The 55,007-nt window shown below is 60.0% G+C and carries 56 protein-coding genes and 3 pseudogenes (1 of these 59 running past the window's edge); 26 read left to right on the top strand and 33 right to left on the bottom strand.

Annotated elements, in window-relative coordinates; translation table 11 throughout:
* Positions 1–212 (top strand): integrase core domain-containing protein (locus AC1D19_RS27895; RefSeq protein ID WP_477763138.1); only part of this gene is annotated, 212 nt, incomplete at its 5' end.
* 965 nt (positions 213–1,177) lie between these two features.
* Here AC1D19_RS27895 and AC1D19_RS27900 read toward each other — a convergent pair.
* Both AC1D19_RS27900 and AC1D19_RS27905 read right to left on the bottom strand, forming a co-directional pair.
* Positions 1,178–2,488, bottom strand: a complete 1,311-nt coding sequence (locus AC1D19_RS27900; protein ID WP_477765275.1) for an ATP-binding protein — start codon at positions 2,486–2,488, stop codon at positions 1,178–1,180.
* On the bottom strand, positions 2,485–3,225 hold the full coding sequence (locus AC1D19_RS27905) for a response regulator (protein ID WP_007978356.1): 741 nt from the start codon (positions 3,223–3,225) through the stop codon (positions 2,485–2,487). The genes AC1D19_RS27900 and AC1D19_RS27905 overlap by 4 nt, the downstream gene beginning before the upstream one ends.
* Positions 3,226–3,520: 295 nt before the next feature.
* Here AC1D19_RS27905 and AC1D19_RS27910 point away from each other — a divergent pair, with 295 nt between their 5' ends.
* The 3 genes from AC1D19_RS27910 (at position 3,521) to AC1D19_RS27920 (ending at position 5,410) form a co-directional block, all read left to right on the top strand.
* On the top strand, positions 3,521–3,784 hold the full coding sequence (locus tag AC1D19_RS27910) for a DUF2790 domain-containing protein (RefSeq protein ID WP_223463033.1): 264 nt from the start codon (positions 3,521–3,523) through the stop codon (positions 3,782–3,784).
* A gap of 48 nt (positions 3,785–3,832) precedes the next feature.
* Entirely contained in the window at positions 3,833–4,045 is a 213-nt protein-coding gene (locus tag AC1D19_RS27915) for a hypothetical protein (protein WP_477765276.1), read from the top strand.
* A gap of 147 nt (positions 4,046–4,192) precedes the next feature.
* Positions 4,193–5,410: a cytochrome c biogenesis protein DipZ gene (locus AC1D19_RS27920; protein WP_477765277.1), complete on the top strand. Its 1,218-nt coding sequence runs from the start codon at positions 4,193–4,195 to the stop codon at positions 5,408–5,410.
* Positions 5,411–5,427: 17 nt separating this feature from the next.
* Here AC1D19_RS27920 and AC1D19_RS27925 read toward each other — a convergent pair whose 3' ends face one another.
* Together AC1D19_RS27925 and AC1D19_RS27930 are read right to left on the bottom strand one after the other, a co-directional pair.
* Entirely contained in the window at positions 5,428–5,889 is a 462-nt protein-coding gene (locus tag AC1D19_RS27925; RefSeq protein ID WP_477765278.1) for a GNAT family N-acetyltransferase, read from the bottom strand.
* A 76-nt stretch (positions 5,890–5,965) separates the two neighbouring features.
* The gene (locus AC1D19_RS27930) at positions 5,966–6,943 is read right to left on the bottom strand and encodes an AraC family transcriptional regulator (RefSeq protein ID WP_477765279.1); all 978 of its coding nucleotides are present in this window, start codon (positions 6,941–6,943) and stop codon (positions 5,966–5,968) included.
* A 178-nt stretch (positions 6,944–7,121) separates the two neighbouring features.
* Between AC1D19_RS27930 and AC1D19_RS27935 the strand changes: the two genes are divergently transcribed.
* Complete coding sequence (locus tag AC1D19_RS27935) at positions 7,122–7,391, top strand: DUF4242 domain-containing protein (RefSeq protein ID WP_477765280.1); 270 nt, start codon at positions 7,122–7,124, stop codon at positions 7,389–7,391.
* Positions 7,392–7,436: 45 nt separating this feature from the next.
* Positions 7,437–8,249 (top strand): class I SAM-dependent methyltransferase, encoded by an 813-nt coding sequence (locus AC1D19_RS27940; RefSeq protein WP_477765281.1) that lies wholly within the window; start codon positions 7,437–7,439, stop codon positions 8,247–8,249.
* Between the two features lie 69 nt (positions 8,250–8,318).
* Here AC1D19_RS27940 and AC1D19_RS27945 read toward each other — a convergent pair whose 3' ends face one another.
* Together AC1D19_RS27945 and pcsA are read right to left on the bottom strand one after the other, a co-directional pair.
* Positions 8,319–8,705: a DUF488 domain-containing protein gene (locus tag AC1D19_RS27945; RefSeq protein ID WP_477765282.1), complete on the bottom strand. Its 387-nt coding sequence runs from the start codon at positions 8,703–8,705 to the stop codon at positions 8,319–8,321.
* 2 nt (positions 8,706–8,707) lie between these two features.
* Positions 8,708–9,430 carry a phosphatidylcholine synthase gene (gene pcsA, locus AC1D19_RS27950; RefSeq protein WP_477752771.1) on the bottom strand — a complete coding sequence of 241 codons (723 nt, stop codon included), beginning with the start codon at positions 9,428–9,430 and terminating at the stop codon, positions 8,708–8,710.
* A 259-nt stretch (positions 9,431–9,689) separates the two neighbouring features.
* Here pcsA and AC1D19_RS27955 point away from each other — a divergent pair, with 259 nt between their 5' ends.
* Entirely contained in the window at positions 9,690–10,424 is a 735-nt protein-coding gene (locus AC1D19_RS27955; RefSeq protein ID WP_477765283.1) for a tellurite resistance TerB family protein, read from the top strand.
* 102 nt (positions 10,425–10,526) lie between these two features.
* Here AC1D19_RS27955 and AC1D19_RS27960 read toward each other — a convergent pair whose 3' ends face one another.
* From AC1D19_RS27960 to potE, 8 genes are all read right to left on the bottom strand, one after another.
* Positions 10,527–11,201, bottom strand: coding sequence for a DUF3313 domain-containing protein (locus tag AC1D19_RS27960; RefSeq protein WP_477765284.1), 675 nt, complete (start codon positions 11,199–11,201; stop codon positions 10,527–10,529).
* A gap of 50 nt (positions 11,202–11,251) precedes the next feature.
* The gene (locus tag AC1D19_RS27965) at positions 11,252–12,520 is read right to left on the bottom strand and encodes an OmpP1/FadL family transporter (RefSeq protein ID WP_477765285.1); all 1,269 of its coding nucleotides are present in this window, start codon (positions 12,518–12,520) and stop codon (positions 11,252–11,254) included.
* A 68-nt stretch (positions 12,521–12,588) separates the two neighbouring features.
* A complete protein-coding gene (locus AC1D19_RS27970; protein WP_477765286.1) occupies positions 12,589–14,202 on the bottom strand; it encodes an arylsulfatase in 1,614 nt (537 codons plus the stop codon).
* 216 nt (positions 14,203–14,418) lie between these two features.
* A complete protein-coding gene (locus AC1D19_RS27975) occupies positions 14,419–14,697 on the bottom strand; it encodes a DUF3303 domain-containing protein (protein ID WP_116263655.1) in 279 nt (92 codons plus the stop codon).
* Positions 14,698–14,900: 203 nt separating this feature from the next.
* The gene (locus tag AC1D19_RS27980; protein ID WP_477765287.1) at positions 14,901–15,440 is read right to left on the bottom strand and encodes an HD domain-containing protein; all 540 of its coding nucleotides are present in this window, start codon (positions 15,438–15,440) and stop codon (positions 14,901–14,903) included.
* Complete coding sequence (locus tag AC1D19_RS27985; RefSeq protein ID WP_477752765.1) at positions 15,440–15,841, bottom strand: hypothetical protein; 402 nt, start codon at positions 15,839–15,841, stop codon at positions 15,440–15,442. Before AC1D19_RS27985 ends, AC1D19_RS27980 begins: the two co-directional genes overlap by 1 nt.
* 181 nt (positions 15,842–16,022) lie before the next feature.
* Positions 16,023–18,308 (bottom strand): Orn/Lys/Arg family decarboxylase, encoded by a 2,286-nt coding sequence (locus AC1D19_RS27990; RefSeq protein WP_477765288.1) that lies wholly within the window; start codon positions 18,306–18,308, stop codon positions 16,023–16,025.
* Entirely contained in the window at positions 18,305–19,714 is a 1,410-nt protein-coding gene (gene potE / locus AC1D19_RS27995; protein ID WP_477765289.1) for a putrescine-ornithine antiporter, read from the bottom strand. The genes AC1D19_RS27990 and potE overlap by 4 nt, the downstream gene beginning before the upstream one ends.
* Positions 19,715–19,896: 182 nt before the next feature.
* On the opposite strand from potE, the gene AC1D19_RS28000 reads away from it, so the two are divergent.
* Both AC1D19_RS28000 and AC1D19_RS28005 read left to right on the top strand, forming a co-directional pair.
* Complete coding sequence (locus AC1D19_RS28000) at positions 19,897–20,226, top strand: hypothetical protein (RefSeq protein ID WP_477752762.1); 330 nt, start codon at positions 19,897–19,899, stop codon at positions 20,224–20,226.
* Positions 20,227–20,350: 124 nt separating this feature from the next.
* Entirely contained in the window at positions 20,351–20,767 is a 417-nt protein-coding gene (locus AC1D19_RS28005) for an organic hydroperoxide resistance protein (RefSeq protein WP_007991821.1), read from the top strand.
* A gap of 117 nt (positions 20,768–20,884) precedes the next feature.
* Here AC1D19_RS28005 and AC1D19_RS28010 read toward each other — a convergent pair whose 3' ends face one another.
* From AC1D19_RS28010 to AC1D19_RS28035, 6 genes and pseudogenes are all read right to left on the bottom strand, one after another.
* Entirely contained in the window at positions 20,885–21,394 is a 510-nt protein-coding gene (locus AC1D19_RS28010; protein ID WP_477765290.1) for a copper chaperone PCu(A)C, read from the bottom strand.
* A gap of 1 nt (position 21,395) precedes the next feature.
* Positions 21,396–22,001, bottom strand: a complete 606-nt coding sequence (locus AC1D19_RS28015; RefSeq protein ID WP_477752760.1) for an SCO family protein — start codon at positions 21,999–22,001, stop codon at positions 21,396–21,398.
* 180 nt (positions 22,002–22,181) lie between these two features.
* Entirely contained in the window at positions 22,182–23,066 is an 885-nt protein-coding gene (locus AC1D19_RS28020; RefSeq protein WP_477765291.1) for a ChaN family lipoprotein, read from the bottom strand.
* Between the two features lie 52 nt (positions 23,067–23,118).
* Positions 23,119–23,886: a heme ABC transporter ATP-binding protein gene (locus AC1D19_RS28025; RefSeq protein ID WP_477765292.1), complete on the bottom strand. Its 768-nt coding sequence runs from the start codon at positions 23,884–23,886 to the stop codon at positions 23,119–23,121.
* Complete coding sequence (locus tag AC1D19_RS28030; RefSeq protein WP_477765324.1) at positions 23,886–24,869, bottom strand: FecCD family ABC transporter permease; 984 nt, start codon at positions 24,867–24,869, stop codon at positions 23,886–23,888. Before AC1D19_RS28030 ends, AC1D19_RS28025 begins: the two co-directional genes overlap by 1 nt.
* A gap of 166 nt (positions 24,870–25,035) precedes the next feature.
* Positions 25,036–25,179: pseudogene (locus AC1D19_RS28035) on the bottom strand (hemin-degrading factor); the annotation flags it as partial.
* 114 nt (positions 25,180–25,293) lie between these two features.
* On the opposite strand from AC1D19_RS28035, the gene metE reads away from it, so the two are divergent.
* Positions 25,294–27,582 (top strand): 5-methyltetrahydropteroyltriglutamate--homocysteine S-methyltransferase, encoded by a 2,289-nt coding sequence (metE, locus tag AC1D19_RS28040; RefSeq protein ID WP_477765293.1) that lies wholly within the window; start codon positions 25,294–25,296, stop codon positions 27,580–27,582.
* A 293-nt stretch (positions 27,583–27,875) separates the two neighbouring features.
* Here the strand turns inward: metE and AC1D19_RS28045 are convergent, their stop codons facing one another.
* From AC1D19_RS28045 to AC1D19_RS28070, 6 genes are all read right to left on the bottom strand, one after another.
* Positions 27,876–28,547 (bottom strand): class I SAM-dependent methyltransferase, encoded by a 672-nt coding sequence (locus tag AC1D19_RS28045; RefSeq protein WP_477765294.1) that lies wholly within the window; start codon positions 28,545–28,547, stop codon positions 27,876–27,878.
* A 96-nt stretch (positions 28,548–28,643) separates the two neighbouring features.
* Positions 28,644–28,862 carry a DUF4287 domain-containing protein gene (locus tag AC1D19_RS28050; RefSeq protein WP_477765295.1) on the bottom strand — a complete coding sequence of 73 codons (219 nt, stop codon included), beginning with the start codon at positions 28,860–28,862 and terminating at the stop codon, positions 28,644–28,646.
* A 113-nt stretch (positions 28,863–28,975) separates the two neighbouring features.
* The gene (locus AC1D19_RS28055) at positions 28,976–31,354 is read right to left on the bottom strand and encodes a DUF3772 domain-containing protein (protein WP_477765296.1); all 2,379 of its coding nucleotides are present in this window, start codon (positions 31,352–31,354) and stop codon (positions 28,976–28,978) included.
* Positions 31,355–31,462: 108 nt separating this feature from the next.
* Positions 31,463–32,893: a heavy metal sensor histidine kinase gene (locus AC1D19_RS28060; RefSeq protein ID WP_477765297.1), complete on the bottom strand. Its 1,431-nt coding sequence runs from the start codon at positions 32,891–32,893 to the stop codon at positions 31,463–31,465.
* A gap of 8 nt (positions 32,894–32,901) precedes the next feature.
* Entirely contained in the window at positions 32,902–33,573 is a 672-nt protein-coding gene (locus tag AC1D19_RS28065; RefSeq protein WP_477755628.1) for a heavy metal response regulator transcription factor, read from the bottom strand.
* An 84-nt stretch (positions 33,574–33,657) separates the two neighbouring features.
* Positions 33,658–33,915 carry a DUF2790 domain-containing protein gene (locus AC1D19_RS28070; protein ID WP_477765298.1) on the bottom strand — a complete coding sequence of 86 codons (258 nt, stop codon included), beginning with the start codon at positions 33,913–33,915 and terminating at the stop codon, positions 33,658–33,660.
* 372 nt (positions 33,916–34,287) lie between these two features.
* Here AC1D19_RS28070 and AC1D19_RS28075 point away from each other — a divergent pair, with 372 nt between their 5' ends.
* The 3 genes from AC1D19_RS28075 to AC1D19_RS28085 are packed head-to-tail and all read left to right on the top strand — an operon-like array spanning position 34,288 to position 37,261.
* Positions 34,288–35,253, top strand: a complete 966-nt coding sequence (locus AC1D19_RS28075; RefSeq protein ID WP_477765299.1) for a Bug family tripartite tricarboxylate transporter substrate binding protein — start codon at positions 34,288–34,290, stop codon at positions 35,251–35,253.
* A 1-nt stretch (position 35,254) separates the two neighbouring features.
* Entirely contained in the window at positions 35,255–35,737 is a 483-nt protein-coding gene (locus AC1D19_RS28080) for a tripartite tricarboxylate transporter TctB family protein (protein WP_477755625.1), read from the top strand.
* Positions 35,738–35,752: 15 nt separating this feature from the next.
* Complete coding sequence (locus AC1D19_RS28085) at positions 35,753–37,261, top strand: tripartite tricarboxylate transporter permease (RefSeq protein ID WP_477755624.1); 1,509 nt, start codon at positions 35,753–35,755, stop codon at positions 37,259–37,261.
* A 75-nt stretch (positions 37,262–37,336) separates the two neighbouring features.
* Here AC1D19_RS28085 and grxC read toward each other — a convergent pair whose 3' ends face one another.
* Together grxC and AC1D19_RS28095 are read right to left on the bottom strand one after the other, a co-directional pair.
* Positions 37,337–37,588: a glutaredoxin 3 gene (gene grxC, locus AC1D19_RS28090; RefSeq protein ID WP_477765300.1), complete on the bottom strand. Its 252-nt coding sequence runs from the start codon at positions 37,586–37,588 to the stop codon at positions 37,337–37,339.
* A 26-nt stretch (positions 37,589–37,614) separates the two neighbouring features.
* Positions 37,615–38,133 carry a carboxymuconolactone decarboxylase family protein gene (locus AC1D19_RS28095; RefSeq protein ID WP_477765301.1) on the bottom strand — a complete coding sequence of 173 codons (519 nt, stop codon included), beginning with the start codon at positions 38,131–38,133 and terminating at the stop codon, positions 37,615–37,617.
* 134 nt (positions 38,134–38,267) lie between these two features.
* On the opposite strand from AC1D19_RS28095, the gene AC1D19_RS28100 reads away from it, so the two are divergent.
* Positions 38,268–39,083, top strand: a complete 816-nt coding sequence (locus tag AC1D19_RS28100) for a helix-turn-helix domain-containing protein (RefSeq protein ID WP_477765302.1) — start codon at positions 38,268–38,270, stop codon at positions 39,081–39,083.
* Between the two features lie 132 nt (positions 39,084–39,215).
* Here AC1D19_RS28100 and AC1D19_RS28105 read toward each other — a convergent pair whose 3' ends face one another.
* Positions 39,216–39,647, bottom strand: a complete 432-nt coding sequence (locus AC1D19_RS28105; RefSeq protein WP_223515445.1) for a nuclear transport factor 2 family protein — start codon at positions 39,645–39,647, stop codon at positions 39,216–39,218.
* Positions 39,648–39,805: 158 nt separating this feature from the next.
* On the opposite strand from AC1D19_RS28105, the gene AC1D19_RS28110 reads away from it, so the two are divergent.
* Positions 39,806–40,456, top strand: a complete 651-nt coding sequence (locus AC1D19_RS28110) for a DUF2238 domain-containing protein (protein ID WP_477765303.1) — start codon at positions 39,806–39,808, stop codon at positions 40,454–40,456.
* A gap of 180 nt (positions 40,457–40,636) precedes the next feature.
* On the opposite strand, the gene ilvD is transcribed toward AC1D19_RS28110, so the two are convergent.
* Positions 40,637–42,319: a dihydroxy-acid dehydratase gene (ilvD, locus tag AC1D19_RS28115; protein WP_477765304.1), complete on the bottom strand. Its 1,683-nt coding sequence runs from the start codon at positions 42,317–42,319 to the stop codon at positions 40,637–40,639.
* Between the two features lie 410 nt (positions 42,320–42,729).
* Here ilvD and mqo point away from each other — a divergent pair, with 410 nt between their 5' ends.
* The 3 genes from mqo (at position 42,730) to AC1D19_RS28130 (ending at position 47,037) form a co-directional block, all read left to right on the top strand.
* Positions 42,730–44,376, top strand: a complete 1,647-nt coding sequence (mqo, locus tag AC1D19_RS28120; protein ID WP_477765305.1) for a malate dehydrogenase (quinone) — start codon at positions 42,730–42,732, stop codon at positions 44,374–44,376.
* A 480-nt stretch (positions 44,377–44,856) separates the two neighbouring features.
* On the top strand, positions 44,857–45,723 hold the full coding sequence (locus tag AC1D19_RS28125) for a LysR family transcriptional regulator (protein WP_477765306.1): 867 nt from the start codon (positions 44,857–44,859) through the stop codon (positions 45,721–45,723).
* Positions 45,724–45,828: 105 nt separating this feature from the next.
* On the top strand, positions 45,829–47,037 hold the full coding sequence (locus AC1D19_RS28130) for an MFS transporter (RefSeq protein ID WP_477765307.1): 1,209 nt from the start codon (positions 45,829–45,831) through the stop codon (positions 47,035–47,037).
* Here the strand turns inward: AC1D19_RS28130 and AC1D19_RS28135 are convergent.
* Positions 47,034–47,159 (bottom strand): annotated as a pseudogene (locus AC1D19_RS28135) (transposase domain-containing protein); the annotation flags it as partial. The gene AC1D19_RS28130 and the pseudogene AC1D19_RS28135 overlap by 4 nt on opposite strands.
* On the opposite strand from AC1D19_RS28135, the pseudogene AC1D19_RS28140 reads away from it, so the two are divergent.
* The 7 genes and pseudogenes from AC1D19_RS28140 to sorB all read left to right on the top strand — a co-directional run.
* Positions 47,155–47,322, top strand: a pseudogene (locus AC1D19_RS28140) (transposase domain-containing protein); the annotation flags it as partial. The pseudogenes AC1D19_RS28135 and AC1D19_RS28140 overlap by 5 nt on opposite strands.
* Positions 47,323–47,874: 552 nt before the next feature.
* Positions 47,875–48,129 carry a helix-hairpin-helix domain-containing protein gene (locus tag AC1D19_RS28145; protein ID WP_477765308.1) on the top strand — a complete coding sequence of 85 codons (255 nt, stop codon included), beginning with the start codon at positions 47,875–47,877 and terminating at the stop codon, positions 48,127–48,129.
* Positions 48,122–48,835 (top strand): helix-turn-helix transcriptional regulator, encoded by a 714-nt coding sequence (locus tag AC1D19_RS28150; protein WP_477765309.1) that lies wholly within the window; start codon positions 48,122–48,124, stop codon positions 48,833–48,835. The genes AC1D19_RS28145 and AC1D19_RS28150 overlap by 8 nt, the downstream gene beginning before the upstream one ends.
* Before the next feature lie 44 nt (positions 48,836–48,879).
* Positions 48,880–49,188 carry a hypothetical protein gene (locus tag AC1D19_RS28155; RefSeq protein ID WP_477765310.1) on the top strand — a complete coding sequence of 103 codons (309 nt, stop codon included), beginning with the start codon at positions 48,880–48,882 and terminating at the stop codon, positions 49,186–49,188.
* A 446-nt stretch (positions 49,189–49,634) separates the two neighbouring features.
* Positions 49,635–49,943, top strand: coding sequence for a DUF6124 family protein (locus AC1D19_RS28160; RefSeq protein WP_477765311.1), 309 nt, complete (start codon positions 49,635–49,637; stop codon positions 49,941–49,943).
* A gap of 452 nt (positions 49,944–50,395) precedes the next feature.
* Positions 50,396–51,637, top strand: a complete 1,242-nt coding sequence (gene sorA / locus AC1D19_RS28165) for a SorA family sulfite dehydrogenase catalytic subunit (protein WP_477755820.1) — start codon at positions 50,396–50,398, stop codon at positions 51,635–51,637.
* A 10-nt stretch (positions 51,638–51,647) separates the two neighbouring features.
* The gene (sorB, locus tag AC1D19_RS28170) at positions 51,648–52,292 is read left to right on the top strand and encodes a SorB family sulfite dehydrogenase c-type cytochrome subunit (protein WP_477765312.1); all 645 of its coding nucleotides are present in this window, start codon (positions 51,648–51,650) and stop codon (positions 52,290–52,292) included.
* An 85-nt stretch (positions 52,293–52,377) separates the two neighbouring features.
* Here the strand turns inward: sorB and AC1D19_RS28175 are convergent, their stop codons facing one another.
* Both AC1D19_RS28175 and AC1D19_RS28180 read right to left on the bottom strand, forming a co-directional pair.
* Positions 52,378–53,172 carry a glycosyltransferase family 2 protein gene (locus AC1D19_RS28175; RefSeq protein ID WP_477765313.1) on the bottom strand — a complete coding sequence of 265 codons (795 nt, stop codon included), beginning with the start codon at positions 53,170–53,172 and terminating at the stop codon, positions 52,378–52,380.
* A 129-nt stretch (positions 53,173–53,301) separates the two neighbouring features.
* On the bottom strand, positions 53,302–53,934 hold the full coding sequence (locus AC1D19_RS28180) for a dihydrofolate reductase family protein (protein WP_477755817.1): 633 nt from the start codon (positions 53,932–53,934) through the stop codon (positions 53,302–53,304).
* A 379-nt stretch (positions 53,935–54,313) separates the two neighbouring features.
* Here AC1D19_RS28180 and AC1D19_RS28185 point away from each other — a divergent pair, with 379 nt between their 5' ends.
* On the top strand, positions 54,314–55,007 hold the 5' portion of the coding sequence (locus tag AC1D19_RS28185) for a hydroxypyruvate isomerase family protein (protein WP_477765314.1). The gene runs 56 nt beyond the window's last position; the window shows 694 of its 750 coding nt (coding positions 1–694); its start codon is at positions 54,314–54,316; its stop codon lies beyond the right edge, outside the window.

A 55,007-nucleotide genomic window follows, 5' to 3' on the forward strand; every position in this document is an offset into this window, starting at 1 on the left:
CCTGCTCAATGACCGATGGCTACGACTGCTACCAAAATGCGTTGGCTGAGCGTGTGAACGGGATTTTGAAAAACGAGTTATTGCTGCATCGCCCCAAAGATTTTGCAGAGGCCATCCGGATGGTGGACGAGTCGGTGCAGATCTATAACAACGAGCGGCCTCATCTGTCGCTGAAATACAAAACGCCCGATGCGGTGCATCGGGCGTTTTGAGGCTGAAACAGGTGTAAACCTATTTCAGGACTAGACAGCGCCTAAAAAAAGTAACCAAAAAAACGCTCGCCCCGAACGTACGGCCCCTCGCTAAGGCTCGGCGTTCCTTCGCTCCGGCATTCATCCGGGGGCATTGCCCTCCGGTCGGCTTCGCTTCGACCTACATGCAATGAGTTCGACTGCGTCGAACGGCGCTGCGCGCCAATCCCCGGATAAACACCTCCGCCCAGCCTGCCGAGGGGGCGGGTGGATCAAGATCAAAAGCTGCAGGCGAGCTAACGCTCGGCCTGATGAGTGGTGAAGAGCGTGGGTGTACGCCGCTCTGCCTTTGCTGTTCTGTGGGCGAGCTTGGTCCGGGCGGCGTTCCGACGAAGGCGGCCTGCCAGCCGACCAATTTCTTTCGAATGTACCCAGCTCAACTGTAGGAGCTGCCGAAGGCTGCGATCTTTTGATCTTGTTTGTAAGTAATAAAGCCAAAAGATCGCAGCCTCGTTGCACTCGACAGCTCCTACAGGGAAATGCGCACGCATGAAGAACCAGGCCGGCCGGTAGGCCGCCTCGCTTTTGCTTTTGCGGTACACGCCCCCTCGTGAGGCCGAGTGGAGGTTCTGCGCAGTGGGCAACCCGGCATGGATGCCGGGTTAGCCGCCCCCGGTCATGGATGGCCGATGGCGGCGGGCCCACGGAGCAGGACCGGAGCGAGGGCATGCCGAGCCTAGGCGAGGCACCGAATGTCAGGGGCAAGAGCCCTTGGTTACTTGGGGCTTTTCCAAGTGACCCGCCGTAAGGGCGGAACCCTAAGTGGCCGTTACCGCAGCAACGGATAGGTACACCCTCAAAAATCCATGCCGCCTGACACAAAGCCATCGTCGGAACGCCGCCCGGACCAAGCTCGCTCCCACAGGGATCTTCAGTGGCCACAAGTCCCGAGTAAACCCGAGAACCGGAACCGAAACCGAAAAGATCTACACCGACAATCGCAACTCCGCACACAACCCGCCACCCTCACGATTGCTCAAGGTCAACGACCCTCCAATGGCAATTGCCAATTGCTGGGCGATCGCCAGCCCCAGCCCGGTGCCACCAGTGCTGCGGTTGCGGGAGTTTTCCACGCGGTAGAACGGTTCCATCACTTGCTTGAGTTCTTCTTCAGCGATGCCCGGGCCGCGGTCGAGGATCTTGATCGACAGCTTGCCATCGGCCTGTTTTTCCACTTGCAACTCGGCAGCACCGGCAAATTTCAATGCGTTGTCCGTCAGGTTGACCAGCACCCGGCGCAAGGCGTGGGGGCGGGTGTCGATGACGGTGGCGCTTTTGCCTGTGAGCCGAACGTCCTTACCCACGTCCTGGTAGTCGAACACCAGGCTGTCGAGGAACGAGTCGAGGTCGGTGCGGCGGCTTTCTTCGGTGGCGCCGTGGATGCTGCGGGCGTAGGCCACGCCTTCGCGGACCAGGTGTTCCATCTCGCCAAGGTCGTTCCACAGTTTGTCTTTTTCGCTGGAGTCGTCCATGAACTCGGCGCGCAGTTTCATGCGGGTGATCGGGGTTTGCAGGTCGTGGGAAATCGCCGCGAGCAACTGCATGCGTTCCTTCAGGTACGCCGCGATGCGTGCCTGCATCGAGTTGAAGGCCTTGGCGGCGTGGGCGACTTCGGTCGGGCCTTTTTCGTCCAGGAGTACTGGGTGCGCGTTGGGGTCCAGGGTTTCGACGGCACCGGCGAGGCGGGTGAGGGGGCGGATGGCGATTCTGACCGCCAGCCAGGAGCAGGCCAGCATCAGCGCCAGTTGCCCGAGCAACACGATGGGCAGCCAGGGCGACAACGGGACCATTGCCGGACGGACGTCGATGGTCAGCGGGCTGCCATCTGCCAGGTTCAAGTGCACTTGAAAATGTTTTTTCGGCCCGGGAATGTCGGTAAAGGTCATCGGGTAATCGTGACCGATGGCGTCTTTGATCGAGGCGATGGCAATGGGCGTATCGGGCATGTCGGTGCGTATGGGCGTGCCCGGCGAACCCTCATTGAGCAGGTAGCTGTAATTGCGCCGCTCCAGTTGTTGCAGCCAGCCGGATCGCTCGTTGGCGGGCAAGCGGTCGAGGATGGCTATGGACGTGGAAACGTCGGTTTCCAGGTTGCCGAGCATGGTGTTTTTCGAGGATTCGTAGCGCTCGTAATACTGCGCGCCGAAGGACAGCGCCTGGGCGAGGATCAGGCCGATCAGGAAAATCAGCGACAGCCGCGAGGCCAGGGTCCGCGGCCAATGCAGCGCCTGCGTCATGATTGATCGCCCAGAATTTCCACCGGCAGGGAGAACACATAGCCTTCGCTGCGCACGGTCTTGATGTAGGCCGGTTCGCGGGCGTCGTCGAGCAGGCGCTGGCGCAGGCGACTGACCAGCAAGTCGATGGAGCGGTCGAACAGGTCGGCATCGCGGCCCTGAGTCAGGTTCAGCAGCTGATCACGGTTGAGCACTCGTTGCGGATGATCGAGAAACACCCGCAGCAATCGATACTCGGCACCGCTCAGGGCAACCATGGTGCCGTCTTCGTCGAGCAGGTGACGGGCCGAGGTGTCCAGACGCCAGCGCCCGAAGGCCAGTAGGCGGCTGGCTTCGGTCACCACCAGGTTCGGCGGCAGCATGCGGGTGCGCCGTAGCACCGCGTTGATCCGCGCCAACAGTTCACGGGCCGCGAAGGGCTTGACCAGGTAGTCGTCGGCACCCATTTCCAGACCGAGGATGCGATCGGTTTCATCGTTGCGGGCGGTGAGCATCAGCACTGGCGTGGTCTTGTGTTTGCCGGCGCGCAGTTCGCGGCACAACAGCAAGCCATCGTCCCCCGGCATCATGATGTCCAGCACGATCAGGTCCACCGGGGTGGTTTCCAGAAAAGCGCGCATCTGCCGTCCATCCGCCACGACGGTAGTGCGTAAGCCGTTCTTCTTCAGGTAGTTGCCTACCAGCTCGCGGATTTCGCGGTCATCGTCAACGATGAGGATGTGATCAACGTGATCCATTGGGCCAAACCTCTGATAAATGGGGAATGCCACACAGTCTATCGAGCCTGGGCGGGCTCGCCTGCCGCCCTTTGTATTGCAGTGTATCTGGCTTGCCTGAGGATACACACGAAGGCAAAAAAGCCGATGTTCAGCGGTTTTGTATTGCTCTGTATCTGCGCCCGGTTCTGATACGTACCGATTGATTCACGCCGATTCCCGACACAGACGAGATACCTCGCAAGCTTTTAATAGGTTCCATCGAGGCAAACCAGACCGCTTCGGATCAACCTTTTGAAACCTTGAGGAACTCGCCATGAACACCAAAGCCATCTACGCCGCGTGCCTGTTTGCCGCACTGAACATCTGCACCCTGTCGGCCCGTGCCGAAGCCGATGTCGCTCCAAAAACCTACACCTACGGCACCCAACTTGACATCAGGAAAGTGGTGTCGCTGACCGAAGACGCTACGCCTTCCTGCGGCGTGGTAAATGCGCGGCTGACGTACCTCGACGCTCAGTCGAAATCCCAGGTGCTGGATTACCGAAAATTCGCCGACAACTGCAACTCGCAAAACTGAGTGTTGCGACCAACGATCGCCCAAACCATTTGAAACAGGAAGGACATCATGAACAACGTTTCCCGCTTTTTGACCGCCATCGCCTTTTCCGTCGCCGGTGTGGCCGCCCATGCCAACGCCGCTGTCGAGCAAAGCGCCTGCGCCAGCAACTCCTGCTTCCAGCTCACGCCCGTGGCGGAGAAGGGCACCAATGGCTTCCTGGCGCAGGACGGTTCCAGCCGTACACCGCAAGGGCAGATGCTGGATGAGCAGACTGCTTGAGAACACCCCCAACCCGCTGTAGGAGCTGGCTTGCCAGCGAAGGCGGTCTTGCAGGTGATATCTGTATTGAATGTGCCGACGCCTTCGCAGGCAAGCCTGCTCCTACGGTGGTGATGTGTCGCCCTCTAATGTGTATTAGGTGATCCCATGTTACTCATCGCTTTCCTGGGCGGCATATTGACCGTCCTCAGCCCGTGCATCCTGCCGGTCGTGCCATTGCTGTTTGCCGGGGCCGACCACACACGCTCCTCGATCCTGCTCACCCTCGGCGGCATGGTTCTGACCTTTGCCCTGGTCTCCAGCCTGGCCGTGGTCAGCAGTGAGTGGGTGATTCAGGCCAGCAACACCGGCCGCCACGTAGCGCTGGTGGTGATGGTGCTGTTCGCCCTGTCGCTGATTTCCGCTCGGGTCGGTGACTGGCTGGCGCGGCCCTTCGTGCTGCTGGGTAATCGCATCGACCCGAACTCGCGCAAGGTGTCCGGGCCGCTGGCTTCGATCATGATCGGTGTCGCCACCGGGTTGCTCTGGGCACCGTGCGCCGGGCCGATCCTCGGGGTGATTCTGACCAGCGCCATGCTGCAGGGCGCGAACGCCGGCACCAGTCTGTTGTTGGTGGCCTATGGTGCGGGCAGTGCGCTGTCCCTGGGCACCTTGATCTTTACCGGTCGCGGCCTGGTCAATCGCTTGAAACCGTCGATTCCGGTTACGGGCTGGTTGCGCCGTGGCGCCGGGGTTGCGGTGCTGGCCGGGGCGGCGGTGATTGCAACGGGGGCCAACGACCTGTTGCTGGCCAATACTTCTTCGCAAGGTGTCAGCAGTGTCGAGAAGGGCGTGCTGGAGACCGTGCCGAAAGTCGTCGATTACCTGGTCAGCAAGGTAAAGGCCGACAGCGCCATGGACAATGCCCAAGGCGCGATGCCGTCGCTGTCCGGCGCGGTGGATTGGTTGAACTCGCCCGCACTGACTAACGAAGCGCTGAAAGGCAAAGTGGTGCTGGTGGATTTCTGGACCTTCGACTGCATCAACTGCAAGCACACCCTGCCGTACGTGAAGGACTGGGCGAAGAAATATGAAAAGGACGGACTGGTGGTGATCGGCGTGCACACGCCCGAATACGGCTTTGAACGCATCATCGACAACGTCAGGGCCAAGGTGAAGGAGTACGGCATCACCTACCCGGTGGCGATCGACAACAACTACGCGATCTGGCGCAACTTCGACAACCAGTACTGGCCGGCGCACTACCTGATCGATGCCAAGGGGCAGGTGCGTTACACCCACTTCGGTGAAGGCAGCTACGACACGCAGGAACAAATGATTCAGCAGTTGCTGCAGGAGGCCAGGGCCAGCGCGCCTGCGGCGTAATCCGCTTGATCAATGGCTCACAGGTCCCGAGCCATGAGCCATTGATCTTTTTCCCACGCTTCAAAACGCTCCAGCACCACCCAGCCGCGCTTGGCGTAATAAGCGCTCTGGTCCTGGGTGTGCAGGTAGACTCTCTTCTCGCCGCTGGCTTTGGCTTGCGCGCAAATCCCTTCGATCAATCGCTCTGCCAGGCCCTTGCCGCGTGCCTCGGGGGTGATGAACACGCAAGCGAGCCACGGCCCCAGATCCGGGCGATGGTCCAGGTCGGCCCTGGCCAGTGCTGCGCCGCCCACCAGCTCGTCGTGGTCGAGGGCGATCAGACATTTCCAGTCGCCGTTGTCTTGGCCTTCGGTGAACTCACGTTGCCAGTCAGGCAGGGGCTGTCCGGCGTATTCGTAGTGGAACTGCTGGTGGATCCACGAAGCGAATGTGTTGCTGTGCTGCATATGTCGAGCAAGCCAGTCCAGGCGGGGTGCCATGTTGTGAGTCCTTTCAGAGGTCAGTCGCTGGGTAGCGAGAGTAGCGGGCCTGGGCGGTGCTGTCGCCTGCGCTGGCTCAGCGACCGCTCAAGTGATTCGAGGCCACCTGAGCGCGCCGCCACGCCGCCGGCGGCGCACCGTACTCGCGACGAAAGGCGCGGCTGAAGGCGGTATCGGTCTGGTAGCCGACTTCTTCGGCGATCCGCGTCAAGGAGCTGTTGCTGCTGCGCAACAGATTGGCGGCCAGCAACATGCGCCATTGCGTCAGGTATTGCATCGGCGACACCCCCACCAGTTGCTGGAAACGCTCGGCCAATACCGATCTTGAGGTGCTGGCGGTGCGCGCCAGTTCGTCCAGCGTCCAGGCGTGGCAGGGTTTTTTATGCAAGGCGTTGAGGGCAGCGCCGACGATGCGGTCGCGAACACCGGCCAGCCAGCCGGTGCGGCCTTCGCCCTGTTCATTCATGTACAGGCGCAGCACTTCGATGAACAGCACTTCGGCGAGTTTGGCCAATACCCCTTCGCCGCCGGGGCGGGGCGAGCGGGCTTCGGCGAGGGCATAGCGCACGGAGGATTCCAGCCAGATGCCGGCATCCGAGCCGCGCACATTGACCCGCACCACGGCCGGCAAGCCCTTGAGCAACATGCCTGCCAGGCGCGTGTCGCAGGCCAGGTACCCGCACACCAGGCGGGTGACCGCGCCACCCCCGCCATAACTCAGCTGCCGGGGCCGCCGCGCCAACACCGCATCCAGTCGCGCACCCGTGGCCGGGGGTAATCCGGGACGTGAGCACATGCGATGGGCATCGCCCTGGGGGAAGATCACCACGTCGCCCGCACTCAGCAGCAGCGGCGGGTCATCGCCCAGTTCGACATAGCACTCGCCCTCGGTGATCAGGTGAAAGATCACCACCCGTTCCGCATCGGGCTCCAGAAACGGCGCCGCCGTATCGGCGCTGGGCGACTGGTAGCACCAGGGCGCAGTGAAGCGGGCGTTGATGAAGATCGCGCCGACCAGATGCACGACGCGCAGGGTCTGTGACAGAGCGTCCATTGGGGTTTCCCCGTGGGAGGGTTCCTGATTGTGAACGCGCCGGCGCGCAACGTGGAATCTCCGGACGATCGGGCAGGGTTGGGCGACGATCGGGCAGGACGCCAGCGCCCGTCAGGACGATAGTTTGACCACAGGGTGAGTGCCGCCCTGCCATCCAGAACAATAAAGAGAGGTTGCCATGCCTAAGTTCGTCATCGAACGTGAGATCCAGGGCGCCGGAGCTCTGTCGGAAAGGGATTTGAAAGCCGCTTCGCAAAAGTCCTGCCGGGCCTTGCGTGAGTTGCCAGAGGTGCAGTGGCTGCAGAGTTATGTCACCGGTGACAAGCTCTACTGCGTGTACATCTCGCCGAACGAGGAGCAGATCAGGGAGCACGCCCGGGTGAGCGGGTTTCCCGCCAATCGCATTTCCCAAGTCATGAACATTATCGACCCGACAACGGCGGAGTGAACGCCCGCCAGGCCCGATTCGTGTTTCACCCCAGAGACCGTTTCCATGAGTACACCCATTGACCTCACTGCCTTGAAAAACCGCCAGATGGCCTCCTGGGCCAGCGGTGACTACGCCGTGATCGGCACCACCCTGCAAATTGTCGGCGAGCAACTGGCCGAAGCCTGCGACCTGTTGTGCGATGAGCGCGTGCTCGATGTTGCTGCCGGCAACGGCAACGCGACACTCGCGGCTGCACGCCGTGGTTGCCAGGTGACGTCCACCGACTATGTCGCGGCCTTGCTCGAACGCGGCGAAGAACGGGCCCGGGCAGAACGCCTGAACGTCTCCTTCCAGGTCGCCGATGCCGAAGCCTTGCCCTTTGCCGACGGCAGTTTTGATGCCGTGCTGTCGACCTTCGGCGTGATGTTCACGCCGGACCAGCCCAAAGCCGCCACGGAACTGGCGCGGGTTTGCCGCCCGGGCGGCCGGATCGGCCTGGCCAACTGGACGCCGGAAGGTTTCGTCGGCCAGATGTTCAAGACCCTGGGCCAGCACCTGCCACCCCCGCCGGGAGCGAATCCGCCCTCGCGCTGGGGTACTGAAGCCTGGCTGCACGAGCATTTTGACGAGCGGGAATTTCTGCTCCAGGTGACGCGTCGCACCTTCAATTTCCGCTATCGCTCGGCGGCGCATTTCATCGACACCTTCCGCGAGTGGTACGGGCCGGTGCACAAGGCCTTCGCCGCGCTGCCCGCGGACGGCGCCAAGGCCCTGGAGATGGACCTGACCGAACTGATCCACCGGATGAACCGGGCGGGCGACAAGTCGCTGGTGGTGCCGAGTGAATACCTGGAAGTGGTGATCACGCGGCGCTAAGCGATAACAATGCAACCCCCCCTGTAGGAGCGAGCAGGCTCGCTCCTACAGGGGGATTGGTGGTGCCGGCTAAATGACCTTCGCACCACGCGCCTCCAGCAACTCGCGCAACACCGAGCGATGACAATGCGCTTCATCCTCGCAATAACAGCCCACGGCCAGGGATGTCTGATGGGACAACGCAGCCAGCAGGTCGAGCATCTGACTGGCAGCGGGCTGGCTCATCTCGGCCTTGAATTTGCGTCTGAACACCTCCCAGGCCTTGGCATCTTGCGCAGCCTTGGCCTCGGCCACCAGCTCCGCGCTGGGCGACAGCAGCGGCTGCCAGACATCATAAAAATCCCGACAGGCGAATTCGGCTTTCGGTACGCCACGGGGAGGGCGGCGTACCGTACCCAGGCGCAAACCTTCGTCGGGTCGACGGGGTGATCCGAGTTGAACAATATGGACCGCCATGGCTACTTGAGCCGCGATTGGTCAAACCACTCGAGCGCCGTGCGCCATAAGCAGATGCCCAGGAAGTACGCCGACATCAGCAGCCACAGCCCCATCACCAACGGGTTGATCACCGGGTGGTTGAGCACCAGCGACAAACTGCACAGCAACCAGATGGCCGTCACCGCAATGTTGATCGGCATGAACCGGCGCACGCGGAACGGATGCAGGAATTTCATCCGGGTCACGGTCAGCAGCGCCAGGCCAATCACCGTAACAAAGGTGATCCACGGCGACGGAGCGATGATGTACAGGCACAGGGCAACCACGTTCCAGGCGGCGGGGAAGCCCTGGAAGTAGTTGTCCTTGCTCTTCATGTTGACGTTGCAGAAGCAGAACAGCGACGACACCAGAATCAGCGACACGCTCAGCAGCAAGGTGTAGTCCGGCAACGGGATGTAGCGATAGATGAACAGTGCCGGGATAAACACATACGTCAGGTAATCGATCACCAGGTCGAGGATCGAGCCATCGAAGCTCGGCAACACTGACTGCACATTGACCTTGCGCGCCAGTGCACCGTCCAGCCCGTCGACGATCAGGGCGACGCCCAGCCACAGCAGGCAATGGGTCGGCTGGTTATCCAGCAGGGACAGGGTGGCGAGGAAAGCGGTGACCACGCCAGTGGCGGTAAAACCATGGGCGCCCCATGCTTTGAGTCTGGCGATTCGTAGGGTTGAAATCACGGGGGCGTTCTCCAGTGAATGAAGCAAGCCAGTTGTCACCCCGCGTATGGGGGCGGTGGCAAACCGGGTCGGGTTGCAGGTATCGACCGGGTATCCGGGAATAAGGTTCACCACCTATGAATCTTAGCTGCGCCGCAAAAAAATACTCCGGACCCATCTGCGGTAGCACGGGCGCGTCAGCCCAACGGTGCTGGCACATTCGCCTGCGGGGACTATCGTTGCCTGACTGGATAAACCCCTTCCAAAGAGGACAAGCGTCATGAACACCAGCGATCTGCTCGAACAATTATTGCGCGCCGGCCAGGGCTCGATGGCGCAGCAGGGTGGCAGTGGCGCGGCGGCCCAAGGCGGGCTCGGCGACCTGGGTGGATTGCTCGGCGGGTTGTTGGGCGGTGGCGGCGGTGCTGGCGGCGGTGGCGGCGGTGGCGCAGGGTTGGGCGGTTTGCTCGGTGGTTTGCTCGGCGGCGGTTCGCCGATGGGTGGCGCGCCACAAAGCCGCTCCGGTGGTGGCACAAATTATGCGGCGCTGGCGTCCCTCGGCATGATGGCGTTCCAGGCGTACCAGGCCTGGCAGCGCAGTCAGGCGTCGGCCCCGCAAGAAGCTCCGCGCACGGTGGACTTGCTCGCCGGCCCGGAAGCCGAGGAGCACAGCCATGCGATCCTGCGGGCATTGATTGCGGCGGCCAAGGCTGATGGCCGGATCGACGACGCCGAGAAGCAGATGATCAGCACCGAGATCGGCCGTCACACTGACGATCCTCAATTGCAGCAATGGCTGGACGATGAAGTCGCCAAGCCACTGGACCCCAATGACGTGGCGCAGTCGGCGACCGATCCTGGAATGGCCTCGGAGATGTATCTGGCCAGCGTGATGCTGGTGGACGACCAGCAGGACGCCGAGCGCAACTATCTGGATGAACTGGCCGCGGCGTTGCAGATCGAGCCGCAGCTGCAATTGCATCTGGAGCAGAAAGCCAAGGGCGGCGCGGCCTAAATCGCCTTCGACAGCAGAAACGTGGGGATGAAGGAGTGACCGCAAGAGTCAGGAAGGAACCCCAGGTGGCGAGGGAGCAAGCTCCCTCGCCACAAGAGTGTGTTACTTCAGGAACGCCTGGAAGTCGGTGCCCAGTTTGTCGATCGCCGCCTTGAAGTCCTTGGCGGTAATCTTCTGGCTTTCGTTTTCCAGGGCGGTGCCAAACACCTTGCGCACCACTTTGGCCACGGTCTGGTTGCTCTTCGCGTCGACGAACTCGGCTTCGATGAACAGGGTGGTGTCCTGGTCGCGGTGACCGGTGGCGGCCTGAGTCGCGCCGACAACGGCTGCGACCGGGACCACTTCATACCACTTCATGCCTTCGTTCTCGGCGGTCACCCCGGTAATTGCCGCACGCATGATCAGGGGCCTGGAACCGGCCGGTGCGGACGAGGTGTTGGACACTACGCGGTATTTCTGACCCAGGGTGGCCTTGGCCTTGCTGGTCATGTAGTTCTGGATGTCGGAGAGCGTTTGCTGGTTGACCCGTTCGTTGGGCTTGGGCGCCGGGTACAGCTCCAGCTTGTTGAACACCACGGTGTCATAGGCATTCGGGTTCCACGAAGGGCTGACCCAGCGCATCGCGGTGCCGCCGCTCGGCGTTTGGACTTCCTGCAGGTTGTTGTAGTTGGACAGGAAGCCAGAGTATTGCTCCTTCTCAGTCACTTTCGAGGTGCAACCGCCTAGCAACAGACTGGCCAGCGCGGCGCCGACAAGCAGGTTTCGGGACAGATTCATAGTGGTGTTTACTCCTTGGATGAAATCGTCGTTCTTTCGTTTACAAGACATCAGAATCGCCAGGTCATATTCCCGGTCAAGGCTTGAATCCAGGCATTGTCGAATTCACCGGAAATTTGATTGCCCGATACGGATTTGGCCTGGTCAACCGGCATGTCGCCGATCCAGACCATGGCCCAGCTGACGTTGACATCAGTGTCTTTGTTCAGAGCATAGGTGGCTCCTGTGGCAATGCGCCAGGATTCGCTCATCGGCACGACCACGCTACGGTTGCTGTCCGAGACGGCACTGCTGTCGTAGGCCACGCCGAAGTTCCACAACCACTGCTCGGTGGCCTGGTATTGCGCGCCAAGGGAAAGGTGCCAGGTGTCCTTGAAGCCGGCGTCGACCGTTGTCGATTGCGCACCAAGGGCCGTGGTGTCGACCTCTACGGCGATGTCGCCGAACTTGGACCAGTCCTGCCAGTTGGCCGAGGCCAACAACGCCCATTGCCGGTCCAGTTGCTGGAACAGACTCAGGGTGACGGTTTGCGGTACCTTCATGTCGAGTTCGGTGTTGGTGTTGTTGACGCGCTCGAGCAGACGTCCGTCGCCCTTCACATCGAGCCGGTCCTCGAAGTCCAGGTCGACCTGGCTGGTGTAGGTCAGGCCGATGCGTGTGCCGGGTTGCGGGGCGTAGATCACGCCGACGTTGGCGCCATAGCCCCAGGTGTTGTCCCGGTACTTGAATTGGCCGTCAGAGCGGTCAGTGAAGCCGAAAGGGGAGCGGTCGATGGCGGTGTCGGCCTTCAGCATGCCGTACATGGCCTTGATGCCCAGGCCGACCGACCACTGCTCGTTGAAGCGATAAGCCACGCTCGGTACCAGCGACAGGCCGAGCAGGCTGGAGTTCTGTGCGAAGTAACGGCCGGACCAATCGTTGTCGTAGTTGACCGCCAACCCGAAGTCACCGTACTGGCCGAAACCGACGCTCCAGTGCTCGTCCAGTTCATGGCTGATGAAGAAGCTGCCACCGGGAATCGGATCGAGGGCATTGCCACTGCCGCTGCCCGGGACGTTGGTGCCAGAGTCGCGGTCGAAGCTCAGGTCGCCATACAGAACCTGCAAGCCGGCGGTGATTTGCGTGCCCGGCAGGTAGCTCATGCCCGCGGGGTTACTGGCTATGGTCGAGGGGCCTTGGGCACGGGCGGCGGCGCCGGCGTTGGCCAGGCCAGCGTTATCGGTGCCGATTTCATAGAGCATGATGCCACCGGCCCAGGCTTGCTGGCAGCACAGGGCAAGTAGCGCAGAAGCGGGCAGGGTAGCGGTTTTTGTCGGCATTGAAATCCCTCAGCAATTGTCCATTTCGAATACGGGTGGACTGCACCAGCCACCCGTGGATTCGGCTGTTACTTAGCCATCTCTGCTCGAGCCTTGGCGATCTTGGCTTTAACCGAGTCGAGGTTGAAACTCGCGCCTTTTTGCATCGGCGGGAACTCGATCGCTGTTTCAGCCAGTTTGGCCACCTGCTGCTGGACGAACACGAAACGCCAGAATTGGAACTTGAACCAGTCGAAGTATTGTTGCGAACCCTGTGCGGCCTGATTTTCCGGCCAGCCCATGCGCTCGAATGGGTCGAGTCGAAGATTGGTCAGGTTCGGCACGTCCACATCAACTTTAGCCCCCAACCAGCCACCCGGTTGATCAATGAAGCGATATTTGTAGTCGTCTATGCGCACTGCACCCAAGGAGCTTTCTCCGAAGTAGAAAACTTCATGTCGGTTCGACGGACCTTTTCCGGTGATCATTGGAGTTTGATCATAGCCGTCCAGGTGAACTTTGTAGGTGGTATCGCCCAATTGTTTGCCTTTGAGCAGTTCCGCCGTGATGTTCGGGTTGCCTGCCGCCGCGACCAGGGTCGGGAACCAGTCCATGCCGGACATGATGCCGTTGGCGATCTGATTGGCCGGCACCTTGCCTGGCCAGCGAATGATTGCCGGCACCCGGAAGCCACCTTCCATGACCGTGCCTTTGCCCATGGCGAACGGCGTCGTGCCGCCATCGGGCCAGGTGAAGTTTTCCGCACCATTGTCGGTGGTGAAAATCACGATGGTGTTGTCGTCCATGCCGTCTTTTTTCAGCTTCGCCAGGACGTCGCCAACGATGTCATCGAGCTGCGCCATGCCGGCTTCCTGTTCCGACCAGCCATTCTGCGAGTTGCGCATGGCCTCGTACTTGTCGGACAGGTGCGTGACGATGTGCATGCGGGTCGGGTTGAGCCAGACGAAGAACGGTTTGTTGTCCTGTTTGGCCTTGTCGATGAAAGAGAAGGCCTTGTCGCGAATCTCCTCGTCAACGGTTTTCATCCGCTCCGGATAGAGCGTGCCGGCATCTTCGATTTTCTGCTTGCCCACCTTGCCCCAGCGCGGCATCACGGTCGTGTCATCGGTGGTGGAGGCCCAGCTGTGGACCATGTTGCGTGGGCCGACGCTGTCCAGCAGTTCCTTCGGATAATTGGGGTGTGCCGGATCCTCCATGGCGTCGAGGTGATAGAGGTAACCGAAGAATTCATCGAAACCATGGACGGTGGGCAGGAACTGGTTGAGGTCACCCAAGTGGTTCTTGCCGAACTGGCCGGTGGCATAACCCATGGCCTTGAGGGTGGTCGCGATGGTGACGGCTTCGGCGGGAATACCCACGGGCGAGCCGGCCTGGCCGACAGTGGTCATTCCCGTACGAATCGGCAGTTCGCCGGTGATGAAATTGGCGCGGCCGGCGGTGCAACTGGCCTCGGCGTAATAGTCGGTGAAACGCATGCCTTCGTTCGCTAGCTGATCAAGGTTGGGCGTTCGGCCGGCCATCATGCCCTGGTTGTAGACGCCGATATTCGACCAGCCGATATCGTCGCCCATGATCACCAGGATGTTGGGGGCTTTGTCGGCGGCAAGGGTCAGGCTGGGAAACGCCATTGCAGACAGCAACAGGGGGACCGCTAACATCGAGGTTAAGGTTGTCCGGTTCATGTCGAGCTCCTGCGTACTTGCGTGAGTAAATCGAGACGAGCCCCCAACCGTCGTTGAAATTCGTAACCCCCGGGAAGAGCGTAGGTTTGAATTGCGAAATATCCAGTAATGGATAGTCAGAAAGCATTGATTCAGGCGCATTGCGCCGAAAGAGTGTTCGCTCAAAGACACCCACCAAATCGGGGCGGCGAGCGGTACTCGCCGCCTCAATCGTCATTACCGGGCGGCAGTGGCGGCCAGCAAGGGTGCGATTTGCTCATCGGTCAATGCGGCGTGCACGTCCATGCTCATCAGGTCGTTCCACTCCAGCACCCATTTTTGAATCGGCACCAAATCACTCGCCTCGGCAATGCCGAAGCCGGCCGAGCTCCCTACAGCATGCCAGCGTCCGTGCATGGTGACGCCTGCAGGCGGCGCGCCACCGGTCTTGAGAAAACGTGCGATTGCGGCATCACGGTTATCCGGGCTGATTGTCCAACTGACGATGAATAACATCGGTCACCTCCTGTTGCGCATTGGCACCGGTTTTATGCGCGCACCTGGCTGGCGCCGGGGCCGTGGCCGCGCTTGGGTTTCCAGTTCCGTCCTGGCTGGCTTGCGGCAAAATCTCCCATGGAAGGCATAGCAGCGCCTTGCGATTCATGTACGACCGCTGATCCTGTTCCGGTGCATTTTCGAGGGGGTAACAGACGCCTGTTTCACCAGCGAAACATGGGCAGCGGGCGCAGCGGTGAGCGGATGAATTGCCGGGCTGAAAGCTTCATCAGCATCGAGTGAAAACCGTGATCGGGAAAGGTCGCCTGCACGGTTTTGATGAAGCTTCGGGGCAAGCCGAAACGCACCAGGCCCAGCGACACATCCACCAGATCGGCCTGGCGGAAGTGTTCGACACTGTTGGCACAAGCGCCGCGATACCGGCGCAGCTTGTGATGCTCAAGTATCAACGCGCTGACTTCATCCTTCAGTTCCACTCGTTGCTGGCTGTCGAGGTACTCAGTGGCCAGGGCAATGGATGGCGGCAGGTAGTCGAGGGTGTCATCGGTCCAGATACCCAGGTCATGAAACGCCGCTGCGATCTGTACGGCGTCCGAGGGCAAACCTTCGGCACCGCTGAGGGCGGTATGGAAATTCAGCACCCGGTAAATGTGGTTGCGGTAGCCCTGCAGGTCGGCACCGATGGCCAGGGCGTACGTGGTGAGAATCTTGTCGGTGAGGGGGAACTCGAGAATGGGCTTCATCAGGCGTCACGCAACAGGTCGTTGGCATTGAGCAGTTCGTAGGCAATCTCCGGGCGCTTTTCCATGGCACGGCGAATAGCGGCGGGGATGTTGGCGCGGGTCTTGCGGCACAGCCCCGGCAGTTCGCCAACGCGGATGCCGATGCCGCGCATGGTGCGCACTTCGTTGAAGCCGGGGGCGATGTCCACGCGCAGACCCAACTGTTCGAACATGCGCCGTTGCACGTGCTCAAGATCGCTCAGGCTCTGCAGGTTTTCCAGGCGTTCGATCAGGCGTTTTTCTTCGTTGCGGGTCAGAAACAGAATGCGCAGGTCCGCCCCCGGTGTTTCCAGCAACGGGTCACGCCCGCAGTCGCAGGCGCCGGGCGGGCAGGGTGAGCGGATTGCAGCGGTGGTGGTCATGGGGATCAATCATAGAGCGCTGTGATCGAATTTGCCCATAGGGATTTGTGGGGGCGATGCAAAGCAATGTAGGAGCGAGCCTGCTCGCGATGGCGTCGTGTCAGGCAACAGTGATGTTGGCTGCAAAAACGCTATCGCGAGCAGGCTCGCTCCCACAGGGGTTGCGGTGAACCTGCGTGACTTATTTCAGTACCAGCATCCGATAAACGCCGTCCTCGACTTCGATCCCGTGGGTGTCATGGGTGAAGCCGGGGAAGGATTTGTCGAAGGCTTCCAGTGCCTTGAGATACGCCAGCAATGGACCGTCCGCAGGCCCTGCGTTCTCACCCGGCATGAGCAACGGGATGCCTGGTGGATACGGCACGATACCGGTCGCGGCAAGACGCCCGGCGGCTTCGTTGAGGGTCACCAGTTCGATGTCGTTGCGCACCAGTTTTTCGTAGGCCTCCACCGGGCTGAACTCGGCCTTTGGCAGGGTGCCGAAGGCCTGGGACATGTTGGCGGTGGTCTTGTGTTTCTTCATGGCGGCGAAGATTTCGTCGGCCAGATCCTTCAGGCCCATGCCGGCATAGCGGTGCTGGTTGGCGTTGTACAGATCGGGCAGGCACAGCTCGAGCTCGGCGTTGTCGTCGTAATCACGCTTGAAGTCGAGCAGGGCATTGAGCAGCGTGCCCCATTTGCCTTTGGTGATACCGATGGAGAACAGGAACAGGATGGTGAAGTCGGTGGTTTTCTCGACCACGATACCCTGACGCCCCAGGTACGCGGTGACTACGCAGGCGGGGATGCCGTTGGTGAGCAGGTTGCCGTCGTCGCCCATGCCCGGGGCAAGTACCGAAACCTTGATCGGGTCGAGCATGCAGTAGCCGTCTTCGATGTCACCGAAACCGTGCCATACCGCGTTCGGGTGCAGGACCCAGCAGTTCGGGTCGGTTTTAAGCGTAGCCGGGTCGACCTCATGGAACGGCACGGTCGCTGCGCCAACCTGTACGGTCGGCGGCTGCCAGCAGGTGAAGAACCAGTCATCCTTGCTCAGCATCTCGTTGTGCATGCGCGAGAGCACCTGGCGGAAGCTGATGGCTTCTTCAATCGATTCGCTGGTGAGGATCTGCCCGCTCGGCGCTTCCATCATTGCCGAGCTGACGTCGCAGGACGCCATGATCGCGTAGTTCGGCGAGGTCGAGGCGTGCATCATGTACGACTCGTTGAAGCGCGCATGTTCGATCGGGTTACGGCCGTCGCGCACGTGGATCATCGAGGCCTGGGACAGGGCGGCCAGCAACTTGTGGGTCGACTGGGTGGCGAACACGGTCGGCTTGGACTTGTCGTGATCGGCAGGGTTGCCGTGCATGGCATGGCGCCCGCTGTACAGCGGGTTGAAGCGCGCATAACCGTACCAGGCTTCGTCGAAGTGCAGACGGTCGACACTTTCGCCCAGCAGCTCTTCGACACGGGTGACGTTGTAGGTCAGGCCGTCGTAGGTGGAGTTGGTGACAATGGCGTGCACGGGTGTCGGGTCGATGCCTTCCTTGACCAGCGGGTTGTTGGCGATGGCGGCTTTCACGCCTTCGGCACTCAGGGTCTGCGGCAGGATCGGGCCGATGATGCCGTAGCGGTTGCGGGTCGGCACCAGGTAGGTCGGAATCGCCCCGGACAGAGTCATCGCATGCTCGGCGGACTTGTGGCAATTGCGGTCGCACAGGGCGATCTGGTTGCGCGTGACGCTGGCCATGAGGATGACGCGGTTGGACATCGACGAACCGTTGGTCACGTAATACGTGCGGTGGGCGCCGAAGACCTTGGCGGCATAGCGTTCGCCCTGGCCGATAGGGCCGCTGTGATCGAGCAGCGAACCGAGTTCGCCAACCGAGATCGACAGGTCGGAACGCAGCAGGTTCTCGCCGAAGAACTCGTAGAAGGCCCGGCCTGCGGTGCTCTTCAGAAACGCGGTGCCGCCGGCATGGCCGGGGGTGTGCCACGAGTATTCATAGTTGCGGGCAAACTTCACCAGCGCGCCGAACATCGGCGGCAGGGCGGCCTGGCGATAGCGTTCGATGGCCGCCAGGATGCGTCCGCTGAGGAAACGGGAGGTGTCCTCGGGCAACCAGATGAAGTCGTCGGCGTGTTGCATGACCAATAATGGAATGGTCGACGCGGTGGTACGGTCGCTGATCAGGAACACCGGCACCCGGGTGTTGCGCTCACGCAGCTTGACCAGCAATTTGGTGCAGTCGGCATGGCCTTCGCTGGTGTCCATTTCCCATCGGATGAGCACGCATTGAATGGCCGGGTCAGAGCGCAGGATCGAGGCGGCATCGGTGAGGCTTTCCGAGGCCAGAACACTGACGCCACGTCCCTCTACGTCGTGGACCAGTTGGTCCAGGGCGCGGCCGAACACCGTTCGCTTGTCCGGCGGACTGCTGACCAGTAGCGCCAGCATGCCCAGCGAGTGTTTATATTCCGTCATGCTTGAACCTCCATAGTGGCTGTATTCAGATTATTCACCGGCACTGGCTCGGCGGTGAGGTGCTGCGCGCTGACGGTTTGCGTCGGTACGCTGTTGTTGAGAGCTTCGAGGCGGATCAGGCGGTTGTTGACGAAGCCGAACAGGGTGTAACCGAAGATCGTGGCCACGCCGCCCAGCATCAGGGCCTGCTCACCGGAGCTGTACAGTGCCAGGTAGCTGTAGGCCGCCGCGATCAGGGCAATGACGTTGGTCACCAGTGCCTTGCCTTCCGGCACGTTGGAGACTTTCTGCATGGTCATCAGCGCGGCCATGGACAAGATGTAAGGCACCAGGTTGGTCACCACCGCGAGATTGACCAGGGTGTCGAACTGCTTGCTCAGGTCAGGGCTGATGGTGAGCAGGGCCAGCGCGGTCTGTGCGGCGAGCAGTACCAGCATGCCGACAATCGGCGTTCCCGCTTTGTTGGCCTTGGCGAAGATCGACAGGAAGTAGCCGGTGTCGGCCGAGCTTTTGTACACCTGGGCAATCGTGAACTGCCAGCCCAGCAACGAGCCGATGCAGGCGAGCACCATGGCCGCCATCACGATGTCGCCGACCATCGGGGTGAACATCTTGGCAAACACCAGGCCGAACGGTGCGGTGGACGCGACCAGTTCTTCGTTGCCGACGATACCGAAGATGACGTTGGTGGAGACGATGTAGATCACCGCCGCACCCAGGGTGCCGCCCAGCACGGCAATCGGTACGTTGCGCTCAGGGTTTTCCACCGCGTCGGTGTTGGCGCAAGCCGATTCCAGGCCGAGGAAGGCCCACAGGGTGATCGCCACCGAGGCGCCTGCCGCTTCGAACCAGCCTTTGTCGTGAGGGTTCCAGCCTGCGGCGTAGACGCTGCTGTCGAACCAGAACCAGCCCACCGTGGATACCAGCACCACCGGGGCAATCACACCCCAGACCGTGATCGCACCGATCCGGCCGGTGATGCTGGCGCCGCCAAAGTTGGCGAAGGTGGTGATCCACAACAGAGCAATAGTCGCCAGACCTACTTGCAGCGAATCGAGTTTTATCCCGAACAACACCTGGATATAACCAGCCGCAGTAATACTGATCGCCACGTTGGCAATCAACAGCGACAGACCGTAGGTGTAGTTGGTGATGTAGTTACCCGCTTTACCGAAGGTGTATTCGGCATAACCGCCCATGCCGCCGGTCTTGCGGCTGAGCATCCCGCATCGCGCAAACGCGTAGGCCAGAGCGAGGGAACCGGTGGCCGTCACCAGCCAGGAGAGGATCGAAATTGCACCGACTTCCGCGAGTTTCGTCGGTAGAAGCACAATGCCGGAGCCCAACATGTTGACGGCAGTCAACATTGTCAGTTGCCCCACACTCATTTTCTTTGCGACTGACATTCCGTTGCCTCACTTAGTTGGCGATTGAGAGTCTTAGCTATAGCAAAGGATTGAAAACTCGCAAGAAATGACATTGCCCATCTCGTTTTCGCTTTAATTTGCAGAAAAGGCACGATGCTGGCCCCCAAGTTTAAAAATCCTCAGCAAAATTAGTTAATTTTCAGCCAGTTAAATAGGTCAAGATGCGCAAAATATGGATCGCGTTAATCCCGCTGGTAGTTGCGGGTGTAGCTAATTCGGCTCAAGCCAAAGAACTGGCCAGCAATGATCAGTACATGTGCAGTTGGGGTGCGGGCACCGCTGCAAGGGCACAGGAACTCAAGCTTGCAGGCGTTTCTTTGTATGCCGCCCGCCAGAAAATTCAGGTCTACAAGTTCGCCAAAACCTGGATGCGCATGATGGCACTTGGCATTACAGAGCAAACTTATGACAGTCCGTCGCGATTCAAACCGACTGCTGTACGGCAGAGCTTTTATGAGGACTGCGTCAGGTACAAGTTGGCGCGTAAATAAACAAGAAACGGGCGCTGGTCGGATCGACCACGGTGTGGGCGTGTGACGTCTATATTGATTGACCATCCCAGCGACCCGATGGGGTGTTAAAACCGGTTTCTTACAACTTAATCAGGAGGTCACCATGAACCAGATCGATAAAGTGTTGTACACCGCCAAAACCCACACCACCGGCGGGCGTGACGGCGCCTCCCGCAGCTCCGACGGAATCCTCGATGTGAAGCTGTCGTCGCCAGGTGCGGGCGGTGGCGGTACTAACCCTGAGCAACTGTTCTCTGCCGGATGGTCAGCCTGTTTTATCGGCGCCATGCAGGTTGCGGCCAGGGAAATGAAAGTGGCGTTGCCCAAGGATGTGGCCGTCGATGCCGAAGTCGACCTGGGCACCAATGAAGGCGGCTACCTGCTCCAGGCGCGGCTCAATGTCAGCCTGCCAGGGCTGGATCGCGAAACCGCGCAGAAAATCGTCGACACCGGGCACCAGTACTGCCCGTACTCGAAAGCCACGCGCAACAACATCAACGTCGTACTCAAGCTGGTTTGAGTTGACATGAAAAGGTCTTGATCAAAAAAAGATCGCAGCCTGCGGCAGCTCCTACACCGATTTCGTAGGAGCTGCCGCAGGCTGCGATCTTTTTGGTGTTGCAATACTACGGGAAAATCAATTCATCTTGCTGTGATCATGCATCATCGAGCTGTGATCCATAGTGCCAATCGCCTTGGCAACGGCTTCAACCTGAATCGACTCTTTCTCACCCCCGGCGTCTTCCACGGTCAGGGTCAGCGGCACCTTGTCGCCTTCCTTGATCTGGCCCGTCAGGTTCATGAGCATGATGTGGTAGCCGTGGGGATCGAAGCTCACCGCTTTACCGGCGGGCAGTGCGACGGCGCCCACCTGCTGCATTTTCATCACGTCGTCTTTCATGCTCATTTCATGGATCTGCACAAGCCCGGCAACCGGCGTTTGCACGCTCAGCAGTTTGCTGTCGCTGCTCGCGGTGACGGTCATGAAGGCACCGCTCGACGGCTGGCCGGCCACGGTGGCGCGGACCCAGGCGTCTTCGACCTCGGTTTGTGCCGACGCCTGAAAGGCCAGGCCGACCAGGGACAAGCCCAGCGCCAGTTGCTTGCAGCGTTGTGCGAAACGGTTTTTAGCCTGCGGGGCATTCATTTCAGCAAACCTCCATCACGGTGAGCAGGTCTTCTGCGCACTCTTGGGCCGTCAGGGACGTGGACAGTCCCAGGCGCAGAGTGCCCCGGGAGTCGAAGACATAGCTGGTCGCGGTATGGGAGAGGGTATAGGTATCGCCGCTCGGGACTTTTTCAAAAAACACGCCAAATTCCTTGGCGGTGGCAGCGGTTTCTTCCAGGGTGCCGTACAGCGCTTCAAAACTCGGGTCGAAGGCTTTTACGTATTTATCGATCATCTCTGGCGTGTCGCGCTCAGGGTCCAGGGTGATGAAGATCACCTGCAGCCTTTCGCCATCGCGACCCATCAGCTTTTTGGCCTGGGCCGCGCGGGCCAGGGTGGTCGGGCACACGGCCGGGCACTGGGTGAAACCGAAGAACACCATCGGCATCAGGCCGCGATAGCTGCCCAGCATCCGGGTTTCGCCCTGAGCGTTCTTGAGCTTGAAGTTGCGCCCCATGATCTTGTCGCTGAGGTCTTTGCCGTACTTGAACGACAGCTTGCTGCTGTCGTCGCAACCGGCGAGCAGGCCCAGGCTCAACAGGCCCATGCCTTGCAGGACCGTTCGGCGGGTATACACAGTACTCATGAAAAAAAGCATCCTGTTGAACAGGCTGAAATGACAGCGTGATGACTGTACAGACGAAAAAATCGTGGGGATGTTAACAAACTGTGTCGGTGCCGGAGGGGCGGATACGACCATTGGACCGACACAGAGGCGTGACATAGTGTCGCGCCGGAACGGGGCTTGATGATTTTGTAGGGGGGATTAACGACGCAGCTGCGCGCAATGATCCTCTTCCGGTTGTGCGGCGGTGTACCACACGTAATCCGCACTCTCGGCAGTCACGGTCTTGCCCACTTCGGCCAGGATCAGCACCGCATTCCCTTCACCGGCACCGAGGTCTTTCAAGTGCAATGGCACCCCCAGGTCCTTGCGCACGTGGAAGGCACCGGCCAGCAACAGCGCAGGTAGAGGCGCGGCCATCAGGCGCTCCGCCATGCGCCGGTCACGCTGTTGCTGCACAGCGAGCATCGCCGGCATCTGTGCTTCGGGCAACAGACCACAATGGGATTCGCGGATGTCGTCCAGCAAGGTCGCCTGCACCTGTTGGGTGGTGGACGCTTGCCCCGTGAGTACCGGGCGCTGTTTGTAGATCTGCATGATCTGCGCGCGGTCCAGGTTCGCCGCCAACAGCGGATACGGTTGTCGCAGCGCGTAGGTGACCAGTGCGCCATAAACACTCCAGTCCCAATTGGCCTGCCAGGCCAGCGCCGTGAACGCATCGGCCGGTGGCTGTCCGGCGCGGGTCGCGGCTTGGGCGGCATCGACCCTGGCCTGTTGATCGGGATTGAGCATTTCCATCAGCAGACTGCCCTGGGCGCGTTGTGCCGCCAGTTCGCGCAGCAACCACAGTTGCAGGGCGTGGTGGTCCGGGTTGTCGTGCTGCTCTCCGACCAAAACACGTGGGGCAGCGGCCAGGCGTTGGACCAGTTCTTGCGGCGTCAGCGTGCGGCCCGTGGCGAGTTCACGGATGACCCCGAAGTCAGTGTGATCACGCCCTTGCGGGGCGATCGACGCCGGCAGTGGTGTAACTTGATGGGTTTGGCAGGCAGCCAACAGGCTGAATGCACAGAGCAACACAAAGCGCATCGGTTTTCCTTATTGGACAGATGCCCCCTCGATGACAGAGGAGGGGGCGGTATCAGCGCGCGATGATCAACGGGTGGCCGCGTTCCGGATGCTGGTGGATCAGCACCTCCAACCCATAGACCGCCGCCAGCGCTTCGGCGGTCAGCACCTCGGCCGGTGGACCGTAGGCGTGGGGCAGGCCCTGTTGCAACAACAGTAGTTGATCGCAGTAACGTGCGGCCAGGTTGAGGTCGTGCAGAATCACCAGCACCGCCGCCCCGCGCTCGGCGAAATCACGCACGGCTTGCAAAATGGTGTGCTGGTGCAGCGGATCGAGCATCGACGTCGGTTCATCGAGCAGCAGGGTTTGCCCTTCGGCACCCGGCCACAGTTGAGCGAGCACCCGCGCCAGATGCACGCGCTGGCGTTCACCGCCGGACAGGGCCAGGTAACTGCGTCCGGCCAGATGAAGCGCATCGGCAGCTGAAAGCGCCTCGGCGACGATTTCGCCATCGCGCACGCGGCCGCTGGCGTGAGGCAAGCGACCCATGCCCACGACGTCATTGACCGAGAACGCAAAGTTCAGGCTCGAACTCTGCGGCAGCACGGCCAGACGTCTGGCCCGTTCCTGACCCGGCCAGTCGGCGAGTGGACGCTCGTCGAGGCTGACCGTGCCTTCGCTGCTCGCCAGTTCGCCGCATAAAGCGGTGAGCAGGGTGCTTTTGCCGGCGCCATTCGGCCCCAGCACACCCAGTACTTCACCGGGGCGCAACTCGATATCGATGTTCGCCAGTACCGTGCGCTTGTCACGGCGTACCAGCAAGTTGTTTGCCCGCAGCATCAGGAACGCCCTCGTACCAGCAGATAAAGAAAGAACGGAGCGCCGATCAGTGCAGTCACGATACCGATGGGTAATTCGGCTGGCGCCAACAGCAGGCGCGCCGCCAGATCAGCCAACAACAGCAGGCTGGCACCGGCCAGTAACGACGCGGGCAGCAACACCCGGTGATCCGGGCCGACCAGCAGACGCATCAGATGCGGTACCACCAGGCCGATAAAGCCGATCAGGCCGGCCGCCGCGACGGCCGCACCGACGCCGAGCGCCGTGCACAGCACCAGCTCAAGCTTGATCCGCTCGATGTCGAAGCCCAGGTGACGGGCTTCCGACTCACCCAGCAGCATGGCATTGAGCGCCGCCGCCCGACGGGGCAACCACAGCGCCACGCCCAGGGTGACGATCAGCAACGGCCACAAGCGCAGGTAGCTGGCACCGTTGAGGCTGCCCAGGTTCCAGAACGTCAAGGTGCGCAAGGTCGCGTCATCGGCCAGGTAGGTGAATAGCCCCACGCCGGCACCGGCCATGGCCGTCATCGCCACTCCCGCCAAGAGCATGGTGGCAACGTCGGTTTGCCCGTTGCGGCGACCAAAGCGATACACCACCGCCGTGACGATCAAGCCACCGGCGAAGGCGCTGACCGACAGCAGATAAGGTTCGATCGCCGCTGGCATGCCACCGAGCAGACTGCCGCCGACGATGGCGAGGGCGGCACCGAGTGCCGCGCCACCGGAAACACCGACCAGACCCGGATCGGCCAAGGGGTTGCGGAACAACCCCTGCATCGCCACGCCGGACAACGCCAGTACCGAACCCACGGCGATGCCGAGCAAGCTGCGCGGCAGGCGAATCTGACCGAGGATCAACTCCGCCTGCTGCGTGTCGCCACCGTCAAGCGGCAACCCGAGCAGGCGCATCCCGCCCAGCAAGGTATCGCCCAGCGGCAGGCTGACCGGCCCGAGGGCCAGGGACAGCCAGAACACCAGCACCAGCAACAGCAGCAAAAAGATCAACGTCGGACGCGGCCGAAAAATGGCCGTCATGGTTTGATCCCGGCGGTCTGCGCTTTGGCGTTCGGGTAGAACGCCGTGGCACAGGCCGGCAGTGTCTTGATACGCATCGGGACTATTCCTTAGCCGATCAGAGGGGGTGGTGGGCATCGAAACCTTCGTAGCGGGTGATGATGCCATCGCCGCCCGGCTTACGCACACGCCACAGTTCGGTCACGCCAGTGGTTTTCAGATGCAGGTTGAACATTGGGGCGAGCACGCTGAACCAGGTGTCCATCCTGCGCAGGCTGTGCAATGTCATCGATCATGAGAATAACTTGTGATCATCACGATTAAAATGAGTTTGTCTCACTCGTTGGCACTGTCGACAATGGCCCCATTGAACGCATTGGAGTTATTTGACATGGCTGTGGCCCATTCCCTTGGATTTCCGCGCATTGGTCGCGACCGCGAACTGAAAAAGGCTCAAGAGGCGTTCTGGAAGGGCGAGCTCGACGAAGCCGGTCTGCGCACCGTGGGCCGCGACCTGCGCAAGACCCACTGGGACTTGCAGAAAAAGGCCGGGATCGAGCTGTTGCCGGTCGGTGACTTTGCCTGGTACGACCAGGTTCTGACCCACTCGCTGATGTTCGGTGTGATCCCTGAGCGCTTCCGCCCACACGATGGCAAGGCCAGCCTGCAAACCCTGTTCGGCATGGCGCGCGGTGTGAGCGACAGCTGCTGCGGCGGCGCGCATGCCCAGGAAATGACCAAGTGGTTCGACACCAACTATCACTACCTCGTGCCTGAATTCAGCGCCGATCAACAATTCCAGCTCGGCTGGGATCAGCTGTTCGAAGAAGTCGAAGAGGCCCGCGCACTGGGGCACCACGTCAAGCCGGTGATCATCGGCCCGTTGACTTACCTGTGGCTGGGCAAGGTCAAGGGCGCCGAATTCGACAAGCTGGAGCTGCTGGATCGTCTGCTGCCGTTGTACGGTCAAATCTTCCAGCGCCTCGCGGCACAAGGCGTTGAATGGGTACAAATCGACGAGCCGATCCTGGTCCTCGATCTGCCGCAGGACTGGAAAAACGCCTTTGAGCGCGCCTACAACCTGATTCAGCGCGACCCGCTGAAGAAGCTGGTCGCCACTTACTTCGGCGGTCTGGAAGAGAACCTGGGCCTGGCCGCCAACCTGCCGGTGGACGGTCTGCACATCGATCTGGTGCGCGCACCTGAGCAGTTCCCGACCATCCTCGACCGTCTGCCGGCCTACAAAGTGCTGTCGCTGGGCGTGGTCAACGGCCGCAACGTCTGGCGCTGCGACCTGGAAAACGCCCTGGCCACATTGCAGTATGCTCACGAGCGTCTGGGTGATCGCCTGTGGGTTGCGCCATCCTGCTCGCTGCTGCACAGCCCGGTTGACCTGGGGCGTGAAGACAAGCTCGATGCCGAACTGAAAAGCTGGCTGGCGTTTGCCGTGCAGAAGTGTGAAGAAGTTGCGGTGCTGGCTCAGGCGGTGAAAGAACCGGAAGCGCCGAAGGTGCTTGACGCGCTGACTCGAAGCCGTGCCGTGCAGGCCAGCCGTGCTGCGTCGCCGCGCATCCACAAACCGGCCGTGCAGGCACGCGTTGCCGCGATCACCGCCAAGGACAGCCAGCGTCATTCGCTGTTTGCCCAGCGTATCGAGAAGCAACGCGCCGGTTTGAACCTGCCGCTGTTCCCGACCACCACCATCGGTTCGTTCCCGCAAACCGCGTCGATCCGTCTGGCTCGCCAGTCGTTCAAGCAAGGCAAGCTGACCGAAGCCGAATACACCGAAGCGATGCACAGCGAGATCCGTCACGCTGTGCAAGTGCAGGAACACCTGGGCCTGGACGTGCTGGTGCACGGTGAAGCCGAGCGTAACGACATGGTCGAGTACTTCGCCGAGCAACTCGACGGCTATGTGTTCACCCGTTTCGGTTGGGTCCAGAGCTACGGTTCGCGCTGTGTGAAACCGGCGGTGATCTTCGGCGACCTGAGCCGTCCGCACGCCATGACCGTGGAGTGGATCCGCTACGCCCAAGGCCTCACCGACAAAGTGATGAAGGGCATGCTGACCGGTCCTGTGACCATGCTGATGTGGTCGTTCCCGCGCGAAGACGTGAGCCGCGAAGTGCAGGCCCGCCAACTGGCCCTGGCGATTCGCGACGAAGTGGTGGACCTGGAAGCCGCCGGGATCAAGATCGTGCAGATCGACGAAGCCGCGTTCCGCGAAGGCTTGCCGTTGCGCCGGGCGCAGTGGCAGCACTACCTGGACTGGGCGACCGAAGTGTTCCGCCTGTGCGCCTGCGGCGTGCGTGACGAAACCCAGATCCACACCCACATGTGCTACAGCGAATTCAATGATGTGATCGAGTCCATCGCCGCCATGGATGCCGACGTGATCACCATCGAAACCTCGCGCTCGGACATGGAACTGCTGGATGCGTTCGAAGCCTTCGCTTACCCCAACGAAATCGGCCCGGGCGTGTATGACATCCACTCGCCACGGGTGCCGGACTCCTCGGAAATGGCCAACCTGCTGCGCAAGGCCGCCAAGCGTATTCCCGCCGACCGCCTGTGGGTCAACCCGGACTGCGGCCTGAAAACCCGCGGCTGGCCGGAAACCGAAGCGGCGCTGGTGCACATGGTCAATGCGGCGCGCCAGCTGCGTAAAGAGTGGGCCTGACGCTGTATTGGGTGCACCGCTGAGCCCTGTAGGAGCGAGCCTGCTCGCGATGGCGGAGTGTCAGGCGACATTGATCTTGAATGTACTGGCCTCATCGCGAGCAAGCTCGCTCCCACAATGATTTGAGTGGTTCGCAGATGTTGCGTACAGCCGTTGAACCTGTAGGAGCGAGCTTGCTCGCGAAGGCGGTGTGTCAGGCGACATTGATGTTGAATGTGCCGGCCTTTTCGCGGGCAAGCCCGCTCCCACAGGATTGCATGGTAGTCAGCACCTGCGTGAAGGATTTGCATCAATCACCGCCGCGGCTCGGCCACCAATAGCAATGACTGTGGCACAGGGCTTTGCGGGTGCTGCGGCTCCTGCAAGCCGGCTAGCGTAAAACCCGCCATGTCCAGCGCATTGAGCCAACTGGACAAGGTACGGAAATACCACGGCATGGGCTGCCACTGGCCCTTGAACCCGGCGAAGGTCTCTTCCCGCCAGCCATCCTGATAGTCACCCGCCGCAGCAGCCCACGGGTGCAGCGTCTGGATCACCAGCGCGCCACCCGGAGCGAGCAGGGCGTTCATGGCGGCGAGCAGGGGGATGATGTCCTGATGCAGCAGGGCAAAATTGGCGCAGATCAGGTCGTAGTCGCGGCCAATATCGACTTTCGCTTCGGCCAACGCCTCATAGCTCGCCACATGCACCTTCGACGAACCCGCCGCTCGCGCCGCCTCCACCAGCGTCACGTCGCCATCCACACCCACCGCGTCAATGGCCCGTTCAGCCAGTGCGCGCAATAACCAGCCTTCGCCGCAACCCAGGTCGAGTACACGCACGGGCTGACGACCCAGCACCGCCAGCAGAATGGCCTGGTCGGTGACCTTGAGGCGGCTTTCGATGGTGCCGCTGCGGATGGCGTCAATCCAGGCCTGGGCGTTGTGGTGCCAACTGTCGAGGAGGGTGGATTCGGGGGCTGACATGGTCGATGTCCGGCGTGATGGCTTGGATGAAAGGATAGGGCAACAGAAGGTTAACGGTGGAGCCGGTTTTTACCCGGCTCCACCGACTGCGCGTGGCTAGGCGCTTTTGGTGGCTGCCAAATGATAGGCAACCAACGCGTTTGCGTGGCCGTGACCCATGCCGTGTTCGGCTTTGAGCCAGGCCACCATCTCCATGTGTTTCTTGTCGCCGACGGTTTTAAGCAGATCCAGCCAATGGGTGATCGGCTGACCGTACTTTTTTTCGATTGACGGGAAGTACGAAGCCGGTCCTTTGGTTTTTGTCTCTTCGGTCACGATGCAAACTCCCTATTCGATTTTCCAGGTTCGAAAGCAGCGCCGGTTACGTTACTTATTTGCCGTCAGTGAGTCCATCATGATCCAGCGACCACCTGCCGTGTGAACGAGCATCACACGGCAGGCGGTTTCGCCAGTTCAATCCCCGCGGCACCCAGCCGCTTGAGAATCTCGAACAGCAGCTCGCTTTTGATCGCGCCGACCGTGCGTGGGCTGCCGACATAACCGGTGATGGTCAAGGTGATGCCTTCCGGTTTCAGCTGACTGAAGCGCAAAAACGGCGCTGGTTTATCCAGAATGGATTCATGCTCGGTGTAGGTGTCCATCAGCAGGTTTTGCACCAGCTCCGGATCGATATCCAACGGGAACATCAGTTCGAGTATCACCACGCCCTGGGCGCTGCCGCCGAGGGTGACGTTGCGCAGGTTCTGCGAAATCAGGTGGGAGTTGGGCACGATCATGATCGAGCGGTCGGCCAGTTGTATTTCCGTGGCCCGCACGTTGATTCGGCGAATGTCGCCTTCGACGCCACTGATACTGATCAGGTCGCCGACTTTCACCGGGCGCTCGGTCAGCAGGATCAGGCCGGAGATGAAATTCTTCACGATCTCCTGAAGGCCGAAGCCGATACCCACGGACAGGGCACTGACGATCCAGGCCAGGTTGGTCCACTTGATCCCCAGCGACGCCAGCGTGAGCAGGACGACGGACACGTAGCCGATGTTGGCAAACAGGGTGCTCAGCGAGGCGCACATGCCCGGGTCCATCTCGGTTTTCGGCAGGAACTCGTTATCCAGCCAGCGCCGTAATGAGCGAATCAGGTAGATGCCGATCACCAGGGCGAGGATGGCATTGACCAGGTTGTCCGGGACGATGTTCAGTTTGCGCAGCCCTTCGCCGCCGAGTATGGCCACGGTGCCGGTGACCAGTTGCCCGAGCGTCGTCCCCACGCCGCCGACAAACAAGGCAATGATGCCGATCAGCAGGAGGATGGCGCGGCCTGCCCCGGACAACACGGTGCAGATCTGCTCCAGGCGCGGATTGCCGATGCCCAGCAGCTGTTTGATGGTCTTGCCGGCGGGTTGCCGGGGCGAAAAAACGTAGTCGCAGGTGTCCTGGTAAACCTGTGTGAGCAGGTAGAAACCGGCGAAGATGATGAATATCCAGACCAATTCATAGGTGATGAAGCGGGCCATCGTCACGTAGCCGATCACCAGGGCGAACAGGGACACCACCACGGCAATGCCGGTAAACGCATAAATCAGGCCGGCGAAAGTGGTGACGCCTTCGGGAGCCTCGCCGGCCACTATCAGGTCCCTGCGAGTCTTGCTGACGCGCAACAGCAGCGCACCGATCACCAGTGCCGCGAGCAACGCCACGATGCCCCGACCGAACAACACCACTTCGGCGCTCATGCCGGTGACATTGCTCATCTGCACCAGGGTCACCAGCACCAGCAGCATGCTAGCCAGCAACCTCGGATAGGGCTCCATCGCCAGCGCCACCGGATCGGCAATATCGGGCAGGCGCCATGAGGGATGTTTGGTCGACAACAGTGCGCGACTCAATCCGGTGATCAGCACGCAGGTATAGGCCAGCTTTTCCAGATACTGCGCCAGGTCGGCCAGCAGCGGGGTGTAGGGCAGTTGGCGGGTCCCGGCAAAATGCAGCAGTTGCAGGGCGATGCCGGCGGTCAGCACCGTCGCCATTACCGATGCCAGCGCAAGGGAGCTGCGCCGCAACCGGCCTTCAGGCATTCGATGGATGCACAACCATGCCAGAACCCGGCCGGCGAGCTTTCGCCCCACGGTCCAGATGGCCAGCGCCAGGATCAGCAGGGCGGCCGTGATCCCGCGTTGTCCGGGTTGCCAGGCAGCCCGGTGCGTGACCTCGAGTTGCTCGATGAGAGCGCTGAAACGTTGGCGGTCCTCGATCGGAAAATCGAACAATGGCGACCAGAAACCCGGGTTCAGGATACTGCTGGTCTGCTGGGTCACTTCCGCTTCCAGCAGGCTGCGCCGAATACTGCCAATCTGGGTGATCAGCTCGGCGGCACTTATTTTCAGCGCGGCCAGGGTTTTGAGTTGGCTATCGATCTTGTTTTTTTGCTCGCTGAGGGTGTCTCGTTGGGTTGTAATCGCCGACGTCACCAGTGCGTTCTCGTCGAGCAGCACTGGCCCCAGCACGTTGAGTTGCGCCTGCAACTGCGCCTGCCCGGGCAGCAGCGATGTGGACAGGCGTTCAATATCCTGAATGAGTACTTGCACCAAGTCCTGTGAGCTTTCCAGCTGGGTGTAATTGCTGGCCTGGGAAACCTGCTGCTTGAGGCTGTTCAGCTGGTTTTGCACCCCCAGTAATTCGCTGTCGGAGATGCTGATGATCGGGGCTGCGGGGGCGGGGGCAAGGGTGTCGGACGCCGCCAACAGCCATCCCGGGCTGGCCGTCAGAAGCGCGAAGGCGACGTAAATCATTGACCTCAGTACATTGCACATCGGCGTGCTCGACGGGTTGTTAGTCACTTAGCCAATGAGGTTAGGTCATGACACGCGCCCTCGAGCATTGTTTTGTCGCAAGTGCCCCGGGTGGTTTTCGCTCAGGCGTTACTCATGCTGTTGCCGCGCCGGGAAAAACAGTTCGAAGCAGGTGATGCCGTCGGCACTGCTGACGTGGCAGGCACCGTTGTGCAGTTGCATGATCGTCGCCACGATCGACAGGCCCAGGCCATTGGATTGGGCCGAGCGTTCGCGGGACTCATCGACCCGGTAGAAGCGTTCGAACAGCCGTGACAGATGCCGGGCCGGGATGGTCGGGCCGTGGTTGCGCACTTGTACCTGGATGCCGTCGGCGGTCGGGCTGGCGTGGATGCACAGCTCGGAATGCGGCGCGCCGTACTTGATGGCGTTGGCGCACAGGTTGGCCAATGCACGACGCAGCAACATGGGCTCGGCCCAGATCAGGCCGCTGCCCCGGGCATTGATGCAGATGCCAACGTCGGTTGCCGGGCCTTCGAAATAGTCGGCCATGCGTTGCATTTCGTCGGCGGCATCCAGCTCCTGACGCTGGCGCAAGGCACTGCGCGGATCGGTGCGGGCCAGAAACAGCATGTTGTCGAGCATGCGCGCCAGGCGTTCAAGCTCTTCGACATTCGAGGCCAACAGCTGCTGATAGGCGTCGGTGCTGCGGTTCTGCTGCAAGGCCACCTGGGTTTCGCCGAGCAGGTTGTTGATCGGCGTGCGCAGCTCGTGGGCCATGTCGGTCGACACCTGGCCCAGTTGTATGAAGCCTTTGTCCAGCCGGTCGAGCATGGCGTTGAAGGCGTCGATCATCGGCAACAGTTCCAGCGGCGCGCCCTGGCTGTCGAGGCGTTCGTTGAGGTTGCCGACGTCGATGCTCTGGGTGTGGCGGGCCAGGCGCCGCACGGGCAACAGGCCACGATGCACCAGCACATAACCGGACAGCGCCAGCAGAATCGCCGCGACGCTGGCGAACAGGTACACATTGAGCCGGTAGTCGGCGAGCACGGCGGTGCGTTCGGTCATCAAGCGCCCGGTCACCACTTGCAGGCTGCCCAGGTCACCGGAGTCGATGGTCGCTGCCAGGGCGGAAAACGGCACGCCATTGACGTTGGGCAAATGCTGCACGTCGTCCAGGGTCAGCCGATGATCCATGGCCACCGGGGTCAGCACCGGCATTGTCAGGTTGCCCGGGTTGACCACCAGCAACGGCGGTTGGCCCGGGGTGCCGATGGTCAGCAGGGCCTCGCGGTTGCCCATCATGTTCTGGAACAGCGCCGGCTTGGCCTTGATCAGGTCCAGGGTGTTGCTGTCGTTGAGGAAGGTGCGCAACTGGTCGATGCGAGTGATCAGGGCAATGTCGTCGCGACGGATCAACTCGCGCTCCAGGTCGCGGTACAGCGCGACACCCAGCAGCGCCAGCGAGACAAACGCCAGCAGGGCAAACACCAGCGCCAGACGCAGGGTCAGGGAGTGGCTGAGACGGGAGGCGGATTGCAGCGGCGTCATGGCATTCATGGGGGCATTCAGGGTTGAGTGTCGAAGCGGTAGCCGATGCCGCGCACGCTGTGGATCAACTTGAGCGGGAACGGATCATCGATTTTCAGGCGCAGGCGGCGCACGGCGACATCGACGACATTGGTGTCGCTGTCGAAATTCATGTCCCAGACTCGCGAGGCGATCATCGAGCGTGACAACACTTCGCCCTGATGGCTGGCGAACAGGTGCAGCAGGGCAAATTCCTTGTTGGTCAGGGTGATGCGGTTGCCGGCGCGGCTGACGCGGCGCTTGAGCACGTCGATCTGCAGGTCGTCGACGTGCAGGTGTTCTTCTTCCCGGGTAGGGCCACGCCGGGTCAGGGTGCGCAGGCGTGCCACCAGTTCGGCGAAGGAAAACGGTTTGATCAGGTAATCGTCGGCGCCCAGTTCGAGGCCTTTGATGCGGTCGGCGATGTCATCCCGGGCGGTGAGGAACAGCACCGGTGTGTCGGCTTCCTTGCGCAAGCGACGCAGGACTTCCCAGCCATCCATCTTCGGCATCATGACGTCCAGCACGATCACATCGAAATCGTGTTCCAGGGCCAGGTGCAAGCCGTCGACGCCGTCCCGCGCCAGGCTCACGGTGTATCCGAGTTCCTGCAGGCCGTTGAGCAGGTAATTGCCGGCCTTGGGTTCGTCTTCGACTACGAGGATGTTCATCGGGACCTGCCTGTTTCGGTCGGGCTACGGGGGCGCATCAGTGGCGCAAGTGTAGCCCGATCAGCGGTGACGGCAGGCATCCGCTCAGTTCTCACCAATGCAGCCCACGCCCTGGACCTGGTAGTCCAGCTGGTGCTCGCGACCCTGGTGGTCGAGGTAGTTGAACTGCGCTGGCACGATGCCGCACTTGCCGTTGAGGTCGGTCATCGACAGGACCTTGGCCACCTCCACCGGGACATAGAAGCCGTCTTTGTCGTGAATGATCGATGAGGTGGGCTGGTTAGCGGCAAACGCCGAACCGGTGGCGAGCAGGGCGGCAAATCCAAGGATCAACATTTTCATGACGAATCTCTCTCTACAAGGGCAGGGTGGCTGCCGGTGGTTGGCCTGACAGTGAGTTCAGGTTAACGAGGCGATCCGGACAGCCGACCAACAGCTTGATGACAAAGTTGTAATGAAAGGCAGGTTGGAACACCGCAAACCCTTGTAGGAGCGAGCTTGCTCGCGAAGGACGTAAAGGCACTGTGTTTATTCAGACAGCACGCGTAATCGTTAGCGTCCATCGCGAGCAAGCTCGCTCCTACAAGGTGTCGCAGCGCTTTAAAACAAATCAACCCACGGATCCATGGCCTAAGCTTGTTCGCAAGCCCATGTTCATCGAGTACGTCGATGGGCAAACGGCACCTATAAAAACAATGCAATCAGGAGATGCCCATGTCCGCTTTGATCCATCGTTTCAGTCGCTGCGTGGCCGCTGGTTTGACCGCTGCCGTGCTGGTCGCACCCGCCTTCGCGCTGGATACCGTGAAATTCATGGCCCCGGGCTCGGTGGGCGGTGGTTACGACCAGACCGCCAGGGTGCTGGGCAAGGCCATGGTCGAAGCCAATACGGCCAAGGCCGTCACTTTCGAGAACAAGGGCGGGGCCGGCGGGACCCTGGGCCTGGCGCAATTTGCCAACAGCACCAAGGGTGACCCGAACGCCTTGTTGGTGGTCGGGGCGATCATGGTCGCGGGCATCGAACAGAACAAACCGCAGATCAGCCTGAAGGATGTGACGCCCATTGCCCGGCTGTTCACCGAGTACAACGTGATCGCCGTGCGCAAGGAGTCCGAGTTCAAGACCCTCGATGACCTGATCAAGGCCTTCAAGGCCAATCCGACGAGCATCACCTGGGGTGGCGGTTCCAAGGGCTCGGTGGATCACATCGGCATCGCCGAGCTGGCGGGCAAGCTGGACGTGCCGGTCAACAAGGTGAATTACGTGGCCTTTGGTGGCGGTGGCGAGGTGGTTGCCCAGGCGCTGGGCGGGCAGCTCAAGGTGATCACCGGCGGTTACGCCGAGCTGGGCCAATACATCAAGACCGGCCAGTTCCGTGTCCTGGCCATCGGCGCGCCGGAGCGCGTTCCCGGCATTGATGCACCGACCCTCAAGGAGAGCGGCTATGACGTGACGATCGGCAACTGGCGCGGCGTTTACGGTGCAGCGGGTCTCACCCCGCAGCAGCGCAAGGAAGTGATCGACGCGGTCGTGGCCGCCACCAACAGCAAGGTCTGGCAGGACAATATCCAGACCAACGCCTGGACGCCCAGTGTGCTGACCGGCGATGAGTTCGGCAAATTCGTCGCGGAAGAACACGTGCGGTTGCACGCCATGCTGGTCAAGGTCGGGCTGATTTGAAATGGCCACACTGCGCGCAGTGGTGCCGACGCAATTGGCCGTCGGCATCGGCCTGATCGCCATCAGCGTCGTGCTGGCGATTGGCGCCTACCGTTTTCCGCCTGAAATGGGTTTTGTCATCCTCCCGGCGTACGTTTATCCCTATGTCGTGGCAGGGTTTCTGGGCGCAGTGGGGCTGCTGCTGGGGTATCAGGCCATCAGTGGCGGCTTTCGCGAGCTGGATAACGACACCCCGACGGTGCCGGGTGGAAAAGCCGGTGCGGCCTGGGTGACCGCGGGTCTTGTCGGGGTGGCGGTGCTGATCAACCTGATCGGGTTTGTGCTGGCCGCCGGGTTGCTGTTTGCCTGTTCGGCGCGGGGTTTTGGCAGCCGTCATCCCGTGCGGGACCTGGCCATCGGCATTGCCTTGACCCTGCCGATCTACTGGCTGTTCAACGCCGGGCTCGGGGTTTCCCTGCCGTCGCTGATCAACATTTGGCTTTGAAAGGAGATCGACACCGTGGACATTCTTTCAAGCCTGGCGATGGGTTTTGCCGCGGCGTTGACGCCGATCAATCTGATGTGGGGGTTCATCGGCTGCCTGCTCGGCACCGCCATCGGCGTGCTGCCGGGGATCGGTCCGGCGTTGACAGTGGCCCTGTTGTTGCCGATCACCGCCAAGGTCGACCCCACCGGCGCCTTGATCATGTTCGCCGGTATCTACTACGGCGCGCAGTTCGGCGGTTCCACCACTTCGATTCTGCTCAACACCCCCGGCGAGTCGTCGTCGATGGTCACGGCACTGGAAGGCAACCTGATGGCGCGCAACGGCCGGGCCGGACCTGCGCTGGCAACGGCGGCGATCGGCTCGTTCGTCGCCGGCACCATCGCCACGATTTTGCTGACGCTGTTTGCGCCCATCGTGGCCAGGCTGGCACTGAATTTCGGCCCGACCGAGTATTTCGCGATCCTGGTGTTGTCGTTCACAACCGTGTCGGCGGTGCTCGGCGCCTCGATGCTGCGCGGGTTTGCCTCGCTGGGCGTCGGGCTGACCATCGGTTTGATCGGGCTGGATTCGACCTCGGGTATTGCCCGCTACACGTTGGGCGTTCCCGAACTGGTGGACGGTATCGAGGTGGTGCTGGTGGCGGTCGGTTTGTTCGCGGTGGGCGAGGCGTTGTACAGCTTGCTCTATCAAACGGAGTCAAATGAAGGGCGGCATCGCCTGACCTCGCTGTGGATGACTCGCGCCGACTGGAAACGCTCAGTCCCCGCCTGGTTGCGCGGCACCCTGATCGGTTTCCCGTTTGGTTCGATTCCGGCCGGTGGCGCCGAGATTCCGACCTTTTTGTCCTATTCCACCGAACGCAAACTCAGCAAGTATCCCAAGGAGTTTTCCGCCAACAAGGGCGAGGGCGCCATCGAAGGCGTCGCCGGCCCGGAAGCGGCCAATAATGCCAGCGCGACCGGATCGCTGGTGCCGTTGCTGACCCTGGGCATCCCGACGTCCGCCACCGCTGCGATCCTGCTGGCGGCGTTCCAGAACTACAACCTGCAACCGGGGCCGATGCTGTTCGAAACCTCCGCCGACCTGGTCTGGACGCTGGTGGCCTCGCTGTACATCGGCAACGTGATCCTGCTGGTGTTGAACCTGCCGCTGGTGGGGCTGTGGGTCAAACTGCTGCAAATCCCCCGGCCGTACCTGAACGCCGGCATCCTGGTATTCGCCACCATCGGCGTGTACGGCATGCGCCACTCATCCTTCGACCTGATCCTGATGTTGGCGATTGGCTGGGGCGGGGTGCTGATGCGCCGTTTCGACTTCCCCGTCGCCCCGGTGATCGTCGGCATGCTGCTGGGGCCGATGGCCGAGAAACAACTGCGCAACGCCTTGTCCATCGGCCAGGGCGACTGGACGGTGTTCGTCACGCAACCGATCTCGGCGTTCTTCCTCGCCCTGACGCTGCTGGTGCTGGTGGTGCCCCATGTGTTGCATAAACGCGGCATCAAGTTGCATGAGGATGATTGAGCAATCCCTGTAGGAGCAAGCTTGCTCCCACAGTGTCTTGCAGTGGACCAGGTGGAAAACCAATACCTGACTAACTCAGGCCAGCATCGACATCAACCCACCCTGATGATCCAGTTTGGCCAGGTCGTCGAAGCCGCCGATGTGCGTGTCGCCGATGAAAATCTGCGGCACGCTGCGGCGGTTGCTGCGGCTGAGCATTTCCTCGAATTTGCCTGGCTCGCGCTGAATATTGATCTCCTGCATCGCCACGCCTTTGCTCGCCAGCAAGGCCTTGGCGTTGCGGCAGTAAGGGCAGGTGTCGGTGGTGTACAAGGTCACGGTGTTCATGGTGAGTACTCCGTCGTTCAAGTCATTCAAGCGTCGATGGCCGGGAAGTCGATGTCGGTCAGCGCTGTGTTGTTCAGGTAGTTGGTCAACGTCTGCGAAGCCACGTGGGCGATCACTTCGATGATCTTGCCGTCGTCGATACCGGCGGCACGCGCAGTGGCGATCTGTTCGACCGTCAGGTGGCCACGGCTTTCGGTGACCTGGCGGGCAAGGGTGGCATAGGCGTTGAGTTCACCCTGACGCGCACTGAGGATGTCCTGACCTGATAGCCCGGCCTTGCCGGCAAACAGCGTGTGGGCCGCCAGGCAGTAGTCACAGCCGTTGACCTGCGAGGTGGCGAGGAACACCGCTTCTTTTTCCGTGGCGCTCAAGGACGTCTTGCCCAGTGCGGCCGAGTTTTGCAGGTACGAGGCCAGTACCGCCGGGGCGTGGGCCAGTACCTTGAACAGGTTGGGCAGAAAACCGATTTTCTTCTGCACGCCTTCCAGCAGCGGGCGGGTGGCGTCGGTGGCGTGTTCCAGGCTGATCGGGGCAATGCGGGTCATGGTGATACTCCGTGGTGTGAGGCGCGGAATGCGCTGGGTACGGAGCTGATGTTAGGGAGAGTACTTGGCTTTTTGGATGCAAATCGTCGAGGATATGCGACAGATCGTCCAAAACTGCCTTCGGGAGCTTTGTCATGGATCGCTTGTCCACGTTGCTCACGCACTTCGGCGTCAATGCCGGCACCTTTCACAGCGGCACATTTTGCGGCACCGCCGCCTACGACGGCCAACAGGCCAGCGGCCATCTGCACCTGCTTCAGGCCGGTGAACTGTTGCTCAAGATGGGCGATCAGCCGGATCTGCAGATGAGCGAACCGACCCTGATCTTTTTCCCCCGGCCCTATCGACATCGCCTGTTCGCGTCTGAAGCGTCCGGCACGCAACTGGTGTGCGCGACCCTGGATTTCGACGGCGGTGCGGGCAATGCCCTGGCGGCGGCGCTGCCGGATTACCTGGTGCTCAAGCTCGATGAAATTCCGACCCTGGCCGGGACTCTGGAATGGCTGTTCAACGAGGCGTTTGACGGTACGTGCGGACGCGAAGCGGTGATGGATCGCCTGTTCGAGCTGCTGGTGATTCTGTTATTGCGGCACATCCTGAGCACCACTGGCCAGCAGCCGGGCATGATGGCCGGCCTTGCCGATGCGCGCCTGGCGCGGCCCCTGAGCCTGATGCACGAAACCCCGGCCAAGGCCTGGAGCGTGGCCGAACTTTCGGTCGCCGCCAACATGTCGCGGGCCAGTTTCGCCGAGCACTTTCGCCAGGTGGTCGGGCAGACGCCGGTGGATTACCTGGTGAGCTGGCGCATCAGCCTGGCGCAGAAACGCCTGCGCGAGGGCCGGCCGATTGCGCTGATTGCCGAGGAGGTCGGTTACGAAAGCCCCTCGGCGCTGGCCCGGGCGTTTCGGCGCAAGACCGGGCTGAGCCCGCGGGAGTGGAAAGGTAGTTGATTCACCCGAAAACCCCTGTAGGAGCGAGCCTGCTCGCGATAGCGTCAAGCCATTCGACATTGATGTTGAATGGACTACCGTCATCGCGAGCAGGCTCGCTCCTACAGGTTATGTTGGTGGCTTACGAATTCATCAGAACTTGAACGCCTGTCGTCCTACCAGCAGCCATTTACCGTCCTGCTTTTGCCAGATCTGGAAGTTTTCGATTTCGGTTGGTACCACTTCAGTACCTTTGAGCGCTTGCGCCGAGAAGTGGTGACGGACCAGCGCGACATCGCCCGAGACGGTTATGGTCTGGTTCTGCATCTCCAGGGTCTTGAACGCGCTTTTGCCGGTTTCGATGTCGGCGATGAAGGCCTGCTTGTCCTGGATCTTGCCGCTGGAATGCCCGTAGGTCAGGTTCTCGGCGGTCAAGGCGTTCAGTTCCGGGATGTCTTTGTGCAACATGGCCTGGGTCAGGTGGTCGACCGCCTGGGCCACGTCCTTGTCCGCGGCAGCGGGGGTGGCGGCGACGTAGCCGCTGAACAGGCACAGAAAACCGATCAGCACTTTTGCTTTTTTCATGAGTGTTTCCTTGTTGTTGTAGGGATAGCGCGACGACTGGACGATAATTCGTCAGTCATCGTACAACCTATCATGCATTGGAGGAAAAAAGCGAACTTGCCTGGCACCCTTGCCTCGAAGCTAAAAGGGCGATGTCCTGACTTCGAGGTATTGCAGTCATGCAGCCTAACCAACGTTTACGGCACGACCTGACATTGCTCGTGGTATTTCTGCTGATTGTCGTGGTGTCGGGTTTTTCTCCCCGCAGCCGGGTGGACTGGGCGCTGGAAAACCTGCTGGTGCTGTTGCTGGTGGGGACGCTGGTGACGGTTTCTCGCTGGTTTCGCTTGTCTGCGACGTCCATCACGCTGGTGTTTGCGTTTCTGTGCGTGCATGAATTGGGCGCTCACTACACCTATTCCCTGGTGCCTTATGAACACTGGTCTTCGGCGTGGTTGGGCTTCAGTTTCGACCAAGCGTCCGGTATTCACCGCAATCACTACGACCGACTGGTGCATTTCAGCTACGGGCTGCTGCTGGTCTATCCGGTGCGCGAAGTGTTGTGGCGCCTGACGCCGTTGCGCGGGTTCTGGCTGTTTTTCGTGACGCTGAACGTCATGCTGTCGACGTCCGCTGTGTATGAACTGGTGGAGTGGATCGGCGGTGCCTTCCTGGGCAATGACACGGCGAATGCCTTCGTCGGCGCGCAAAACGACCCCTGGGACTCGCAAAAGGACATGGCCGTCGCGGTGGTCGGTGCGTTTGCCACTCTGTTGCTGGTGTCCCTGCGCGGCATGGTGCAAAAACAAGCGATGACGACCGCAAGGTGATTGGGTAGACGGCTTCGGCGGGGTAGCTGTTGAGGTAGAGGTTGCCTGACAGGACGCCATCGCGAGCAAGCTCGCTCCCACAGGGATTGGGGTTGTACACAAATGTTGCGTACACCTGATTCACTGTGGGAGCGAGCTTGCTCGCGATGGCAATATCCCAGACAACGCAGGACCAGCCCCCTAAAGATACTTATCAGTCACAGCCCCCTCCGAAGCACTGGACACCGTCTTCGCATACTTGGCCAGCACCCCGCGCTTGTATTTCGATTCCGGGCGAACCCAACGGCTCTTGCGCTCGGCCAGGTCCGCGACAGACACGTCAACGGTAATCTGCCGTGTCTCAGCATCAATGATGATTCTGTCGCCATTCTCGACCAACGCAATCGGCCCGCCCTCAAAGGCTTCCGGCGTGATGTGACCGACCACGAAACCGTGGGAGCCGCCGGAGAAACGGCCATCGGTGATCAGCGCCACCTCCTTGCCCAGGCCCTTGCCCATGACCGCCGACGTCGGCGAGAGCATTTCGCGCATGCCCGGTCCGCCCTTGGGGCCTTCATAGCGGATCACGATCACTTCGCCGGGCTGCACTTCGCCATTGAGAATGCCGGCCAGCGCACCTTCCTCGCCGTGATAGACCCGGGCCGTACCTTCGAAGCGCAGGCCTTCCTTGCCGGTGATCTTGGCCACGGCGCCGCCGGGCGAGAGGTTGCCGCGCAGAATGACGAGATGGGAATCCTTTTTGATCGGCTGGTCGAAAGGCCGGATCACGTCCTGGCCGGCGGGGTAATCGGGCACGTTTGCCAGGTTCTCCGCCAGGGTCTGGCCGGTGACGGTCAGCACATCGCCGTGCAGCATGCCGGCATCGAGCATGCGTTTCATCAGTGGTTGAATGCCGCCGATGGCCACCAGCTCGCTCATCATGTATTGGCCGCTGGGGCGTAGGTCGGCGACCACCGGGGAAATCTTGCCCAGCTCGGCGAAGTCATCCAGGGTCAGTTCCACATCCACCGCGTTGGCCATGGCCAGCAGATGCAGCACGGCGTTGGTCGAGCCGGCGAGGGCGATCACCACACGAATGGCATTCTCGAAGGCTTTACGGGTCATGATGTCGCGAGGCTTGAGGTCGAGCTTGAGCAACTCCATGACCTGCTGGCCGGCGCGGAAGCTGTCCGATGCCTTGTCGCCACCAATGGCCTCCTGAGAGCTGGAACCGGGCAGGCTCATGCCCAAGGCTTCGATGGCCGAGGCCATGGTGTTGGCGGTGTACATGCCGCCACAGGAACCGGGGCCGGGAATCGCCACTTCCTCGATCTGCTTGACCTGAATCTCGCTGATATCGCCCCGCGCGTGCTGCCCCACGGCCTCGAACACGGAAATGATGTCGGTGTGGCCGGCGCCCGGCTGGATGGTGCCGCCATAGACAAAGATCGACGGGCGATTGAGCCGTGCCATGCCGATCAGGCAGCCCGGCATGTTCTTGTCGCAGCCGCCGATGGTCACCAGGCCGTCGAAACCCTCGCAACCGGCCACCACTTCAATGGAGTCGGCGATCACCTCGCGGGACACCAGCGAATACTTCATGCCTTCGGTGCCGTTGGCGATGCCGTCGGAAATGGTGATGGTGTTGAAGATCACGCCCTTGGCACCGGCGGCATTCGCGCCTTTTTCGGCTTCGAGCGCCAGCTTGTCGATGTGCATGTTGCAGGGCGTGACCATGGCCCAGGTCGAGGCGATGCCGACCTGCGGCTTCTGGAAGTCTGCATCGGTAAAGCCCACGGCCCGCAGCATGGCACGTGCCGGTGCGGCTTCCACGCCGTCGATCACTTGAGAGGAGTACTTGCGCAGATCGTCTTTGTCGCTCATGACTGCTCCTTTCGCTCATGGCTGTTCCTATCACTCATGGCTGTTGCTCACACACTCGGTGAGAAAAACAGGATGAGTATAGAATGCCGGGCGCCCGGGCCCGGACTAACCGGTCGGGAACAGACGCGCGGGTAAGCCTTGTCGTGATATTCTGCGCGCCAACTTGGTTTGACCTATTCAGTTTGCATGTCCGCAAGACGTGCCGACGGAATCACTGTCGCTCAAGTAGCTGAAGCCAATAACGATAAAAAGTCAGTTCAGAAGGGACATTAAAGTGGGGTCGATGCGGTTCATCGGCCTTGTGTGCCCACCCTGCAATCCTTGAGTGCCGCCCCCGTGACTGCCGTGAAACATGGGGCTGTGCGCATGAGGATGGAAGGGCGGATGGCGTTTTATCATAGGTGCTACAGATGTTTAAAAAAGTGAACACGGCCCTGCTGGGGCTGGCTTTGTCGATGGGGATGTCATCCGTCCACGCGCAAGAGGCCAAGAAAGTCGATGTGCTGCTGATCGGCGGCGGCATCATGAGCGCGACCCTGGGTGTCTGGCTCAATGAGCTGGAACCTGGCATGTCGATGGAAATGGTCGAGCGCCTCGACGGCGTCGCCCAGGAAAGCTCCAACGGCTGGAACAACGCCGGTACCGGTCACTCCGCCCTGGCCGAGCTGAACTACACCCCGGAAGACGAGAACGGCAAGGTTTCGATCCCGAAGGCCGTTGAAATCAACGAGGCCTTCCAGATCTCCCGTCAGTTCTGGGCCTGGCAGGTTCAGCAAGGCGTGCTGAAGAACCCGCGTTCGTTCATCAACTCCACCCCGCACATGAGCTTCGTGTGGGGCGATGACAACATCAAGTTCCTGAAAAAGCGCTACGAAGCCCTGCAAGCGAGCCCGCTGTTCGCCGGCATGCAGTATTCCGAAGACCCGGCTGTGATCAAGCAGTGGGTGCCGCTGATGATGGAAGGGCGTGACCCGAACCAGAAGATCGCGGCCACCTGGAGCCCGCTCGGCACTGACATGAACTTCGGCGAAATCACACGTCAGTTCGTTGCACACCTGCAAACCACGCCGAAATTCGACTTGAAACTGTCCAGCGAAGTGCAGGACATCACCAAGAACGAAGACGGCAGCTGGCGCGTCAGCTACAAGAACCTCAAAGACGGCAGCAAGACCGAAACCGACGCCAAGTTCGTGTTCATCGGCGCCGGCGGCGGTGCCCTGCACCTGCTGCAGAAGTCCGGCATTCCTGAAGCCAAGGAATACGCTGGCTTCCCGGTAGGCGGCTCGTTCCTGGTGACCGAGAACCCGACCATCGCCGAACAACACCTGGCCAAGGCCTACGGCAAGGCTTCGGTGGGCGCACCGCCGATGTCGGTTCCACACCTGGACACCCGCGTGCTGGACGGCAAGCGCGTGATCCTGTTTGGCCCATTCGCGACCTTCAGCACCAAGTTCCTGAAAGAAGGTTCGTACCTGGACCTGCTGACCACCACGACCACCCACAACGTGTGGCCAATGACCAAGGTCGGCATCAAGGAATACCCGCTGGTCGAGTACCTGGCAGGCCAGCTTATGCTGTCGGATGAAGACCGCATGAACGCCCTGAAAGAATACTTCCCGAACGCCAAGGCTGAAGACTGGCGCCTGTGGCAAGCCGGCCAGCGCGTGCAGATCATCAAGCGTGATGAAGCCGCCGGTGGCGTGCTGAAACTGGGCACCGAAATCGTCGCATCGCAAGACGGCAGCATCGCCGGCCTGCTGGGCGCCTCCCCAGGCGCTTCGACTGCCGCACCGATCATGCTGAGCGTGCTGCAGAAAGTGTTCAAGGACAAGGTCGCGACCCCTGAGTGGCAGGCCAAGCTGCACCAGATCGTACCGAGCTACGGCACTCAGCTGAACAACAGCCCTGAGAAAGTTGCAGAAGAGTGGGCCTACACCGCCAAGGTGCTGCAGCTGACTCCGCCACCAGCGGTGATCGCGCCGGCTGTGAAGCCAGTGACTGTCGATACTGCTGTGAAGGCTCCGAAGGCTAATGCTGCGAGTGATATGGCTCTGTAATTAGAGACCGGATCAAAAAAAGCCCACTGAACCGGCGACGGTCAGTGGGTTTTTTTGTGGGCTGGAAAATGATTCTGGAGGCATGATCGGCATTATGTTTGTAAGCGTCCGTCCAATACACCTTGCGCAACGAAACTGACCTGCACCGGGCTAGAATCCTAACCCAGCCGCGTCGGGGATGCTGGAAGCGATGCGTTAGGTGCAAATGGAAGTGCGTGGAGTGAGCAGTGGAGTCGAAGTCGGAGCGCCGATGGAAGGACAAGGGCCCCCTGATATCCCCCGCGATTTTGCCCATTGCTCTACAGACCCCGGGGGGACTAAATATTCCATGCCCGTCGTGATCGCTGTAATCACCAAGCGGTTCTTGGGGCGGAGAACATGGGGACGAAATTAAGTCCAAGCTATATGCGGCAGCGCCACCTGATTTATCGGTAAGCTACGCTTTTCGCTCGCTGTAAATCCACTCCTAACCACACTCTGATGACCAATATGCTTGACTGGGACAGCCTCCGTTTTTTCTTTGCCTTTGTTCATGAGGGCTCCTTAGCCGCTGCGGCTCGCTCGCTGGGGGTGGAGCACGCGACTGTGGCTCGCCGAATAGCTGCCCTTGAAGCCTCTTTGGACATGAAGCTGGTAGATCGTAGGGGTCGTGTCTACCAACTGACCGAGGATGGTGTGAGGGTAGGTGCATATGCAGCGCAGATGGAGTCTGCGTCACTTGCGCTCAGGCGATTCGCTGACGGGGGAGAAAACCGTATTGAGGGTGCGGTGATCTTGTCTGCACCTCCTGCATACCTCGGAACGTTGGTAGCTCGGCGACTTGGGGTATTGCGCGAGCGTTATCCCCGGTTGCAGCTGACGCTCGTCGGAGCCAAGTCCACTGCGTCGTTGGCAAGGAAAGAAACCGATATTGCCATTACCTTCAGCAGGCCGGATGAACAGAGTGTCGTCGCCAAAAGTCTCGGCTCATTGCGTTTTTACCCTCATGCTAGCGAGGACTACATTAGTCAACGTGAACCTGAAGAGTTCGAGTTCATAGGCTACGACCGTAGCATGGAGGATTCGGTACAGCAGCAATGGCTCCTGGATCGGCTGGAAGGAAGACCGCTTTCCGTCACCAGCAACGACCTGCGCATCCAGGCATTAGCTGCCGTAGGCAATGCTGGCATAGTTTTCCTTCCGGATTTTTTAGGCAAAGAATATGGGCTGGCAAGGGTTGATATGGATCACACACCGCTGGAACTACCCATCTGGCTCGCGTTTCATGAAGATTTACGCAGCTCTCTAAAAATCCGGGCGGTGCTTGATTTCCTCATGGAGGGATTAGTGCAGGCACAGGAACTGTGAATTTTTTCACATCTGGTTTGTGATTTTGATGAATGGGCCATCACGAAACATACCTCTACTCTGGGCTCCGAATTGAATTCCTGCCCACTGAGAGGCCCTTCACCAATGAGCAGTTCCCATCCCATAAAAAGCTCAATGGCTGTGTACCGTACAGCTTGGATCGTGACCGCGATTTTTATACTTTCAAATGCCGCTACGCCACTCTACAGCTTTTGGCAGCAGTCCCTCGGCTTCGCGTCGGGGGTGCTAACCGTAATTTTTGCCTGCTACATCATTGGTCTTCTTCTAACTCTCACCGTCGCTGGGCAGCTGTCCGACCACTACGGGCGCAAAGCCTTGCTTCTACCCTGTGTGGGGCTGGCTATCATTGCAGCGATTCTGTTCGATCAAGCGCACAGCATCGGCGTCTTGATGCTCGCACGCTTCCTCACCGGCGTTTCGGTGGGCCTCGTTGTATCTGGGGGTATGGCGAATGTCGTCGAGCATGCTCAGCCTCATCGCAAGCATTTTGCTTCGCTAATGGCATCTGTCGCGATGGTGGCCGGAGCGGGCACGGGGCCGCTATTGGCAGGGGTCGTTGCGCAATATCTTCCGAACCCGATCCACACAGTCTTCCGAGTGGAAATCGCGATTTTGTGCGTGGCGCTCCTAGCGCTACTCAATCAAAAAAACCAAAAGCTTGGGGGCGGTACGTTTAAAGCGCGCTTGCCCACCGTCGCTAAGGAAAACCTCGGCATCGTGCTATTGGGGATAGCGTTCTTCGGCCCTGGAATAACTTCGACATCATTCATCCTGTCGCTCGGCCCCAAGCTGATAGCGACTTTTCTAGGCGTGAATAGTCCCCTTGTCACGGGTTGTATGGCCTTTTCAATGTTCCTCGTCGCCGTAGGTGTGCAGTTTGCGGCGAAGCGATACAGCAGCCGTACCGTGTTTTTGCTTAGCGGGATCGGTACTGTCTTCTCAATGATTTTCGTGTGGATCGCGCTGGAAAGCGGTTCCGCTCCATGGCTGATCGTTTCCGCTCTGTTGGCGGGCGCCGGTCAAGGCTTGGGCCAGTTAGGTGGACTGATCCTTATTGCTGACCGCGTGCCTGCGCAGCGCAGAGCCGAAACCAACGCAGTGTTCAACATGGGAGGGTATGTGCCTGCTGGGGCGATCCCGGTGTTAACAGGTTACTTGATCGACTTTTGGGGGTTGAGCATTGGAATAAGCTCACTTGCGCTCATTATCGCGAGTCTTGCTTCTTTGGCGCTCACGCAGCTTTGGAGGCACGTCCCTAAGCAAAGTCAAACTCGTACACACGGCGAGGCCTAACGAGCCCACTTATGTGGCAGCAAATCGATAATCTGACTGGCGCGCTGGGTTGGCAAGCGCCTGAGGACGTCTTTCAGATAGGTGTATGGATCGTGCCCGTTCATGCGCGCAGACTGGATCAACAGGCATGATCCGTATGTTTATCTTAAAGACGTTCTGACACGCCTTCCGACGCAGCGGGCGAGTGAGATCGAAGAGCTTCTACCTCATAAATGGAGCGAATCACAGTCGGACTGGATTAGTGCGCGCTACGTCCCGAATAGGGCCATTCCAAGCGATGGGTGAGAGTAGGGATACTACGATAAGGAAAGCTACCTGGGACAGGTAGAACGGCTCCAGCCACTGTTGCTTCAATGCGACGTAAAAAGTGTTATGGGTTACGTCGACCAAAATAATCGCTATCGTAAGCACGATTCCGGCTCTTGGCTTGAGGAAAAGTAGCAGTGCTGCAAGCGGGTCAAAAAACGTAAGCGCCCCCCAGAAAATACGGCTGGCCAAGTAAGTGCCAGACCCGTATCCGTAGTCCCAGAGCAATCCATACGAAACGTCTGCACGGATGTGATTAACGGTTGCGATTAAAAGGCAGCATGCGAACAAAATTCTGACGGCGAATGACAATCTTGGCATAGCGTTATCTACATTCGTGATCTACGCCCTGCATGATAGCGGGATCGACCAACGACGCGTTGCAAACTGGGAAGGTGTGATCGCTGAACGCTTACGCTGAACCCACCTGCCTGATGCCTGCGCTTAGAGCGATGGAGTCCATCTATTGAGATGCCCTCTTGCGTCGGGCAAACTCCGGTTGCCTCATTGGCCGATTACAGGAGTTTACGGATGCCATTTCCACTGACGGAACATAATGCCTTGTTGGCCCTGAAGGGCGTAGGGCCGGCTGTTATCGCTCGCCTTGAGCAGATGGGCATTGACTCGCTAGCTGTGCTCGGTAAAGCGAATGCTTGTGACATCCTGGCTGAGGCATCGGCAGCAGTGGGATCGACTTGCTGGAAGAATAGCCCCCAAGCTCGGGCCGCCATTAACGCGGCCATTGAGCTTGCAAAGGACTCTTGGTTGAGCACACCTGGTGCGTAAAGCTGATCGCTTATTTCAATTGGTAAATCTGATTCGTGTCCATCAGCCAATCTCTGCTGAACGACTGGCTAGCCGAATTGGCGTTTCCGTTCGCTCAATCTATCGATACGTCGACGACCTTTCCTTCAGTGGAATCCCAATCTATGGTACCGCTGGCGTGGGGTATGCCTTGGATGCCGATTTTGAGATGCCGCCGTTAACGTTGAACAGACTCGAACTGGATGCATTGATGCTCGGGATGGAAATGCTCTCAGCTTCCGCCGATAACGATCTAAGTGCTGCTGCGAGGATGTTGTTGAGCAAAATCTCAGCGTCCATAGTCCATCATAAGGTTGACCCCAGCGCGGCAAAAATCAGGGCACTTGGAACAACACCTTCCTCGACGCGTGGTCATTTGGCAACCCTTCGAAATGCCATCGAAAACGCTCAGGCGCTGAAGATAACTTATACCAGCCTGGACGGTGCGGTTTCGCAACGCCTCATTTCCCCCCTTGGCCTTTTCTACTGGGGAGGAAAGTGGACGGTTGGAAGCTGGTGTAGTACCAGGGTGGCTTACCGCGATTTTCGGGTCGATCGTATAGCCTCCATCGTTATTGCTCAACGACCATCACCCGACAATCCTGCCCTTGATCTCCAAGCGTATATGAAGCACCAGGCAAGCCAGTGGAAAGCGATCACCACTACTGACACTACGCTGTCAGTATGAGCTACTGATAATTGGGACTTCCAAACACACAGCAGGTCATCCCTATGCAGCGCTCATCTCATGTACTCGAATTAGCCATTTTCAAGGTCAAACAGGAATGCGTTGCGCAAGTGCCAGTACTTCGCGCGAGGCTTCGTGAAACGTTAAAGACCTTTCCGGGTTTGATTGAGTACCACGCGTACTGCCCTATGAGCGACGACCGAATCTTCGCGGACTTGGCAATGTGGGACAGTCTTGAGAACGCACAAAAAGTGGCAAAGGCGTTCAACGATGGAGATCCGAGATTCTCCGAGTATATGTGCGCTATTGAAAACCTGACGTTCATGAGTCATCTCGTTCCAGAGATGAGTTGACCCCAACGGTCTGCCAGAGCAGGCAAGAGACACCGATGCCTTTGCTGTCAGGCATCGGTGTTGTCACTTTCAGTGTCAGTGTTCTCAGATCACCTATTGCTAGGTAAATATGCAGCGTCCCGCCAGGCTTTTGATGACTTTTTGTTGGTTTGAAAGCGGTAATTAGCCTCAAGTTTTTCCATATTCCATGGGGCTTGCACTTCACAACTCACCTCGCTAACCTTGGCCCGTCGCTGCCAATTCAGCGAACGGGTGTGGTAGCCCGGTTTCTTCATAGACCCAGAACGCCTCAGGGCGTTTTTTTGTGCTGGCTGCTTTGTGGCGGCTGTGCATGGGAGGCTTCGGCCTGCCGGGTTCCTATGACCGGTCTACCACCCTGTGTACAGCCGTCTCCCTATTTTGCGTGGTAGCGGATGGGGAGGGGCTCACTTCATAGGAGCTTCACAATGATAAAACCAACTCCGAATCCCCCTGAAACGGACGCGCAGATAGACGCCGATTCCGAGTCCTCATCTCGCAAGCCCCAAATGACCGACCGCCGTCCCAACCCCATCTTCACCATCGCCCCCAACGTCAACAACGAGACCCTCCTGGTTCATGCCTGTGAAACCCTTGCCTCGGCCAGTGTCATGGCCAGTGAACTGGCTTTTATCCTCTCTGGCCCAAAATGTAATTTGGCACTGGGGGTTCAACAGATGATTGCCTTGGCGGAACTATCGGTGAACCGCGTGCTGGATCAGGTAGATCCGCAGTAGCAGGCGAGGGCGGTTTTAGCCTGATGTGAAAAAGCCCACTGAACCGGCGACGGTCAGTGGGCTTTTTTTGGGTTCTTCACGCAATCCCGGGAAACTGTAGGAGCCAGCTTGCTGGCGATGGACTCAAGTACGCCGCGTTTATCCGGTTCACACGCGTTATCGTTATCGACCATCGCGAGCAATCGAGCGTCGACCGGCTGCTCCTACAGAGGACCACATTCGCTTAACTGAACAGCATTGCTCTCTATGCCGCACGCTTCGGCAGCCCCTGTCATCAATTGCCAAGTCACTGACGCTTAATGTGAAGCAACCCGCTTGCACGTGACGATACTGGTTTGTTTACCGACCTCGAACCGTAAAGCGAAACCGCATTGGCACATGAAGTCCTGCCTCACTACTCTGATGGGGGACTGTCAGTTGCATCTCAATAAAACAATCAGAGAGAGCGCAGAATGAAGTTCAGTTTCGTAGACAGCAACCAGCCGAGCCGCCGGCGGGTTTTACGCGATGCATTCACTTTGGCTTTGGCGGCCTCGCCGTTGGCAAACCTAGCCAAGGCAGCAGACGAAAACGCTGAAGAAGTGACCTTTGCCGCTGGCCCACGACCGTTGGTGCAATACCCGCAAAAACGCCCGTTGACCCTGGTGACCACTCGACCGCCGCACCTGGAGACGCCGTTCCCGGTGTTCAACGAAGGGCCGATCACGCCCAATGACGCCTTTTTCGTGCGTTATCACCTGGCCAATTTCCCGACCAGCATCGATCCCGACAGCTACCGTCTGACGATCAAGGGTTCGGTCGATACGCCGCTGTCGCTATCTCTTGCCGAGCTCAAGGCCCTCGCCGAACCGGTGGAAGTGGTGGCCGTCAATCAATGTTCGGGTAACAGCCGTGGCTTCTCGATGCCGCGGGTGTTTGGCGCCCAGTTGGGCAATGGCTCGATGGGCAATGCGCGGTGGGTGGGGGTGCCGCTCAAGGCGGTATTGGAAAAGGCCGGTGTGAAAGCCGGTGCCGCGCAAGTGACTTTCCGTGGGCTCGACAAACCCGTGCTGCCGAGCACGCCGGAGTTCATCAAGGCGCTGGACATCAGCCATGCCATGGACGGCGAGCCGATGATTGCCTGGTCGATGAATGGCACCGACCTGCCATTTCTCAACGGTTACCCGATTCGTCTGGTGGTGCCGGGCTATTTCGGCACGTATTGGGTCAAGCACCTGAGTGAGATCGAGGTCATCGACCATACCTATGACGGTTTCTTCATGGCCAAGGCGTACCGGGTTCCGGATAACGATTGCTTCTGCATTGCCCCCGGCACCACGGCGGCGAAAACCCGGCCGATTTCCAGGCTGCCGGTGCGCAGTTTCATCACCAGCGTTAAACACGGCGATGTATTGCCGCTGAACAAAAGCGTGGTGCTCAAGGGCATCGCGTTCGACGGTGGCGTTGGGGTCAACAAGGTGGAGGTGTCGATCGACGGCGGAAAAATCTGGCGCGAAGCTGCGCTTGGGCAGGACCTTGGCCGTTTCTCCTTCCGTGAGTGGACACTGCCGATCACCTTTACCAGCAAGGGCGCCACGCAGTTGATGGTACGGGCCAGCAACAGTGCGGGCGAGACTCAGCCGCTGCAGGCGGACTGGAACCCCGGTGGCTACCGCCGCCACGTCGTCGAAACCAGCCACGTGACCGTCGCCTGAGGAGGACTGCATGAAACTTGTGAAACTCATGAGCACCGTGCTGTGCGCGGTTCAGGTTGGTCTGGCCAGCATGGCGGGTGCAGCGCCACTGTCGATCACCTTGCCGCCCGAAACGGCGGCGCTCAAGCCCAGTACGTTGCCGGGCTACCCATTGGCGCAGCAGAAGTGTTCGATATGCCATTCGGCCGATTACATCAACTTCCAGCCGCCTGGCATGAGCCTGGCGCAATGGACTGCTGAAGCAGGCAAGATGCAGCAGGTGTACGGTGCGCCGATCAGCGACCAGGAGGTGAAGGTGATCGGCGCCTATCTGGCAGTGACCTACGGCAGTGCCCAGGCGAGCGATGCCGATGTTCAGGCGGCCTCGAACCCGCCGACGGATCAGCCACCGACGGTGTCGGTAGCGAAAGTCGCCTCGGCCTTGCTCCAGGACAACGCCTGCCTGTCCTGTCACGCGGTCGACCACAAGGTCGTCGGCCCGGCCTATCACGATGTGGCGGTCAAGTATGCCAATGACCCGCAGGCACTGGCCCGGGTAATGTCGAGCATTCAGCACGGCGGTAGCGGCAAGTGGGGGGATGTGCCCATGCCACCGTTCGCGCAGTTGAGTTCGGACGACCTGAAGAGCCTGGCGACGTACATCATGAAGCAGTGAATCAGCGTTAGCCTGATGCGAAAAAGCCCACTGAACCGACAACGGTCAGTGGGCTTTTTTGGGGGCGCAGGTTTGTTCAAGACATCTAGTTGGTTGCACTGAAGCGCTTTAGAATGTCCTGGTACATCTTGGTCCGTCGATGATCCTGGCCATAACCGCCAGCAGCGGCAACGGTGCCGGCCTGGACGTGGTCCAGGTACTTGAAGATTTTGCCGGGCGACAGAAACACGACCTTGTAGCCAAGTCCGATCACCCGGTCTTGCAACTCATAACCGGGCACACGGTCGTCGATCTGAAAATGCAGACCCTGCTGCTTCATCAGCCTGCAATTCCATAGCGTGCAAAAGCTTTTCAAGTAAGTTTCTCTGTAGGGTTTTGGCTCTTTTGATCGCAGGCCGAGCGATTGCTTGAGGCGCCGGTAATGGTGCTTGAGCAGGCGTGAAGTGAAGCGCCACACGGTCCTTGGCAGTCCGCGGTTGAGTTGTTCCGTGCAACCGACCGCTGCGACGTTTCGATCTTTTGTGCAGTGGTCCATCATCATCGCGAAGACGTTTGCATCGAAGACAAACGTGTCGGTGTGCATCAGGAACAGATAGTCGGTATCAACCCTGGTCAGTGCCATGTCCAGCGCCTTGCCATGGGCGATGTGGCCCGGCTCTTTGGTGGGGGCATCCCGTTCGACCAGATTGATCCAGTCGAGTGAGCGCAAATACTCGACGCTGGCGTCCGCCGAACCGTTATCCACCACCCAGACCGGGATTGCGGCTTTGCGTACAGGCTCGCGCAATAGGTCCAGGCAGATCCTGGTCAAATCAAGGGTTTTGTAATTAACCAGAACGATGCTGAACGGTGGCTTGGCGTTTGTATCGACACTACCCATCTTCGAAATGCTCGACGACTTAAAAGCGTCGAAGACTAACAGAGGCAACCTTAGCCCAGGCTTAATTTCACCTGGGCCGTTGGTGTCGAGGCGGGCACAGGGTTTTGAGCCGCTTGCCAGGGGCGCAGGCTATCGCTGCCTGACGCCCTCGAATGTGCCAGTGCGCACCTCGCCACTGCGGATGTAACGGGCGATCAGCACGCCCCCGGGCGAGCTGATCGAGTTGAGCAAGGTGAAGGCCGACGCTTGTGCATTGTCGTCGAACAAATGCTTGCCGCGCCCCAGCAGGATGGGATGAATCATCAGCCGCAACTCGTCCACCAGGCCGGCGGCAAGCAGTTGGCGCACCAGTTCGCCGCTGCCTTGGGTCAGTAGCTGAGGACCGTCCTGGCGCTTGAGCGCGCTGATCGCGTCGACCAGGTTGCCCTGCAGCGCATGACTGTTCTGCCAGGCCAGCGAATCGGCGCGATGGGTGGCCACGTGCTTGGGTACGCCGTTGAATAGATCAGCAATGGTGTGGTGAGTGGAGTCGGCCTGAATGTGTGGCCAATAGGCGGCGAAGATGTCGTAGGTACGACGTCCCAGCAGCAACTCGAACGGCTGGGAGAACAGGTCCTGTACGGCCTGACCGGTGGTTTTGTCGGCGTAGGGGACGATCCAGCCACCGAAGCGGAATCCACCACTGGTGTCCTCTTCAGGCCCGCCGGGCGCTTGCATGACGCCGTCCAGACTCACGAACGCGGCAACGGTGAGTGTGCGCATGTTCTTCTCCTGATTCATCCGGATGAAAAAGTTCAGGCAGGGAAATCTGCGATCCCTTGGGACCATTCCCTGATAGATAGTCGAACCGGACGCTGTGAAATCGACAACAAGCTGCGCGGTTTTCTATTTCTCGTGGGAATGCATTGCGATAAGCCCCTGTTTTCCAGTGGCCGCTGGTGGACGCACGATGTAATGCGGTAGCCAGTCAGTCGAAGATCTGCGATCTGATTTGTTTCGCCCGGTTTTCGATGATGAGCGACGCAGGGTAGGCACTGGCTCGCTCTGGTCTGTCTGTATGGACCACTTACGATAGTGTAGTGTCGGAGCCACAAAGGATGTTCCAGGCTTTTCGTTTCTTCCCAGGATGGATGTTTACCCAATGCTCAAGTTCAATGCTCATCTCGGTTTTCAATTCAATGAATTGCCTTTTCTGCAACGCATCGAAGCCGCCGCCGCCGCTGGATTTCGGGCGGTGGAGTTTCCGTCGCCCTATGAATTCGACGCCAGTCTCCTGGCCGACCACTTGGCTCAATACGCTCTTCCTCTGATTCAGTTCGCTGCACCGGCGGGCGTCACCAAAGGCATTGCAGCCCTGCAAGGCAAGGAAGAAGAGTTTCGCGCTGGCCTGGTCCAGGCCGCCCGTTATGCAAAGGTGCTGGCTTGTTCGGATGTCCACATCATGTCTGGAGTTACGACGCAGGATGAGGCTGCGCTTATCTTCGGGAGCAACCTTGCGTATGCAGTCAAGTACTTCGAAGATCAGGGGTTGCGGCCCCTGATCGAAGTGATCAGTTCGAAGGAAATGCCGGGCTACTACATGTCTGACTTCAGCAGGGCGCAACAGGTGCTGGAGACCTTCCCGAGTGTCGGGCTGATTCTCGATCTTTACCATGCCCAGCTTTTGACCGCAGACGCAGCAGATGTTCTGGCTCGATTTTATGACCGAACCGTCCATGTGCAAATTGCTGACTGTCCGGGTCGTCACGAACCGGGAACGGGGAGCATCGACTTTGCTGCCTTGTTCGCGGCGCTGGAGCAGCGTGGCTACCCAGGATGGATCGGGTGTGAATACC

It is taken from the genome of Pseudomonas sp. P1_C12 (assembly GCF_056406435.1).

What these genes read in the sequence shown, in the direction of transcription:
- AC1D19_RS28175 (WP_477765313.1), bottom strand. Translation starts at nt 53,172, where the DNA reads ATGGGTAGTGTCGATACAAACGCCAAGCCACCGTTCAGCATCGTTCTG.
- AC1D19_RS28060 (WP_477765297.1), bottom strand. Translation starts at nt 32,893, where the DNA reads ATGAATGCCATGACGCCGCTGCAATCCGCCTCCCGTCTCAGCCACTCC.
- AC1D19_RS28025 (WP_477765292.1), bottom strand. Translation starts at nt 23,886, where the DNA reads ATGCTGCGGGCAAACAACTTGCTGGTACGCCGTGACAAGCGCACGGTA.
- AC1D19_RS27955 (WP_477765283.1), top strand. Translation starts at nt 9,690, where the DNA reads ATGAACACCAGCGATCTGCTCGAACAATTATTGCGCGCCGGCCAGGGC.
- AC1D19_RS27915 (WP_477765276.1), top strand. Translation starts at nt 3,833, where the DNA reads ATGAACAACGTTTCCCGCTTTTTGACCGCCATCGCCTTTTCCGTCGCC.
- AC1D19_RS28010 (WP_477765290.1), bottom strand. Translation starts at nt 21,394, where the DNA reads ATGAATGCCCCGCAGGCTAAAAACCGTTTCGCACAACGCTGCAAGCAA.
- AC1D19_RS28070 (WP_477765298.1), bottom strand. Translation starts at nt 33,915, where the DNA reads ATGAAAATGTTGATCCTTGGATTTGCCGCCCTGCTCGCCACCGGTTCG.
- AC1D19_RS27925 (WP_477765278.1), bottom strand. Translation starts at nt 5,889, where the DNA reads ATGGCACCCCGCCTGGACTGGCTTGCTCGACATATGCAGCACAGCAAC.
- AC1D19_RS27920 (WP_477765277.1), top strand. Translation starts at nt 4,193, where the DNA reads ATGTTACTCATCGCTTTCCTGGGCGGCATATTGACCGTCCTCAGCCCG.
- AC1D19_RS28045 (WP_477765294.1), bottom strand. Translation starts at nt 28,547, where the DNA reads ATGTCAGCCCCCGAATCCACCCTCCTCGACAGTTGGCACCACAACGCC.
- AC1D19_RS28130 (WP_477765307.1), top strand. Translation starts at nt 45,829, where the DNA reads ATGAGCAGTTCCCATCCCATAAAAAGCTCAATGGCTGTGTACCGTACA.
- AC1D19_RS28180 (WP_477755817.1), bottom strand. Translation starts at nt 53,934, where the DNA reads ATGCGCACACTCACCGTTGCCGCGTTCGTGAGTCTGGACGGCGTCATG.
- potE (WP_477765289.1), bottom strand. Translation starts at nt 19,714, where the DNA reads ATGTCAGTCGCAAAGAAAATGAGTGTGGGGCAACTGACAATGTTGACT.
- AC1D19_RS28005 (WP_007991821.1), top strand. Translation starts at nt 20,351, where the DNA reads ATGAACCAGATCGATAAAGTGTTGTACACCGCCAAAACCCACACCACC.
- AC1D19_RS27910 (WP_223463033.1), top strand. Translation starts at nt 3,521, where the DNA reads ATGAACACCAAAGCCATCTACGCCGCGTGCCTGTTTGCCGCACTGAAC.
- AC1D19_RS28100 (WP_477765302.1), top strand. Translation starts at nt 38,268, where the DNA reads ATGGATCGCTTGTCCACGTTGCTCACGCACTTCGGCGTCAATGCCGGC.
- mqo (WP_477765305.1), top strand. Translation starts at nt 42,730, where the DNA reads ATGTTTAAAAAAGTGAACACGGCCCTGCTGGGGCTGGCTTTGTCGATG.
- AC1D19_RS28000 (WP_477752762.1), top strand. Translation starts at nt 19,897, where the DNA reads ATGCGCAAAATATGGATCGCGTTAATCCCGCTGGTAGTTGCGGGTGTA.
- AC1D19_RS27980 (WP_477765287.1), bottom strand. Translation starts at nt 15,440, where the DNA reads ATGAAGCCCATTCTCGAGTTCCCCCTCACCGACAAGATTCTCACCACG.
- AC1D19_RS28075 (WP_477765299.1), top strand. Translation starts at nt 34,288, where the DNA reads ATGTCCGCTTTGATCCATCGTTTCAGTCGCTGCGTGGCCGCTGGTTTG.
- AC1D19_RS28080 (WP_477755625.1), top strand. Translation starts at nt 35,255, where the DNA reads ATGGCCACACTGCGCGCAGTGGTGCCGACGCAATTGGCCGTCGGCATC.
- ilvD (WP_477765304.1), bottom strand. Translation starts at nt 42,319, where the DNA reads ATGAGCGACAAAGACGATCTGCGCAAGTACTCCTCTCAAGTGATCGAC.
- AC1D19_RS27975 (WP_116263655.1), bottom strand. Translation starts at nt 14,697, where the DNA reads ATGTTATTCATCGTCAGTTGGACAATCAGCCCGGATAACCGTGATGCC.
- AC1D19_RS28110 (WP_477765303.1), top strand. Translation starts at nt 39,806, where the DNA reads ATGCAGCCTAACCAACGTTTACGGCACGACCTGACATTGCTCGTGGTA.
- AC1D19_RS27930 (WP_477765279.1), bottom strand. Translation starts at nt 6,943, where the DNA reads ATGGACGCTCTGTCACAGACCCTGCGCGTCGTGCATCTGGTCGGCGCG.
- AC1D19_RS27960 (WP_477765284.1), bottom strand. Translation starts at nt 11,201, where the DNA reads ATGAATCTGTCCCGAAACCTGCTTGTCGGCGCCGCGCTGGCCAGTCTG.
- AC1D19_RS27965 (WP_477765285.1), bottom strand. Translation starts at nt 12,520, where the DNA reads ATGCCGACAAAAACCGCTACCCTGCCCGCTTCTGCGCTACTTGCCCTG.
- AC1D19_RS28095 (WP_477765301.1), bottom strand. Translation starts at nt 38,133, where the DNA reads ATGACCCGCATTGCCCCGATCAGCCTGGAACACGCCACCGACGCCACC.
- AC1D19_RS27935 (WP_477765280.1), top strand. Translation starts at nt 7,122, where the DNA reads ATGCCTAAGTTCGTCATCGAACGTGAGATCCAGGGCGCCGGAGCTCTG.
- AC1D19_RS28160 (WP_477765311.1), top strand. Translation starts at nt 49,635, where the DNA reads ATGATAAAACCAACTCCGAATCCCCCTGAAACGGACGCGCAGATAGAC.
- metE (WP_477765293.1), top strand. Translation starts at nt 25,294, where the DNA reads ATGGCTGTGGCCCATTCCCTTGGATTTCCGCGCATTGGTCGCGACCGC.
- AC1D19_RS27945 (WP_477765282.1), bottom strand. Translation starts at nt 8,705, where the DNA reads ATGGCGGTCCATATTGTTCAACTCGGATCACCCCGTCGACCCGACGAA.
- AC1D19_RS27940 (WP_477765281.1), top strand. Translation starts at nt 7,437, where the DNA reads ATGAGTACACCCATTGACCTCACTGCCTTGAAAAACCGCCAGATGGCC.
- sorB (WP_477765312.1), top strand. Translation starts at nt 51,648, where the DNA reads ATGAAACTTGTGAAACTCATGAGCACCGTGCTGTGCGCGGTTCAGGTT.
- grxC (WP_477765300.1), bottom strand. Translation starts at nt 37,588, where the DNA reads ATGAACACCGTGACCTTGTACACCACCGACACCTGCCCTTACTGCCGC.
- AC1D19_RS27900 (WP_477765275.1), bottom strand. Translation starts at nt 2,488, where the DNA reads ATGACGCAGGCGCTGCATTGGCCGCGGACCCTGGCCTCGCGGCTGTCG.
- AC1D19_RS27970 (WP_477765286.1), bottom strand. Translation starts at nt 14,202, where the DNA reads ATGAACCGGACAACCTTAACCTCGATGTTAGCGGTCCCCCTGTTGCTG.
- AC1D19_RS28125 (WP_477765306.1), top strand. Translation starts at nt 44,857, where the DNA reads ATGACCAATATGCTTGACTGGGACAGCCTCCGTTTTTTCTTTGCCTTT.
- AC1D19_RS27905 (WP_007978356.1), bottom strand. Translation starts at nt 3,225, where the DNA reads ATGGATCACGTTGATCACATCCTCATCGTTGACGATGACCGCGAAATC.
- AC1D19_RS28020 (WP_477765291.1), bottom strand. Translation starts at nt 23,066, where the DNA reads ATGCGCTTTGTGTTGCTCTGTGCATTCAGCCTGTTGGCTGCCTGCCAA.
- AC1D19_RS28145 (WP_477765308.1), top strand. Translation starts at nt 47,875, where the DNA reads ATGCCATTTCCACTGACGGAACATAATGCCTTGTTGGCCCTGAAGGGC.
- AC1D19_RS28155 (WP_477765310.1), top strand. Translation starts at nt 48,880, where the DNA reads ATGCAGCGCTCATCTCATGTACTCGAATTAGCCATTTTCAAGGTCAAA.
- AC1D19_RS28105 (WP_223515445.1), bottom strand. Translation starts at nt 39,647, where the DNA reads ATGAAAAAAGCAAAAGTGCTGATCGGTTTTCTGTGCCTGTTCAGCGGC.
- sorA (WP_477755820.1), top strand. Translation starts at nt 50,396, where the DNA reads ATGAAGTTCAGTTTCGTAGACAGCAACCAGCCGAGCCGCCGGCGGGTT.
- AC1D19_RS27985 (WP_477752765.1), bottom strand. Translation starts at nt 15,841, where the DNA reads ATGACCACCACCGCTGCAATCCGCTCACCCTGCCCGCCCGGCGCCTGC.
- AC1D19_RS27990 (WP_477765288.1), bottom strand. Translation starts at nt 18,308, where the DNA reads ATGACGGAATATAAACACTCGCTGGGCATGCTGGCGCTACTGGTCAGC.
- AC1D19_RS28015 (WP_477752760.1), bottom strand. Translation starts at nt 22,001, where the DNA reads ATGAGTACTGTGTATACCCGCCGAACGGTCCTGCAAGGCATGGGCCTG.
- AC1D19_RS28065 (WP_477755628.1), bottom strand. Translation starts at nt 33,573, where the DNA reads ATGAACATCCTCGTAGTCGAAGACGAACCCAAGGCCGGCAATTACCTG.
- AC1D19_RS28055 (WP_477765296.1), bottom strand. Translation starts at nt 31,354, where the DNA reads ATGTGCAATGTACTGAGGTCAATGATTTACGTCGCCTTCGCGCTTCTG.